The following is a 41,099-nucleotide window of genomic DNA, read 5'->3' as shown; positions in this document are numbered from 1 at the left end:
CGTGTCATCTGACCGGTAATCACCATCACGCCCATGATAACCAGCACCACACCCGCGAGCACCCGCAGGTGACGGCTCCAGCGGCTCAACCAGCGCACGCGCTTACGGAAATGCTCGATCGACAGGGCGGTGACCAGAAATGGCACAGCCAGCCCCAGTGAATAGACCGCCAGGTACAACATGCCGGCTTCGGCATTGGCGTGAGTAGAACTGAGCGCCAGTATGGCCCCCAGGATTGGTCCTATGCAGGGTGTCCAGCCGATGGCAAACGCCACACCCAGCAGGAAGGATGCCGTCGGGCGCCCCCCTTCCAGGGCCTGCCCAAGGCGCCAGTCCCGTTGCAGGGCCGGCATACTCCACCAGCCCATCATGAACAGTCCCATCAGCACAATGAGCACGCCGGCAACCAGGTTGGCCTGCTGCCGGTAGCCCATGAGCCACTGACCCACCAGACTCGCACTCGCGCCGAGGGCCACGAACACCAGACTGAAACCCAACACAAAGCAAAGGCTCAGCCAGAACGCCTTCAGGCGATTGACGCTGTCGTTGACCGCCCCGCCAGTTACCACAGACAGGTAACCAGGAACCAGGGGCAGCGTACACGGGGAAAAGAAGGACACCAGGCCGCCCATAAAGGCGGCCATGATGCCCCAGGTTGCCAGGTCTGGCATCATCAGTACTCGTAACGCTTGACACTTTCCGCGCGTCCGCCGGCGGCGAACGCCATCACGTCATAGTCATCCTGCCGCCCGGTTTCCATGCCCGGAACCCCGTGGGGCATACCGGGGACCGCAATACCGATGGTCCGCTCACCGAAGGGGCGGGACTGTGAGTCCACATACGCAACAATGTCAGTCGCCGGTACATGGCCCTCTATCACTGCACCGTCGATAATGGCGGTATGGCAGGAAGACAGCTCCCGGGGTACCTGATGCTCGATCTTGACCTGGTTGATGTTGTCAGTGTCCTTCACCGTTACCTCAAAGCCGTTTTCCTCAAGGTGCTCGATCCAGCCTGTGCAACACGAACAGCTGGCGCTCTTGTGAACGGTTATGACGCGCTCCACCTGAGCGGTGGCGGCCCGCTCACCGGTGGACTCGGCGGCCTGCAGTTTGAAACCGATCGCGGTGGTGCCAATAACAAGGGCCATCAGGCCCAGGGTAACTTGAGTTTTCATGGATATTTCCTTCGAAAAAAAGAGGGTAACGACCGGCACCCTTGGATAACAGGTGCCGGTGGTCTGGCTTACTGGGCGGTTGAACCATCATGGTGGTCGGAGTGGCCGGCTTGTTCGCCACCATCCATCATTTTCAGGCAGGCTTCATGCATCGCGGCATGCTCCTCGCTGGACATGGAAGACATCATCGTCATCATCCCTTCCATACCTTCCATCTTGCCCATATGGTCACCCATCATGCCCATGCCACCGTGTTCGGACTGGTGGGCATAAACGGCGACACTACCGATTGCAGCAGCGAATACCACGCCAGCGCCAACGATTCTGAGTTTCGTACTTTTCATTGGAATCTCCTCTCGGACGTGCGGTCATGAAGCCAGCGGCTGTTGAGGCACGCCTCTGGATAACTGAACAGTTCTGAATTACCCGGCAATGTCTGCCCGGTACCATCTCTGGGTAATGTTCAGGAAAGGAGATTTGGGGGAGGTGTGAGAACCTCAGGAATGGGGCTCTGGTAAGCCGTTCGCACCGCTGAGTGCGTGAACAGGTCGCTAACCTTGGGCAGTGTAGCCGGAAAACCGCCCACGACACCGTATACAAAAGTGAAAGAGCAATGAGGGGCGCTGAGAAGACAGTGAGATTGCTGCGGTTCGTTGCAGGCACCGGCGGCCTCGCCTGCAGACCCGGAAGTCTCGTGACCCAGATCTCCGCAATCGGTGATCTGAGTCATTGCCACGCCGCTATGACCGTTCGGCTCTGGCACAGCACCGACCGCGGGGCCGCCTGCCACCAGCAGGATGCTCAAAAATGCCGCGATTAGTTGCCGAACCCTCATGATGGTTTCCCGGTTGAGGCTGTTTCGATCTGGCGTCCAGTGGTTGGTTCGCTACCAGCCGGTCACAAGCCAAGCATAACCCACCTGGGCCTGAATACTTTGATACGAATCAAGCGCCAATATGCTTTTCGCCATAATCGGCCGTACCAGGTTGATCCACCAGTTACGGGAGGCGTGAAGTACCCGGCCAGTTGACCAGCCGTTTGTGTGGCGGAACCCACCTATACTTCTTGCTGATACAAATCTGGCTAGAAGGATATACCCATGACTGAACCGAATCGCGAACAGTTGCGAAGGTAGCACGAACCTGACGCGGTGCGTGATCGCCTGGGTAAACCAACCAAAGCATCAACGCTTCCGGATGCTGTGCTTGGTCGCATTGAAGGTACTGCGTTTTGATGGACAAGGCACAACCCAACTTCACTATCACTGCATACAGCTCCTACAATGGAACCGGCAACCTCCGGCAGGTGTATCACACCGCGTTGCCACTTTGTATCACAGTGAGCCTATGGAATATCGTTCAAGACGTTGAAAAGGCAGGGTTTTCAGTGAAAATGTGGTACCCCCGGCAGGACTCGAACCTGCTACCTTCCCCTTAGGAGGGGGCTGTCGTCAATTTTTAAGTTATTGATTTTATTATCAAATTTACTTGCTCAGTAGTGCAAAATAGCGCAAATCCGGGGGTATGGTGTCAACAAAAAAGTTTCTTTTTTCCGTAAAAATAGGCAGAAACTGATTTTATGTCAATGTATTTCGGAGAGGGAAAGGGACTCGAACCGGCTACCCAAAAAGGGTAATGGTGCCCTCGGCAGGACTCGAACCTGCTACCTGACGCTTAGGAGGCATCCGCTCTATCCAGATGAGCTACGAGGGCATTACTTGGAGCGGGGGATTGTACACAAATTTGTTGACGCCTTGAACCTAAAAACCCCACTGGTCCCTGTCAACAAATTAGTTTACTCTCGAATTTCTTGAGTCATTTACAAGGAGTTTGAGAAGTGCTCACAGATCAAGAGCTTGCAAAGCTAAACAATAAGATCAAGCAACTAACACCCACCCAGCAGACTGTCGTAGTAAATACGGTTAACGCATATCTCGATCAAGGGACTCTGTTTCGGCGGAATCCAAATTCGGATCTTATAAGCGATCAGGTGCTCATACAGATCGGAGACCGGTTGATCGCCCACCACGCGGCAAGTCGTCAGAATCTCTCCAAGGATCGCTTTGAGTACGCTTTTGAGTACGCCCTGAAGTCAGCTGGTATCAACGCTTATCTTGAGACTAACCCGACCAACAGGGGGCACGACATAACGATCAATGGCGTTCCTGTATCGCTCAAGACTCAGGCCGACAGGTCGATTAAGGAAGACTACATACACATCAGTAAGATGATGGAGCTTGGGGGAGGTGCTTGGGAGCTGCCGAGGCTTAGGGATCTCTTTATAGAGCACCTTCAGGGGTATCAGAGGATCTTTACTTTCCGTTGCCTATCCAAGGATCCGAAGCACCTGAAGTATGAGCTGGTCGAGATTCCGCACTCACTGATGATGGAGGCTCAGACCAACTGCCAGTTTGAAAGCATGGTCAACAGCACGCAAAACCCCCAGCCAGGATACGGTCGAGTCTTTGATGCTCACGGAAATCTGAAATACGAGCTGTATTTCGATGGAGGAGGTGAGCGCAAACTACAGATCAAAAAGCTCAGGAAGGATCTGTGTTTTGTTCACGCCACCTGGGAATTCGGATCAGCGCTGGCTCCGTAACCGCTCTCTAGCCAGTCCTGCATAGTCTTCGCTCAGCTCGATGCCTGTGCAGTAGCGATTCATTTCATTGCAGACCACGCCAGTCGTGCCGGATCCAAAGAATGGGTCTAGGACGCGTCCTCCCTCACGGGATCCGGCAGCGACACACACTCTCACAAGCTCTCTCGGATAGACCGCGAAGTGACTGCCGGGGTAAGGCTCGGTATTGATGTTCCAAACCGTCCTGCGGTTCTTTTTCGGCTTTTTTGGATCGACAGCAGGTTCTTTGATCGCTTCGTAGTCGTAGTAGTACCTCTCGCTTTTTGTGAGCAAAAAGATGTACTCATGCGAGCGAGTTGGGCGATCTTTTACTGACTCGGGCTGACAGTTGGGCTTGTTCCAAATGATATCCGTGCGAAGATACCAGCCATCCGCTTGCAGGGCGAAAGCGATTTTCCATGGCACACCGATGAGGTCTTTCGGCTTTAGCCCTTCGGGGGTGTCGGGACGGTAAGACATGGCGCGACCCTTGTTCTTTGAGTCTTTTTGACGCCATGTGCGACCGCCTGACGTATAGCTGTCGCCGATGTTAAGCCAGAGGGTGCCGTCGTCCTTGAGTGTCCTGCGAGCCTCTCTAAAGAGCTTTACCAAGTCATTGATGTAAGCGTCGACCGTTGACTCCGCTCCGATCTGCCCGTCGTATCCATAATCCCTGAGCCCCCAGTAAGGAGGGGAGGTGACGATGCAATCAAAATGCTGCTCGGGAAAATCCGCCAGAACCTTGCGGGCATCTCCGATGATCAGTTCGGATTTATCTTCCAGTCTTGGCTTTTCAAGCTTGATGCCGGACGACTCAAAAAGATCTGGGCTTTCCATCTGCATACTGTACCCCTGGACATTCGCGTAGCGGACCCCAAAAAGTCCTGTAGTTTATCAGTTCTTGAGCTTCGATACGTCGATACCGAGCTTCCGTGCTTCTTCTTCCAATTTCTGAATTTTTTTCTGCTCTTTGATCATGTGCTCAAGCGTCCGACGATACAGCTCAGCAGAGTGAGGGCCGTCAGGATCGATATCCTCCGCTCTTTTCGGAAGCTCGATCCCAGCCTGGATCATTTTAAGTTCAGCTTCTCTTTTCGAAATTAGAGTATTGACGTCTGTTAGAGCCTCTTCGATTTTTTCAGCCGTCTCAAACTGTCTCCAGATCCTCGACGACTGGTTGTTGTCCGGATCCCTGAGAGCGAGACGTAGCTGTCTGCGGTCTGTCTTAAGATCGTGCATCTCGTGCCAGATCCGATCCTCTTCGCTCATCTCGCTGTACGTGTCGATCAGCTCTGCTCGTGCTTTTTCGACAAGTCTTTCGTAGTGCCTGACCTTTTGGAGGCGACTCATGGGAGGACGACCTCGACCATCCTTTCGGACAAAGTCGCTTTCAGGAGCTTCTTTGGTCTCTTCTATCTGTCGCTCGATGCGTCGTATATACTTCTGCAAGGCGATAGCCCGACCACCTCTTTTCCGTCCCTTGTTTTCGTGCCCCTGGGCCTTTACAAAGTCTTTGATATCGTCTTCTTGCATGTGCTTAAGATGCTTTTGACGCTCATATCTGCGCAGGTCTTCGAGAGCGTCTTTGTACTCTTGCAAGGCTCTTTCTTTTTGCTTTTGAAGAGGGACAGGAGGCCTTCCGGTGTAGTCTCCTTCCGCTATGAGTATGTGTCTATCTTCCATATCCTGGGCATACTCATCAGAGCAGATCCACTGATAGTTTCGCCAAGCCTTTGAAGCTTTTGAAATTTTCTTTTCGTGCTCAGTGTATGCTTTCGGCATTTTTCGTATCACTTGTCGAGAGAGAACGTAATACCTATTATAGTTAGTCGTATCACTTCTGTCAAAAAATGCAATACTTTTGCAGTTGAAAGCATCACTTTCTAGAGCGATAAGTATCACATATCAAAAGACAAAGTGTCGCTATGTAGTCAGAAAAGTATCACATCTAAAATCTACAGCATCACTTTTCGAGTCAGTATGTGATGCGAAAATATCGTCCAAAATAGTTAGCATCTACATATATTAATGTAAAAACAACGTAATACCGACCTTTTTATTTTAAGAGCTAGCAGGAAATAACTTTTTATATTAGTTAGCTTTTACATATATTAAAGTGATCTGTTCTTGCTATCGTTTTTTTTATATTAGCGCATAGTGAAATTAGTTAGCATTTACATATAATAAAGTAAAATATCGCGGTATTACGTTATTATTTTTTTTGAATGTTGTTTAATCAATTGTTTTACTTATAAAAACTAAGAGTAAAGCCTGTAATTATCGAATGAGATTGTAACTACTTTGATATACTACTAAAAACAACAAAAAATAATAAGGCCAGCTATGTTTCAAGTAACTCAATTCCCTGTCGGTCATCGAGTTATTGAAACGCTGGATGCTCAAACCCTCCGGGTTCTGCGCTAATAACAACAACGAGGTGTCTATGAAAATCGAATCAGAAAATCAGTCAGTCGAAGTAATACCAAAAAAAGGAAGAGGTGGGCGTCCGAGAAAGGATCCATCTGAGAAGCGCCTTCCTGCTCTCATGCTCCGCTTGAACATCAAAGAGCAAAAGAAGCTCCAGCGTTTAATAAAGGAGTCCGGATGGCCAGGTGATCCGTCTAGCTTTGTGAGGGACTTGATTATGTCTGAAAAGCCCAGCTCTATCGATGTCAGTGCTCTGTCTGCGCTTGAGCACTATCTGACGATCCTGAATGCGTATCTCACTGAGCTTGAAGAAGACATGGACGAAGATTCAGAGCAATTCGCTGAGATTAAGTCAGTCATCAGCCAAGCAGCTCAAGCAATTTACAATAACAAGTAAATAAAGAGGATAAAGAAAATGATTCATAAAAAAATGGCTTACAGAAACTCAAGCGGAAACACCCTGCGATACGTCTTTCGAGGCGACGGACACGAACACGATGTCAAAGACTGCGTGCATCTCATACACACACAAGGCCTATCCCCAAACCCAATAAGACGGGACGAAAAGGGCAGGGTAGTCGAGATCGACACAGACCCGATGGAGCAAGAATTCGACTATCTAGCAGACAAAAACCAGCGCTCAGAAAACCGATTCGCTCACTACGTCATCAGCTTGCCGCACGGAGAAAAGCTGTCTCACGAACAATGGAAAAAAGCGGCAAAAAAGTACATGAGGGCCATGGGCTACGGTTTGGATACAAAATGGACAGCAGCTCTGCACGATGAGAAAGACCATCAGCACATCCATATCGTTGCTTGCAGAGTGCAAAACAACCCGCAAGCCATGGAGCGTAGCGAAGCAAGAAAGAACGGCGGAAAGGGCAATAAACCTCAGCCATACAGACTCGTAGACGACGCCAACGATCATGCCCGAGGCATGGAAGTGATGAGGGAGTTGGAGAACGAATTCGGCTTGTCAGTGACTCCGAGCCCAGACACAACCTGGGGCGCAGATCTAAGCAGGCAAGAATTTGAGGGAACGATCCGCAACTTCGGAAAGACCGGAGAAAGCCAAGCACCGTGGAAAACACGCATCATCGCAAGGCTAAGTAAGGCAGTAGAGAAGAGCCAAGGCAAAACCTTTTCGGAGTTCCTCGATAACGTCCGGGCTGTTGGTGTAGAGCCTCTCGTTACGCTCAATGACAAAGGCTTTCCGACCGGCATCAGCTACAGCATGGAAGGCAGGTCAGCAGCAGGAGCAAAGCTCAAAAGCACACGTCTGACCTTTTCAGCTTTGACCGGAATGAAGTACGACCGAGAAACGAACTTAATGAAACCAACAGGAAAAAAATCAGAAGGTATCAAATATGAGCAAGAGAGAGATATTTCAGCGTGCATCAAAACAACGCCTGGAGCAAGAAGCGATGGAAGCAGACCGGAAGCTGGAGGTCCACGCTCAACAGTTGAGAAAGCAGAAGGAAGAAGAATTGATAAGGAAAGTAGCACAACAAAAATAAATTCGAAAACGCAGGGAGCACCACTTTCAAAGTCAGCTGTGATGAGCATGAATAGTAAAAGCGGTATAGACGAGCTTTTAACTCTATCTAATGTGCTTACAGATCTAGCCATACATAAGTCGCACTCACGAAAAATGGCAAGGCTTCAGTGGGGCGAACACTACGACATCTAAATCAAAGAAAAATAAAGGAGCTGCTATATAGTGGCTCTTTTTTATCGCATGTAAATAAATATAAAAAGTTACTTGATATAAGTATATATATGTGATTAAATTAGTCACAAGGAAGTGGTATGTATGAATGAGTTTAGCAGAAGAAAGAATAGGCTTTGATTTTTCTATACTTGCAGATATAGATATAGACGCTTTAGCTCCCGAAGATGCTTTTATGTATCTAAAGATGATTGCTGAAAGCGGTATAGTCTTTGACTCTAAAAAAGCCAAAACAACAGGCGAACAACAGAAAAAGATCCTGGCTGAATACGCAGATTTAGACATATCAAACGCAAATCGAGAGACTAAGCTAAGATACGCAAAAGCAGTAAAAGAAGCACAAGATCTAGCAGACCAAGAAGAGCACCAGCGCCTAGCCTCAAACCCCTACTTACGCCACTACTTCCCAAAAATCCAGCGCATAGGCACTATCGACGGCCACCGAGTCGACTCTCTCCTTGAAGCAAGAGTAATGACAGATGGGCCTTTAGCAAAGCTCCAGCTCTACACCCAGCGACACCAAGTCCCGTATCGAAAAGACTGCACTTACACATCAGACGGTCTCATACATGGAACTAATATCGCTATCGAAATAAAAGGCATCCTGAGAGATCAAGAAGAGGCAAGAAAGTATAAAGAAGTTTGTCAGCAAAATAACATTGGAATACTTTTCATTTTCGCAAGACGTGGCATTGAGTGCAGCTTTGCAAGCCCGAGAAAAGATGGCAGCAGGTATACGCATGAAGAATGGGCAGAGCGGCAGATCAAAGCCGGACTTAACATCGCTTACACTTTCGAAGATGAGCAAGATGAATACTTCCGGTCTGATACCTTTAAAGCTTTTTACAATAAGAATCGAGTTCGAGAAATTTCTGAAGCCTCATCAGCTGCATAATGTAAAAATAGTGTAAATAAATGTAAATAATTGTTAAATATTTCTGAGAAGTTTGTTGTTTTTCATAATTAATATTTTGGCATTTGTCATTATTTATAAGGCAAACCCAGCATAGATATTGAGATTGTCGCCTTCCATTTTATATGTTTTAGCTTTTTAAATGTCAAAATAATCGCATCACATTTATTTTTGGTTGCATGCTTCCATTTTAATATATATGTGATATTATATTTCTAATGGATAAATAAATATCTATTAACAAAAACAAAGAGGATATTTTTATGAGCAAGTATAACGTTTTAGATGAGCTGAAAATCGAGTTTAAACCTGAGCCTCTCAATGGCAGAGCTTTAACAGTGGAAGAAGTGGATATCGCAAAGCTGGCAATTGACGACGTTCACTTTGTATCTATCGAGACACAGAGATTTAGCGAAGAAAAGTCGGTCATTGTACGTCTTGTCTCTACTTTCGCTCTCATCGTCGAAGGAGAAGAGACTCAGTGCAAAGTTCGATTTGCTGCATGTCGCACATCTGATGACGACCTATCGTCTTTCGAGCTTGAGTATGAAGACATCGACTCTGCCGAACTGCCTGGCTTTGACTACGAAGACCTGAGCGGGGAGGTGACTGATCACTTCATCAATTCTAGATACAAAGAGATTCTGCATCTGACCACCTTGGCACCATATTGGGAGACTTTATCTTTATGGCTCAAGTCAGAGCTGAGATATCGTCTGTCTTACTAATACCATACCAAATAATAAAAAGAGGACTTAAAAATGTACGCAAAATTAGACTCGAAAGCACAAGACGTCATCGTCTATCAGACTAAAGCCGTGCTGGTCGGTGAGATCGATGGCAAGAAAAGAGCTAAGCGAAAGATCTTCAGCAACGAGACGGTAGAAGTAACAAGGTGGTCTTTGGGCGATCAGCCCGACCATTATCAAGTCAGTATGATGGGCGAATCAGCTGAAGAGATGATGACCTGGGCTCGAAAGCAAGATGAGCAAATCAAAGAAGCTCTGACGAACAATCTCAAAAGAGGTCTAGCGGGTGGCGTGCCCGTCATCGTTGGTTCATCAGCTTATCAGCGCATCAAAGACAAAGACCTCGATGGCTTCATTTCAGATGCAAGGACTGGAGAGTTTTGTGGGATCATCGATGGAGCACGCTCTATAGCTAGTGTCATGTCCTTTGAAATTCCAGAGCCTCTGAAAGTACCGGAGGTAGCCGAGGAGCATGAAGAGGCAGAGGTAGCGGTCTTGCCGAGCCTCATCTCTGACCAGCTCACACAAGTCGCCACAGGCTTACTGAAAGCAATATCGCAAAGTGTAGACGAGGGGCAGATAGATCGTGAAGAGCTTTACAACATCTACGAAGCGGAAAGACAGATCTATTACACACTCACACGAGGCCTTGGAATTAAAGCCAATGAGTATGAGACTGCTCGACGCAAGAATGCTGACAGGCGCTTTGGAGAACTCAAAAAAGGAAGCTTTGGACTGGCTCTCAGACAAGCAGCTAACATGCTCAAACCTCAGGAGTAATCACAAAGATGGGACAGGGATAGTCCCGGCCTACGGCCTCGAAAAGACCAGTTTTATTGGTTGTCCTCGATCCATCGTATGACTGCGCTCTTGTCAGCATTGCTCTGCTTAAGGGCATTTTTGTACTCAATCAAAACCTTGCCCAGCCCCCGATATGTCAGCGGATTCGGTATCACTGGCTCAGGCGTCGGCTCAAGCAAAGACGTGGGCGGTGTCAGAACCTGAATTTCTGTTTTTGTCACATACTCAGTTGTCGCGCAAGATTGCAGCAAAATCGTCAGGCACACGAGTATCGAGGCATTGATCAGCTTTAACATCGTCTATCTCCTTTTTCAGTTGGGCAACCTGCTTGTCACCACTGGTCTTTTCAGCAGAGCGGACCTCTAAAAGTCTTTCCAAGCTCTCTCGCTCGCTCTGTAATTGCTTGATTGCTTTTTGATTTCCTTCGATCACCAAGCTCAAATTCTTATTGTTCAGGGATGCATTAGCTGCGACTGCTTTTGCGTGATCCAACTGCCACCACATGCCGACAAGAGCCGTGAGCAAGGTGAGAAAAATACCGATCAGGACACGGGGGCCGAGCAGTGTTGAAACAGCTTTACCGCCAAATCCTTTGATCATTCCAAATAGTGCTTTCATCTCTCATACCCTCCGGTAGTTTGCTGAGTCTTAATGTCGTCCCACGTCGAAAAGCCCAGGTATCCGATAACGATGGATCCGAGCAGGGTGACAACCGTCCCCAAGACACCAACGGATTGAGAAGCAGCTTCAGGCTTTAGAAAAGCCCCGACCCCAATTGCCAAAATTGCGAAAAAAGATATCCAGGCCATCCGCCTTCGAGCCCTCCATTTTAAATTTTGTCTTTGCTGATCCATGCTTTTCACCATTACATGTTATAGTAAGTTAGTTATAAATCGGGCGATAAAGCCGCCCCGTATACCGCATATAGATGTCGTAGTAACTTCCGGCCCAATATCTTGTGTATCTGCGAAATCCACCGCCTGGGGGATCATCAATGGCTACAACACAGTCAGCGTAATCGGACACATTTTCAAAAGTGTTAGTCGAACTATTAAGCATTCTAACGAAGCCATTCTCTGCTCCGAAAATCTTTCCTGACAGCTTTTTTATAAAACCGTCTTCAGATACCCGAGGTCTTTTCTTCGAGATTTTGCTCTGCGATTGATCGTATCTAAAAGACTTTGAGCCAACCCAGCCAGAGGGAACCGAGTTATATAGAATTCCAGTGTATCTATGATAATCCGTCAGTTCTTGATAGCTACGATAGCTGTATATATGAGCATCGCCCAGGTAGTGATTAATCGTGTCATTAAGCACTTGAAACCAATATGCATCGCTCGGAGCAACAGGATCGTAAAAAGAGTAATGATAACTTCCCCAAAAATCGGACTCATGAAGACGACTGTACCGATCATGCAAAACCGGAAAATCAATCGGCTTCCCAAGGCTTCTCACGTAGTAATTCAGCTCATCAACCCCAACCCCAGCTTGGCTGTAAAAGTATGTAGGGGTACAGCTCTGATGCGTCGATGTGATCAGTCGATGCTTGGTGTATGGTCTAGTGCGATGAAAGTATGGATCATAGACGTCATCAGTCCCGACAATCCGCCACGTCGAAAAGTCCCGCCGCCCGACGTCTATATCGCTTGCCGTAGTCCACGCCGGAGGAACCAGTCCACGAGCAGGGTCTTGATAGAAGCCTTGGCGAAGATACAAAGTAAAATTATCCACAAGCTCCCACCCGCTCGGTTGCGGCAGAGGCTCTGGCTTGTATGGCTCTTCTTCATAATCGAGCCCAGGATCAAGAGCGAAGCCGATAACCGTTGGCGTCCCAGAACCGAAATGAAAATCCACCACAACCCGATCCCCAACCTCAAACCGACCAAGAAAATCAGCCGACCCAAGGAAGTCACAATCACACGTATGCAACGACGAATTTTTTGGACTCAAAGAAACTGACCGAATCACTCGATCATAGATGTCGACTTCTGCGAGCAAGCCGTTAACGCCGATTGTGCGGATCACGCCGAACCAATATTTTGGGCGCTGAGTGAGGACTGCGGGCTGTGCGAGCTGGGCGTATAGATGACTCCAAGCGCTCATTTTTTTGCCTGGTACGATGACAGAGTCCTGTGCTGGATCGAAGCTTTGGCGGATGCTGTAGGCGGTCGTGTTGCCGTCTCTGGCGTGCTCTATTGCTGAAACTTCCGCACCCACTTGGATAGCATCAGACTTGTCGACGGCGATGCAATAAACTTCCTTTTCCGCTTCTATGGCTTGCAAGGCTTCGAGGTTTTGGCTGGCATTGAGTCTGCTTGCGTAGAGCTGCCTGAGTTCTTCTCGAAGGTTTCCGACTGCTTTTCCGTATGCCGTGACATTGCCTTGGGCGTCTATGTAGTCAGAGCGGTATTGGCTATCATCGCTGTCAAAGTCGTAGTCGATACCAAGTGCGTCAGCTTCCGCAACCGCTCGCTTTAGGTCTTCTTCAGCAAGCTCAAGCGCCGTCTTTTTGTCAGCGATAGACTCATCCAGAGACTCGATTTCAGAAGTCAAAGCGTCGATCTTTTCAGAGACGCCACGCAGGTCTTTCTGAATTTTTATGCGGTACTTTCCGGAGCCGAGATTCTGGAGCACGGTCGCTTTAGCCACACTGCACCTCCATTACGGACAAAGTGTCATCGACTATGAGCACTATCTCTCTGACTCGACGCTCAACGCCCCGAAAGAAAATTTGGTCACCTGGTTGGATATCGGTTGGTCGGATCCGCAAAAGGAGATTGCCGTCAGCCTGATTTGAGACGTACTGCACTTGCTGGATTTCTACAGTTTTCGGAGCACCCGGAACTTGATATTTTTGGTTCGCATTGATCTGCAAAGTGTTTTTGTCGCTGCTCTCGCTGAGATATGTCTGTGTCAGCTTTCCGCTAGCTATCTCTGACTCAGTAGCATCTTTCGAGAAGTACTCAACGCGCTGTGTGATCGACACCTGGTCGCCTTTATTCAGATCAGCGAGACCATCGAAAGCAGGAGCCACTGCGCTGACGAAGCTGGTGCCCTCCAGTCGTAAGCGGCTCTGAAAGCTCTTGATAGGTAGCTCTACCTGACCGTTCTGCGTCGTTACGTAAAGATGGTAGGTGACCCTTTTCTCTAGCTCTGTATCCAGCTTTATGACAGGCGCATAGGCGGAAAAGGGCATCACGAGGACACCCTGGGTCATTGGCGCTGACGCTGTAAAAGCTAGGTTCAAGGAGCCGTCGAAAGCCATTAGACCGGCTCCTCGACGTAGTAGCGCAGAGAAGCGACGGCACTGCTAACAGCCACGCCCTGGAGCGCTAAAACAGTCCTGCGAACATGAATTGCAACAGAAGCACCCGCCGCAATATTTGAATACACAAGCGAATCAGCAAGAGACACATACTCATCAAAAGCCGAACCGTCTGCACTCAGCTCATAGCTTTCTCCAGCTTGAGAAGCTTCTATATAAAAAGAGATAGAAGGTAGTTCAGATCCTGACTCATTTTTACAGTAAATAGTATGCGTTTCCTCGTCGCCCGAGGTCGCTTCCTGAGCAGTAATATCAGACAGGACGTTGTTTTTTACGTAGCTGAAACCACCGGTCATCGTTGCATTAGTTGACCCCAAACCAGCAAGGTCTGTGACTTCGAGGACTACGTACTTTTGGGCGCTGAACTGCATGACCCAGACGCCGTTTGAGGGCGGGGTGAAATTGGTGAAGTTCCCGAGGCCGTCGTCTATCTGAATGTCTTTTGTGCTTGTGTCTACAGAGATGGTCACGCCGGAAGAGGGCATACCGACACCATCGACTACGGACAAACCCGACACCTGGCTATCCAGACCAATCATCCAGTCCTGGCTTTTGATGCGCTGTGTCAGGGCTGAGTCGCTATAGAAAGAAATGAGGTTTTGCATCAGTACTGCTCCTGAACATCGACATAAAGAGTGACGAGATCAAAGGACTCAGACAGACGAGAGATGCTGACGTAGTAGAGAGCACCGTCGAGGCAGATGTAGCAGTAGCTGTATGTCGAAACTAAATACTTTAAGTAGTCCCGCTCCGCTTCGCTCGCTCGAAAGGCCAGTTGTATAGCTCTGTCCGCAGGTGAGAATCCTCGGTCTTCGATAGCGTATCCGCCGTCGAGAGTCTTAACCCTTGTCTTACGCCGAGACACATCACCCAAGCGGGATCTGCCAGCATCAACAGAGAGCAGGCGATCACCTAACGGGTCGAATTGTCTTGTGAAAATCGCTGCTCTCATATGTCTAAAATCTCCTAATTATATAACTATTATAACATTAAAATATAAATAAATGCTATATAAAGTCAGGAGCCGAGCAGGTAGTTGATTCCTTCTTCTGACGCCTCGACATGTGCGAGCTGGATCAGCTTTTCAAGCACCAAGCCCAATTCAGGGGCCAGCCCATCGGCATTGACCTGGATCTGTGCGTAGCCACTTTCGAAAGCCTCTGCGCGAGCGTTATTCATCCGAGTTATGCTGTTGGCCTGTTCTATCTGTGATTGTGCAATTTCTTTCGCAGTCTTTGCAGTCTCTTTCCTGATTTCCATTTCTGCATCAAGGATGTCGTTAAATTTGAGACGATCAAAGAAACCTGCACCGTCCATCCCTTCGACCACTTTCCCAATGACTTTTTCAGTTGAGCTAATGGTATTCATCGTCTGCTCAGCAGCACTCTCAAGCGTCTTTAGAGCAGTCTCCGCACGTGCGATATCAAGCTCAACAGCAGCCTTGTAGACTCCCGCAGACACTTCATCGAGTTTGATCTTAAAGTCTTCTACTGACTTTGTTGCGCGGTCTTGCTCATCAACGACTTTTCCGGTCTCATCGATAAGCGTGCCAGTCTTTTTGATAGCTGACTCAAGAGACCCACCAAATTCCTGCTGGTATTTCTGAGCCGCAAGCTCAAGCAGAGCGCCCATTCCCTCGATTGACCCATTCAGTTCACCTTGGGCGGCCAGCTCTTCTCTCGCCATTTCCAACGACGCCTGGTGCTGCTCAAAAAGAATATTCCGCTTGTCGATCTCAGAGTCCAAAAAGTCCAGACGGTCGCTGTCGTATCCATCTCGCTTTCCGAGCTGGTCAAACATATCGACAATCACATCACCGGTATCCGAAAACATTTCGCTCACTGAAGAAAGCTCAGTCTTCAGGAACTCCAGTTTCTGCTCCAACTGACGAGACTGAATATCGAAAGCCACCTCAACAAGACGCAGTTTGTCATCAAAAGCCAAGGCTTCCAGCTCAGTCCTTGCGACACCAAGAGAGTCGGCAGCAAGACCCGCAGCATCGCCCAATTTCTTCTGACCGTCCGCCAATTTGTCAGTTTTCTTTGATGCCTCTTCAGTCGCATCAGATGTCTTGCCAAGCTCTTCGCCTTGCTTTTTAGCTGCATCCGCAACCCCAGCACTGGACTCAACAAGCTCGCCATTTGCTTTCCTAACGCCGTCCAGGCTTTCCGCCCAGTCCCTGCTTATACCAGTGATATCTGTAACGGCCTTGGAATACTCTTCAGAGCTGATTTTTCCTGACTCATACTGCTCACGCAGCTCTCTAATTGCTTTGCCCTGGTCTTCAATCGCTTTAGCGGTGAGCTTCGCCTGTTTTTCGTGATCAGTCTCAAGACCTAGCGTTATCTGTACGCCTTCTCGGAATTTCTCATTTTCTTTGTACGCATACGCAAACCCAGCAGACACAGCTGTCAGAGCAATTCCCAAAGGCCCCATAGCTCTCGCAAGTGAGGAGACGGCAGTAGCGGCACCCCCGAGCATCGGCTTAATCTTGTCAAAAGCAGAGAGGCCAGTGACAGCCTTGGTCAACTGTGCTCCACCGATTAGTGTCAAACCAGTCCCGATGCCGCCGAGGACGTCAGTGACACCACCTAGGACACCCAGGGCGACTTGTGCTTGCTTAGCCATGCCGAGAATCTCACCGGCAAACTCTTTCGCCCCGGTGCCGCTTTTGTTGAAAGCATCTACAGAGTCGACAACAACGCCGACCATTTCGTCGATTTCTTTAAAGATTTCAGTCGATACACGAGTCAGAGACTCAAGCGAATCAACCACAAACTGAATGGCTTCTGATAGTGCTTCAGGGTCTGACACATCAATATCGAAGATGTCATCAATCGCCTGTCCTGCAACCCCAAACGCGTCGAGCAATCCGCTCAGGTCGACATTTGCAAAAGCTTCCGGCAAGTTCTCTGCCAGCGTATATATATCTCCCTCAAGCTCTTGCAAAGCCCCGCGCATCACTTCGAAAAGCTGATCTGCATTGTCTGAAGCAGCGGCTGTGCTGATTGACTCCAAAAGCTCTGTGGTAGCTCTTGTGACGCCCTGGGTCTCTTTGATGTATTCGCCACCGATATTGGCTGCGGTGTTATTAAATGCAGTTTGCAACTGTTTTAGAGCGAATTCTGTTGAGCTTGTTTTGACCTCGAATTCTTCCATCGCAGATCCGGAAGAGTTTAAAGCGTTTTCCAAAACCTCTGATTGTTTTGCACTGGTTCCGAGCAAGATGGAAAAGCGAGAGGCTTGTTCTGCACCGCCGAGGGTTGCTGCGATGTACTGCTTTTGTACGTCCGTCAGGCTTCCGGATTTTTCGATGATGTCCGAGAGGATGTCTGCTGCGTTTCTGCGCTGTCCGTTTACTTCGAGCTGTATCCCCAATTCATCACGTAGCACCTGCGCTTGTTCTTTGGTCGGCTTAATGAGGTTAGACATGACGGTCTTGAGGGCGTTTGCAGATTCAGAGCCCGACTGAGTAATCTCAATCATCGGTGTTAAAAGAGCGGTTATTTCCTCAAAAGACAGCCCCATCGTTTGAGCAAGAGGGGCGATGACGGCCATACCATTACCCAGCTCATCAACTGTTACCGCATACTTGTTAGACGTTGCGTTGAGTACGTCCATTAATCTGCCAGCTTGGTCAGCTTCAGCCCCAAAGCCTTTAAGGGATCGAATCAAAATCTGTGTGGATTGGTCAGCGGCAAGGTCAGCGGCATTAACACCAAGGAGCGATTGTTCGACAAGGTAGAGGGATTCTTCGATTGTGTAGCCGGTCTGGACGAAATCTGCGGCGGACTGAGTAACCATGTCTGAGCTGACGCCGAACTGGTTCGAAAGCTCGATCAGCTGGTCTTTGTAGTCCGCAGCGAATTGGCCTTCCGACAAGACCTTCTGCAAGTCGGTCATTGCTGACTCTAGCTTGATCGCCTGGTTGGTTGCATATGCCCCAGCGGTTATAGCAACAGCAGCGATGGCAGCGTCGAGCTTAAGAATTCCGTCAGTGACACCTGCTACCGGGTTGACGATAGACTCTGCGGAGCCTCGAAGGCCATCTAACTTGCCGGTTATTCCATTGATTGTGTTTCCGGTCTTGTCGACTGCCCCAAAAACTATTTCGACTGTTGATTTTGCTGGTGTTGCCATGTTCTTGTCCTGTTATTTTTTGCGCTCAGCTTCAATGCGTTGCTGTCTTTCTTCCAAAAAGATTCCCCATAGATGCCTTTCAACGTCCGTCAGCTTGCCCTCAGGGAATAGGTCAGGGCGGTGCTGATACAAAAAGCCGCCTTGCTCAGAGCAGAGAAAAAGATCAAACGCTATGTCTGAGCTGTTCCAGAGGTCTTGGGCTTTTTTTTTGCGATTACCCCGCCTTGATCGGTCAGCTCGAAAATCACTTCTGTCAGGTGCTCTAAAACATTTGGGAAAAACTGGGCGAGCTTGACTGCGAACTGCTGATCGATGACTGGCTCAACACATGCCAGCTTCAGTGCTTCAATTCGCACGCGAGTCCGCTCCGGCACTCCATCCACATCACCGAGTATTTCTTTGATCGCTTTTGATTTCTCGTGGTCAGATCCACTCAGAGCCGCGATGGCCGATTTGACGAGGTCGTCGCGTTGGTTGCACTCTCGAACTTTTGATACTTCCGCGTGTTCGAGTGCGCGAACTTTGAAAACTGCTTGTTCACCATCAGCAAAGAAGTCAGAGAGGGCCGTCACCGGCACCTCCCTTGTCCTGGGCTCGATCTGTGCTTTAGAAAAGGCTTTAAGATCAAAGCTCATACATCACTCCCTTAGCCGACAACCGAAACGCCACGGCTTTCTGGGGAGATAGTGAAGTCACCTTGCACACGTCCACCGGCAGGGTAGGAACGGGACATACCCAACTTGCCCTGCTCAACGATGTAGTTGTTCTTGTAGCGGTCTGGGAAGAACTTGAAGAAAAGCTCTTCTGACTCAAGCTGTGCAAGCGGATCAGCGATACCGTCTTCTAAGTAAGCAGTAAAGGAAGCCGCGTTCAGTGAGGTAGAGGTAGAAGCGATAGCACCGCCGTACACTTCAGTAGAACTCAAGCTGTGGCTGTTTTCACTTGGCTGGAAGTCAGAAGCCAAATCGACGTCAGCGAAGATCGGCTCTGCGTAAGATGCATAGACAGCCTTTGAAACACCGCCAGTGTGGATCGGAGCCAGAGCAGCTGCGAAAGATACCTCACCCGCCTGTGAATTCACTTTGAAGACCGGAGAAAGGCTCATCTCTTTGTGAAGCCCAGGCACCTGGTAAATCTCAGAAGAAGCCACCTCGGCAACAGCCTGAGCACTCAAGCGAACCTGACCAACTTCAATAGCATCTACCGGAATCAGGGCAGGGCCACCAGCTTCACCACGGGTCTCACTGAATGTAGTGCCTTCTGCGCCGTTGATAGCCTCATAAGCGCCTGATGCATTGATAACAATACTGGCGATCACGTGGGTATCTACAGCTGCGCGAGTCAGTGCGACAGAGTCTTGAGCGACAGTGACTTTCTGACCTTGCAAGTTGGCTGTGGCGTTGCCGACGACTACGGAATCATTGACGCCAGTGTCTACAGAGATCTGAGCGCCGGTCAGGACGCCGTTTGGCAGAACTACTGGGGCAAACCCAGAGCGCTTGGAGAACATCTCTGCATCGCTCTCAAAGACTTTGCGGTCGCCCGAGTCAGTAAGTTGGGTCATTGGTACAGACTGTTGACCAGCCTCGTATTGTAAAAGTTGATTACTCATAATTATATTTCCTTTTTCAACGTTGAAGTTAATTAAATGCTATCGGAATAGCTATGCAATAACGCTCAGTGTGTGTGGATCGATCCGATACCGAACGTTGATGCTCATGACAGCGCCACAGAAGGGGGATTGTCCCTCGCCTATGGCAGGCTGAATACTTTCTAAGACCAAGCGGTCTACTAATCCACCTAAATTCTCGCTTGGTCTGTCTTCAATTCTTGGAGCCTCAGGGGCTCTCCATAATGCTTGATATGCGTCGTTTGCTAATAGGGCGCTCTTGTCTGTCAGTGGATCGCTGCGCCCGCTGTTATCGTAAAATTCAATCATCAGCGACAGCTCTCTCAGGTGCTTACCCGGCAATACTTCTGACAGGCTGTCCGACTGGGGCCAGTAGTTGATACAGGGCATCTCGCCAGTCGTGAAGGGCGTCAGTCGTGCTCTTTCCAGCTTTCTCAGATCAACAGAAAAACCGTTGGCTTTTGAAATATTCTTAAGCCTCTCGTGGATCTCATTTAGTATCTGCGTTTGCGCTGGGATCATAAACTCTTTGCCAAATTCTCGTTAATTGTGCTGAGCAAAGTGGGTATCTCTTTTTCCGCAGTGCTCTTAAATTCCAGCCTTGGTTTGATTGTTACGGACTTAACCAACCAAAACATCGGCTTATTATTTAATAATATCATATATCTGGCTTTATTACTATTAATTGGTAAAATAAAAGCGCCCGCGTTGAAAGCCTCTCGCGCATTCATTCGCATGACTCCTGAAGCCGTCTTATTGTCGCTTGCAGGTATATTGAGATATGGGCCACCTGGCAGGTTTCGGTAAGCTTTTTTGGCATTTATGACACCGCCCGTTTCGTGGATCCGAGCATATGGGCTATTCGTCCAGACCCGCCCACCGATGTCGTCCAGAGTGGACCCATAAACACGAGAATTGAAAGATCGGGAAAGCTCGCCGGTTCGAGAGTAGAGGGGGCCAGTCTTAGTTCGCTGAGACATCTTTCCCTGTATCTTGAACATGGAGACACGAATGGCATCTTTTGCAGCTTGAGCAGCATTAGGCCCAGCGTCTCGCAGTCGCTGCATCACATCTTTAAGCCCAATAACCTTCACATCTGCCATTACATCACCTGGATCTTTTCAGACCTCTTCAAGTCGTCTTTTTACACATCTATTTACGGGGGCACTTTTTTCCAAACAATTATTTTCTTTATATATATGAAATTAATTTCGACCAAAAAAGTGCCCCCGCTACTCTCCCAAGGGCTACAGACCATTTTAAGGACTTTTTGGGGTCTCGCCCTGCGGGCTTAAAATAACCAGCCTTATTATGGTCGGTATAGCTCAAAATGGGGCAAATCATCGAAGCTGTTGTCCACCACTTCTGTATCCATATCCCAATCGCCACCCCAGCGCACCAGGTGCTCAATCTCACCGCAGGCATACAGATACTCAGCAACACCAATCACAACCCCGGCAAACAAACTGAAACGCTCACGGTCTCTCCAGTCGATAGGCCACGGCGCAGCATCGACAGCCATGCTCGGGTAGGAGTTGTGCTTGCCGTTTGGGAATTTGACCTTTGACTTCCCCTCGGCGAAAAAGCGATCCTGAGCCTCTTGACCCCGATGTCCCTCAATAATCGAATGATCAAAAAAACTGATAACAAAACCAAAAATACGCTGTAAATCGGGATGACAGGTAGATAATTTTGAGGAGGATTTGTCAGAGTAGCTCGGCATATCAACCACCCGAACTTCCGAGAACTAGCTTCCCTATGAAGCCTAATGCGCTTAAAATCCCCGAAATAACGATAGTTCCTGTTATCTTTTCATAAATCCGCTGACGCCGTTCTTCGCGCTTTTTTACTACTTCAATATAACTGACCAAGTCATCGATATGCGGCAAAAGATTATCGAGAGCTTCGTGGTGTTTGCAGTGCTTTTGATCCCAATCCTCGCCCATCTCGGCATTTTTCTGAGCTTGTATCGCTCTGGTGACTGCTGCCGCGATGTCGTCTGCTGTTAGCGTCCGTGCTTTCTCTAACTCGTCGTAATCCCTTGCCATAGTGAAGCCTATATAACTAAATGTTCTATTTGTTGTTATATTATAACATAATTAGATATAAAAAATAAATAGATGTAAAACTAATTAAGGCAATTAATAGGCAAGCTTCATGAAGTGCTTATGCGGAACCACAACCATCGGCATTGCCTTATCCTTTGAAAGATCAGAGAAGCGGTAGAAGCGTTGCTCAATCTCCCGACCTTTGATTTTGTAATCCACGACGGCCATTTTTTCGGTTGCGTTGATTGCATCTCCGACAATAATGTTTCTTTCGAGTATGTATCTGATAACAGACAACAAAGCCTCAGAAACTTCAGAACCTCGAACCTCCTGAAACTGCTTCTCGATTTCCTTTGTCAGTCTTTCTCTTGACTCAGAAACGTTCTCGGGGCAGATGTCGATACCGTAGATGGTTGTCAAAATTCGGACGATGAAAAACTCATATGTCTTTAGAGGACCTGCGCTGTATTTCTCATTAATCCTGGCTAGCTTCCTTCTGAGTATTTCGATCAGGAAATTGCCATTACCGCAGGCGGGCTCCAGGTATTTGTATTTGATGATTGTGTCGGGGGTTTTGAGGGGTATCAGGTCGAGCATTGCATTAACTTCACGCTCGTTTGTGTAGACTTCAGCGAGATCTTTTACTCTGTCTTTGGATTTGATTTGATTGTTTTTAGATTTTGCCATTTAATAATATTACCTTATATGTATTATTCCATAATAAGAGAATACAAATAAAAGGTAAAGTAATTAAACGCCCAAAATCCCAAAATTCTTGTGCTTGTCCAGCAAATTCCGAACCTCTCTCAAAAGCCCAAGCTCTGGCGTTTGTACCGAACCTCCATCATTTGATACCGAAGTTGCGCCTATATGCGGCAAACGGTTGTATTCGTACAAAACTTGCAAAAGTGCCGCTCGCTCTATATCAGCTGGGATCTCATCAAAACCGCCCTGGTATTTGACCTCAAAAAACACGTCATTAAATGTTCCACGTGGAACAATAGATGGTAAGGTAATGCCCGCTCGGGAAATACGAATTTGGTCTAGATCTATGGGCGAGACGTCGACAGTGACAGACTTGATCTTTTTGACGGGCAGGGCACGTAGTGGGATCTCGTTGCTATCGATCCAGCCGGACTCTGTGTAGCTGTCTTGCTCGATGTAGCGTCCTATATAGCTCTCGATGCTGGCCTTGACTGAGTCGAGCAGGACTGCGAGTTGTGGGAAGTCGTCAAGCGTGGCCTCGCCACCGGAAGACACAGGGCCTTCGAGGTCTATGAGGTCTCTGATTTTCTCAAAACGCACTAACGCCATAACGACTCCGAAAATTAATTAAATGCCCAGCTGGGGACAAAAGAGGAGAAAAACCCCAGCCAGGACTTTGACTTAAACTGCGACCATTCTGTGAGGGCCGACGATTGCAGAAGCTCCGTATATGGAGGTGCCTGCGTTGGTAACAGTTACACGGTAAAACGAATGCTGAACACCGTTGATGTTGATCTCATTGAGACCGGCAACCGCAGCAACAGCTCGGTCAGCATCTTCAGTCCAGGTCACTCCGTCGTCGCTATACTCAACAGCAACATCGACAGAGGTGCCTAGAGTTCCGACATTCACGAGGAAAGTGACGCCCCGTTGGTTGTGTGTATTGATTGCTTCTGAGCTGACTACAGCGTCAGTTTGTGAGCCGATGGCAATTGCCTCAGCCACATCAAAATTAACTTTAAATCCGCCTCTCATGGCTTTGCCTCCAAAAGAAAGATGACTTGAAAGGGGCCAGGAACTCCCAGCCCCTCAGTGTTTAGCCTTAGGCCTTGATCTTCACAGGCACGAAAGCTTCGGTCATGGTCACACCAGCTGCGTGACGGGCCTTAAGAAGGAAACCAACAGTGCTGGAAGTGTCGTACTCACCACCGGTCAGACGCTTAACGGTCATGTCGGAGCGGTCGTAAACTTCGAACTGACGCAGATCACCAACAACAATCGGGAACTTGCCAGAAGCGATGTCGTCCATGTCTTCAGCAGTAACGATCTCGATGCCGTTGAAGTAGCTCACGCCACCTTCTTTGGTCAGCAGCTTATTACCGTTGCCGTCACGAACTTTTGACAGAGTCGCTTCGGTGTTGCTGTTACACATGATCTTTGCGTTTCTGCGGTACTTCTTCTTCAGCTTGTAGAGAGCCTTATTGATCAGGTCTTCAACAGCCTGGTCATCAGCACCCAAAGAGCCAGAAGCCAGAGAAGTAACGGCATTGGCCTTGGTGTCAGCAGACACGATACCCAAAGGCTCACCAATTCCAGTCCCAACGATAAAGGCTCGGCCTTCTTCCTCGGACAGAGACTCAGAGAACAGCTCTTCCAGCTTGGCTTCGAGATCGTACTGAGAGTCAGACAGTGAGTTTTCAGGAATGACAACCAAAGACTTACAGTCGTGCACTTCCAATCGAGTGAAACCGGAGGCCAGCTCTTCAGGAGTCGGAGCAACTGTCCCGTAGCTAGACTTCGGACGGCTCAGGGTTGGCACCAATACAGAGCTGTTGCCAGTGCGGTTAACCGAGGCATACTTCCGGATCTCGTTCATCTGAGCGGCGTTGGTCTTAATGCGTGCAGCCAGTTGCTCAGGCATAAAAACAGCGCCGTCTGCGTCAGTGCTTCCGTCCAGAGTTCTCAGCTCTTCAACGATCCCTTTCCGTGCGTAACTTTCGAACAGCTCAGAGCGCTTTTGAACCTCAGCGTCAACAACTTCACCGCCGACAGTCGGACGGTTAGCAGCAGCAGAGATAGTGTCGATCTGTCCACGCAGTTCGTCGATTTGAGCAGTCAGGGTTTCAACCTTCTCACCAGCTTCTTGATTAGCGCGTACTTCGGTTTGAAGCTCTTTAAGCTGCTCAAGCATTGCTTTCAGTTCTTCGTTCATGATATTCACCTTATGAGATTAAATGCTAAAGTAAATTAGCGAGTTTTGAATTGATTAAGGGTGTTGCGCAGCTCGGCCATGATCGCTTCATCGAACTCAGGCTCGTCTTTCTGAGACTCAGGAGCCGGTTTTACAAAAGCGTCGAGTACCTTGCTTCGCAGTTCTACAGATAGTCCCGAAATTTGTTCGATCAGGTCTTCTGCGGTTTGGGCTTTTAGAGCGTCATGCGCTCCACGAACTTGATCTGGAAGTGCTTGAGCAGCGGCTTCATCGATCATTTTTCCACGCCTTAAGTCTTCGACCTGGGCACGTGTCAGAGTGGAGTCAGCAGCGAAATCCAAAGCTGATCGACCTTCCATCACTTTCTCGAAAGCAGTGGCAAGCTCGTTAGCTTCAGGATTACCGCGCAACTCCGGCTCGGATTCTATTAACTGATCAAGCCATACCATGTAAGCGTTGTGAGCATCGCCCCAGGCTTGATCCATATTTCTCATTAATTCATCGGTGGACTCAGAGTCCCACCAGATATCCCATACTGTTTCGTCAAAAGCGGAAAGGATCCGACGACCACCTGTCCTCAAATCGTTCTCATCAATTGTCTTTTTAAAGTCAGTAGCCCTGACGCTGTTGGGATCTATATCTGCTTCCGGACCAGAGGCAAAGTTGACTGGTGAAATTTCCATAAGCTGTACTTCCGTAATTTGTCTGACGCCATTTTTGAAGCCAGCGTCTTTGATAATTTTGAAACCAAACGACATCATATTGAGTTCGCCGATCTTCATGAGTTCGAAAGCATCGCGTGCCCTTTCAATTCCCAGAGCTAGCTGAGCGCGGAAGTAAAGGCCTTTGTCGTCTTCTCTAAGCTCAAGGATTTTGCCAATCGGCATATCTTCGAACTTGTGGTTCCAAAGCAATTTGATCTTGCCTGCACGCTCGGATATGGTCTTCTTAAAAGCCCCACGCTGAAATGCCGTGTTGTGTGAGTCAGTGGTATTCCATGTGACTACATAGCCGCTAAAGATGCCTTCGCCGTCGCTCTCTGCGCGTGTTTCTATAAAGCCCGTGTATCTTTTATCTGGCGACATTCTCATATCCTTTATTCGTTTGAGTCTTAAACATCTACTCGTTTATAACATTATAACATATAAACAAGTAAAAACAAATTAAATGCAATAGTTATTTACTGTTTACCTGTGACGCTTAACAAGCTCACTCGAAACGCATTGAGCATCTACAATTCACACGATCTGCGACGGTTGTCTGCTGGTCACATGGATACCTTGGAGACCCGCCTAGCTGATTTGAGAAGCGCTCATCAATACCGACACGCTCTCCTGACCTTGCGTTGTGAGCATCTCTCGCACCGCCTGAGGTCATCCAAATTTTGAACCTTGCGCCCGCTTCTTCTGCTGCTACTTGCTGTCCCATGCTTGATGCAGTGCCTGTCAGGGTGCGAGCGATTGCTAAAGACCGCTGGGGACCAAAAGCGTGATTTTTGCTGAGTCTGTCTTTGAGCTGCTGCACAGTCTCTCGATTCTCACGACTTACCTGGACTTCCTGCATGATCAAGGCGGTGGTCGTGGCATTGATAAAAGCCAGCTCGCCCAGAATGATCTGCTCTTCTTCCAGCTTCGAAAGGATCTGCTCAAAGATGAAAGGATCATTTCTGAGCTGCATAGACTGAGAGCGCTTCGACATCACGACCTGCTCACCGGCTTCCGCTCCGCACATGCCGAGGGCAGTCGAGATGATCGAAATATGGCTCTCAGATAATTTCTGAAGGTTTTCCCTCACATCATCTTCTGAAATCGACGAGAGAGCGCTGTCATCGCTGAGTAAGTAATCGAGCTGTTTTGTGAACAATTTATCCCACAATGGCGCTACTTTTTCGGATGCGTATTTTTCTCTGCGGTCTTCTTCTTCTTTGACTTGATCTTGGTCCGCTCCGCGCAGGGCCAGGTTTGATAGCGTCCAGTCTTGCCTGAATTCCTGTCGTCGCCTTTCAATTTCAGGCGAAATCTGGGGCTTTTTTGAGGATCTTGACTCCTCAGCGGGCTTGCCGTCTTTGAAGAGAATTTTTGACCCACCGAAAGGCACATCCCACCCTGGATATTCCTTTAGGCCCAATTCAAGTCTTTCGTTGATAACGCTCATTGGGACGCCCATTTCCCAGAACTTGTTCGCTCTCTCGATCTTGCTGTCTTGGCTTTCTCTTAGAGCTTCGACACCCGAGAGGTCTGCGCCGATGTATTCGCCATTTCTCAATTCATCTCGCAGAGCGTTATTGAGCGCATCAGTGATCAGGTTAAGGCAGGGCAGTACTGTGTCTTGCCAAAACATCCGCTTTGCTTCGCTGACGTTGTTGTAGGAACTGGAATCAACAGAGCCAGCGATCTGCGGGGGTACTCCGAAAATCCCCAGGATCTCGTCCCGGTTCCACTTCCGAGAGTTCAGAAAGTCCATCTCAACTTGAGTCAATCCAAGCTTTGTGATGCTTGCTTCTTGTCCAAAGACCAACGGCAACCCCGCATTTTTAGAGCCTCTGAACTTGCTGATAATCGACTTTAAAATTGACTTCTTTTGCTGATCGTCGAGCTGTCCTTTCACGCTGATAGCGATGTCAGGGTTGCCCCGGTTTTGCATTAGGGATTTGTTCCAGTTCGCTTGCTCCACGTCCAGATCCACAGCCTTAGCCGCAGCACGAAGAGGGGAGAGGCCACGGAGTGGATCAGCCGGATCCTGCATGCAGATGCGAATTACCGACTCGGGAGTAAACTCAGAGCTAGTCTTTCGTGAGCCGTTTGAGTAGATCTCGTAATTTTCGATTAGGCCCTGATGGCTCTTTGATCCCACTGGCGCGATGCGGTCAGGTGAGATCGGCCACAGCCACTTCATGTCACCAGAGCGATTCTGACTACCAGTTCTAACTTTTTGCAGATAAGCAGACCCACCGAGCTGCAACCAAGCGGCCATTAACTTCATGATTTCAGACCGGCTCAGCTCCTCGTGCGGATTATCTAAAAGCTTAGAGATAGGGTGATCCCAAATCGCCTGGCCATCTTTGTTGTAGACAACCAAAGGAGGCGTAGCCACAGCCCCAGCAATTTTCGAGACAGCGATATAGACCCAGCCCGATGCGTGCATGCCTTCTCGTACGCTCTTGAGCACAGTGAAGTCCGACCACTTGGCACGCGGCATCATGGAAAAGTGCGTATCGACTGAGCTTGCCATGTTCCTTTTTTCTAATTCGTCTGTCATTTTGCTGTCTCTTTATTTTTAGATGCTATAGTTACTTTGCGCGGATATAAGGCTTTGCATTTCCGACGTCAGGCATTTTCGGCGTGAGCTTAAGAGCGCCTGTTACTGTCTTCTGCACGTACAAAAGCACCGCACGTTCGATGTTGTAGTACCATACGATAAGCTCTGATTTTTCAGCGTTATAGACTGCGTGCGAGTAGTTCATGCTGCCGTATTCCGCTTTGATAGTCGTGAGATCGAAAAGCTGAGTCAGTGATGAGCCGTCTTGCGTCTGATAGATAATGCCCTGATCCAACACCAAGAATTTGTCCTCTACAGCTACTAGTGAACGCTGATTGCCCGACATCGTACCTTTCACATTATTCGCTATAGCCGCTCGGGTCTTTATATCTACGAGATCGAGCCCGTTTGATAGACCGACAACTGCGAGCACATCATCTTTTATGTCAGCGTATGAGTAGCAGTAGAGCGTGTAATTTGGTGGTGTCAGACCGCTAAAGTAAGTGCCAAAGCCGGAAAAAACATCATCCGCATCTTGAGCGACACGAACAAAGCCATCACCCCAGGTTAAAAGATAATCGCCAACCTTTCTTAGGTTCATGCCGTAGCCTGAGATAGTGCTTGCATACCTGAAGTGAAAAAGGTCAGTCGTCACATAAAATCGAGATCTGCTTGAGTCAGACACGAGTATGACAAGATAGTCTTTGTACCACTCCGCTTTGATCAACGTCGTAGCGAAAGCGGGGCTGATATCATCAATTGTCACTGTGTCATAAAGCGTAATTTCTGGGTTCGCAAAGTCCTTAATCTTCTGAAACTTCGAAATCTTCACCGCCTCGCTTCCGCTGTATGTGTAGCGGTAGATAAGAATGTCGTAGTTAGATGAGCAGCACGGGCCTTTCACGAAACAGTACTGAGAAGAGTAGTCGGGGAGACCAGTGATGTGAGATGACTTCATCACCCCATCTTCGCTATAAAAGAGCACGGCACGAGAATTGTTTCCAACCGAAACCCAGCAATCGTCTAACTCGCACATCGAATTTTGATTGCCTACATCGACTGGTGCGATTGTATCTGAAAGCACTGACACAGAGTCGAGAGCGTAGCTGTAGCCGAACGCATGAAGGCCACTTTCGATCAGCTCAGGGTATGCGGTCTCGTCGATCTGAGAGCCGTCGCATGACAAGTAGTCAGAGCCGGGGTGCTGGGCAAAGTAAGACACCTGGCCAACAATCGATCCACCTGCCGCACCTCGCTCGCCTTTTGGCCCTTGGTCACCCTTGGGGCCTTGATCACCTTTGTCGCCTTTCTGACCCTCGATAACAATTGCTGGGCCGCTTTCTATGACTACTTCGCTCATGTAAAAATCCTTTATATCGATATCTTATTATAACAAATAGATATATTAAATGGAATTCTAATTATTAAATGGAGGATCAGGGAAGACCACGTCGTCGGGGCTCTGGAAAGTTTCCGGAATGTCACGAAGTGCCTGCCTGTATTGAGCAATTGACTTTTTTTGGTCTGAAAGATCCAGGGTAGGGTCTATGATCTCTGCATCTTCTGCTTTGAAGAGTGCTGCATCAGCCTCAGCGAACTTCTTTTCACGCTCTGCTCGAATCTGCTCCCATGTCTTTGACCTAAAAGGCTCCACGGCTTGAAGAGAGGCGTCAATATATCTGACCGGCTTCTTGTCCATAATCGCTTTGATAATCTGCTCGTCAGTCACTTTGATATAGTCAAAGCCCGACTTTCCTAGATTTTTTGTTGCCAACCCAACGACAACCCCAAACTTATTGACTATTGCATACATTTTTTATTCTCCATTATTGCGCTTTGATGTACGGGTGCATGTCGCCGTTAGCCACGCCGCTTGGCAGCACGTTTAGGAACTCTTGGATCAGTGAGACCGAGTAGTGCGCAGCGTGATCGCCGTAGGTCATGTAGCAGTGCAGCATCTGTATATTGTTGTCGTATCCCATTACTTGATAAGAAGACCAGCTAGAATATCCGGAATCGTCCGACAGAGATGAGACCAGCGTGGCGGTGCCCAAGTCAGCAGAGACAAAGAAAAGATTTGTGCGAGTCGATGAGTTTGAGTTGTAGGTCAGCACGATAAAGCCGTCTGCTACAGCTGTGACAGCATAGGGCTTTGCGTCATATCCGGTTGCATCGACCATCGGATCACTTTCGAGATATGTGTCGTCTGATGCATTCCAAATCGTCAGTGTTTTTACTGTGTCCTGCACGATGCCCAGCTTGTCTTTGCTAGCGCTATAAGAAAGCTGACTTGGATAGAGGTAGTTATCGACAGAGACGGGGAGCACTGTGTAGACGTCATTTTTGAAATCTGCGAGAGACTCAAAAACCTGAAGTCCAGATTGCGCATTTAGTATCAGACGGGATCCGCAAACAAAAAGGCCGTTTGTGATCGACGACGTGAAAGCCGAAGATCCGTGGTTTGTAAAAGCCGTAAAATCCGAAGAGGTCGCACGAGAATAATTTGGGTGGTAGATGACAAACTCATCTTCATAGATTGCAGCTTCCGGGAAGTTCGAGAATGTCAGCCCGGTATCGACGATGTCATAGACCGAGAGCACCACATCAGAGCCGACAGGGACAGTCGTAGAGACCTTGCCAAGCTTCTGATTTCCAGAGTAATCTGCGCGATATACGACATAGACATAAGAAGGATCGCCGCTCTGAACAAACTTGACTTTATCGGAGTACGTAGAGCCATCTGACAACGTGAAATTTTTGCTTTGAGAATGGTCAGATTTGTGGAGCAGGACTCCGTTGTAGTCGTTGCCCATGTATGCGTAATACTCGTCACTGAATTCTTGCAGAAATCCTTGGGCTGTGCCGGAAAGAGCACTATTATTTAGATAGCTTTGAAAAGTAAGGTCATCAAACTGCGAAGAGCCGGGGTTTACCTGATCCGCTGCAAGCCCTGAAGCCGCCAAATCTGGATAAGCTAAAGGATCATAAAAAGACCCGTCACAAAGCAGCCAGTCAGCACCTGGGCTCTTTGTAAACAACGCAACAGTGCCGACCGGAACACCCCCGCCAGAGGCTTCTAAAATTCCTGCATTGATGGTAGAAGCGTCGGATAGAGTCAGGATCAATTCGCCGTCTTCTGTGATCTCAGCAGCGGTTACAGACACACCATCAGCACCTGGCGATCCATCTGCACCAGCAGGGCCTTGGATACCTTGTTCACCTTGAGGACCGGCAGGGCCTTGAGCACCGTCCGCACCGGCAGGGCCTTCCGGACCTTGCGGACCCGCTGGGCCAACGACTGAGCCAGCATTGACCGTGGATCCATCTGAGTAAGTGATGACAAGCTCGCCAGCCGTGGTGACTTCTGTCGATGTGATCGTAAAGCCATCAGCACCATCAGCACCGTCCACACCAGCTGGCCCTTGAGGCCCTTCAGGGCCGAGGACATATCCCAAGTCTTCTGAAGTGCTGTCGCTATAAGTGACGACAAGACGACCTTCCGGAGTGACAGTACTTGATGTGATCTTTAGACCATCAGCACCCACCGGACCCTGAGGCCCTTCGGGGCCAACTGGACCTTGGATACCTTGCTCACCCTGAGGGCCAGCGGGACCAACTGGGCCTACGTCGCCTTGGTCGCCTTTTAAACCTTGCGGGCCTTGAGGGCCTTCGGGGCCAGTTAAGCCAATCGGGCCTTGAGGGCCAGTCTCACCTTGAATGCCTTGTAAACCCTGTTCACCCTTCGGCCCTACATCGCCCTGTGGACCCTGAATACCTTGCGGACCCACCGGCCCAACCACCTTGCCAGGATTAACCGAAGACCCATCAGACAGGCTTACAATCAGCTCGCCATTTGCATCAATCTCAATAGTGGAAACAGACACGCCCTGGTCGCCTTTCTGACCTTCTATGACAAGAGTTTTCCCTACTTCTATAACGGTTTGTTTCATTTTTATTTGGCTCCAATTCAATCGTTGTCAGTAGCGTCAGGGCGGACGACAAAGCGGTCTTTGTACTGCTCAGGCTGGGGTAAAACGGTGTTGATCTGACCGGATGGCGTGGTCTGCTGGATGTCCCAGTAATACTTCCCAGCCTCTACTTGTGCGGTTAGCTCGTGCGGGATTTTGATGAGACAGATGCCTTCGATGCCGTGGAATTCGGGTACGGTATGGACGACTTGCAGGACAGGGGGTTCGTCCCAATCTTCGACAAGCGTGAAAGTGAAGACGTGGTCTATTATGTCTTGTGCAACGCCGTCAATTTTGAAAGTGAGCAAGATGCTCCAGTCGTCGCCTTGTCGATACTCTCCGAGGATTTCGCTCATTACCCTGTCCGCTTATAAAAATATTCTATGTTATAACATTATAGCATATATAAACAAACAGAGTAAATAAATGGAATTAGAAATGAGCGGCTAGTTTCTGTATCGATTGTTTGTGTAGCTGCGAAATTCTTGCCTCAGTGCAACCCAAGACCCCAGCAATTTCCCGAAGCTTCATACCTTGCGAGTAGCACATCTCCATGACCTTCCTATTCCGTTCCGGAAGGCTCTTGAAAAGATCCAGGACCTCGATATCTTCATACCCACCGCCACTGGTCAGAGAGTTGCTCCATTCCATGTCTTCAAAGCTTGTGAGCGGTTGAGTATCGAGACGCATCTCTCTGACGTCTTCGACTGATACTCCCAAAGCTTCAGAAATTTCAGAATCACTCGGATCTCTGCCAAGCTTTTTGGACAGCTCTGACTCAGTATTTAAAAGCTCATAAGCCGCCTGCCGCACCTGCCTCGGCCTCCAGTCCAACCGCCGCTTCTCGTCGATGATCCGGTTCCTTATCGTATTGAAGACAAAAGCGGGGGACGCAGAGTCCAGGTCATCGATACCGCCAAGAGTTATCAGAGCGATCTGTGTCATGTCGTTATCATCGAGCATGCTGCATCTCTGCGACTGCATGCTCTTGATGACCTGCTTGATGAGTGGCTGGAATTTCTGAAAATTCGCGTTTTTCATCAGTGCAGTGAGTGTCCTTCGATTTCTCTCTGTAACATCTCGATTTCGCTATCAACTTCTTCCAAGAGCTGGTCTAACTGCTCTGATGACATCGCTCGCAATTCTTCGTCAGTGTAATTTTTCATCTTCAATTTTCCTCTTCTTTGATTTATATGCAATATGATTTAGGTTGATAGAGAAGACTCAGCACGCTTGCGAGCAGCCTCGATCTTGAGCCGATTTTTCTCTCTGATGCGCTCATTCTCAGCCTTGATTTTCCGACTCTCTTCTTCTTCTTTTTTTAGCTGCATGATCTCGTCGTGTATGCGCTGCTGATCTTCTTTAATCTCTCGAAGATACTCTAGTACCTCTTCTTTTGTGAGTTCTTTAAATTCTTCTTGGGTCATGTCGAGTAAATCTTTTTTTGTTTCCATCATGCCTTCCTCTTTATATGTAATTGTAAGTGGGGCCGGATCCCCTGATGCTCAGAAAAGTCCTTTTGGCTTAAGCTCACTTGTGCCGTACAGAAAAATGTGTTCCAAGCACTGATTAGCGACTGACTGGCCAAGCTCAGGTGCCCAGGCACCAATGACATAGAGAAGCTCTTCATGAGTTGCACAGCCACCCTTAGCCTCTTCAACGCTTTTTTTGATCTCTGAAACCAGATCGGCAATTTTGTCAGACTCAGGCTTTTCCATTGTGCCATTAGCCGCCTCATACTCTTTGCGACGTTCTTCTCTTAAAGCCTCACGCTCTGCACGACGCTGATCTCTTTCGCAAATATGATTTATTTTATACTGAGCCATTTTCAATTCCTCTTATTTGTTTTTTGTTAAAAGAGTTTTTATTAACTCTATACATACTATTATATCAGTAGTATCACATTTTGCAATCAAATAAACAAAAATAATTATATAGATGGAAAAGTAAATGCCGTCAAATATTGGGTTAGAAATTCCGCATACTTTCGGGCTTTTTTGAAATTCAGATATTGCAGACGATGTAGGTCTCGAAAATCATTACAAAACATTTACAAAATTTTACAAAGATTTTCGCCAATCAGGGTATTTTTGGTTAAAAATCGAGAGAGTATTTTCTATATACATATCAAAAGCATATACGCAAAAACGGGCCACTGTTTACCGGTAAACAAAAAAGGGAAAACAAGGGAAATGGTGTTAGAGAAGCTGTGCGTCGAGGTATCTTCGCACGACAGCTGGCTCATCGATCATAGCTTCCAAAGCCGTCTTTCCATCAAACACCCAATTCTTCTTTCTTATCCAGTCAGCCGCTTGGCGCTCTGTCGGAAAGATGGTGCGAAGTGCTTTGTAGATACCGAAGACATAAGATATGCGCTCAAGGCTTGGCGGGGATCCAGCCAGCTTTTCTCGCTCTTCTTCATCAAGTGTCCAAGCTTCGCATATACGATCAAAGACTTTTAAGGCAATATCTTCTTTCATCTATATAAGCTCCTTCTTCTATATATAGAAGATAGTATCAGTAAAAGTCTTCGAGTTCTTCTTCTAAATCTTTGAGATCAATGTCGTCGTAATCGAGCACAACTGCGAGAGATTGTGTGCGCTGCCATTTGAGAAGCTGTGAAAGGGTATCGACTTGGTCGTCATGCTTGCTCTTCGGAAAGTGTATGACTTCTTGCTCAAAGTCGTAGAGCCAATGAGCTTTCTCAGGGAGCATCACAAGACCAGCTTCAACGAGCGGGCTCTGGTTGCTCATTCGGATGATTTTGTTTGCTTCCGGCTCGATTGCTATTACCGGTAGGCCTTCTTCTCTTGCATCCTGGATCAAGCTCTGACCGCTGGCTTTGTCTTCGATAAGAATTGCATGTGGAGACCAGACCTCTGCGAGATTGATCAGTGTTCGCTTAAGCTCGGGATAGCCCGCACGTCGTCTCCAAACCTCAAGTAAATACCAACGCTTCGAATACTTCCCAAAGACACTGATGACAGACGGGTCGTTGATTTCCTTTGGCTTGAAAGCCGTGTCGCAGCTGAAAACGATCTGTTCGAAATCGACTGGCTGTTCCCCATAGCGACCAAACCAATCAATGCTGACAACTCCCCCCGAGGCGGGTGTAGGCTCTTGCTGCATCTGACCCGAAAAGACGTATGGGTCCGCATCTCTTTGCGCTTCTAACTCTTCTACAGTGTGCTTGAAGGGCCAGAGGGCTTTCTTCTCACCGGTCTCCGGATCTTCTGTCAGTGCAGCCAGCTTGAGATGTGTCCACTTGTCCCCGGTTCCCCCATCAAGCAAAAAGCCGGTCGTGTCTTCCTCATGGAGCCTCTGCATGACAACGATGATCGGGGTCTTTCGAGAGTTAACACGGCTGGCAATCGTGTTCGACATCCGCTTGTTAATGGTCTTGCGGATGGTTGGAGACTCTGCATCACCTGGCTTCAGAGGGTCATCGACAATGATTGCGCCGTAAAAAAGGTTCGGGTCGAGGTCTTCGCCTTTTGCGTCCAAAAAAGACGTGTCGATGCCCAGGGCTTCGAGTTCTTCTAGCTGCTCTTGTGAGATGTCTTCTTGAGCTTCAGAAGCTGTAGAGCCTGCACCAAAGCCCGTGACCGCACCTCCGCTTGATGTGGCATAGACGCCGCCGCCTTGGGTCGTGTACCACTTCTTTTTGGACTTCGCGTCGTCTTTGAGCCGTATGTGGGGCCAGATCTCTTGAAAGGCATCGCTGAGGATTAGCTCTTTTATCCGGCTGGAGTTGTCGAAAGCTAGCTCGTCGCTGTATGAGAGATGGATGAATTTTGCGCGAGGGTTCTTTGCTATCGACCACGCTATAAGCATGATGACCAGCATCTCGGTCTTGCCGTAGCGGGGCGGGATGTTGACGATCAGTCGTAGGATTTCGGCAGCGGTTACTCGGTAGATGTGGTCTTCGATGATGCGGTGATGATCAGAGACGATGAACTTTTGGCCGGTCAGCTGCTTAAAGAAATAGCGCACGAAGAAGAGGAAGTCCGTCTCTAGTTTATGTTTGAGAACGGCTTTGACTCTTGGGTCTTGGATCTGACTTTCGGCCACGATGGATCCCTCTTAGAACTTGTCTTCGAGGGACTTGGAGATGGCGGCGGCGGCTTCGGGGCTGAGGTCGAGTTTGGTTGATTGCTGGATTGGGGTGCCGCCTGGGCCAGATATTTCTGAGCTGCTCTTGTCTCGCCAGTCGAGGAGGTTTTTTGCGACCAGCGCAGCGAAATTCCCTTGATAGCTACCCATGAGGCCGTTTGTTGTTAGCATTTCCTCTTGGGTTTCTTTAGCCATCTCATAAGCGTGTAAAAATTCAGGCCTCAAAAGGCTCCCATCTTCCTTGGTTTCGTGTGCCCAGTTGTGCAGGGTCTTTTTAGTGATGCCGATTTTTCGACAGAATCCTGCAATGGTCGGGAAGACGTTCGCCTTATAGACTTTTTTAGTAGTACCATCTCTCTGCTGGACGTCTGAGTAAAAGCCAGGCTCAACATCGAAATGGTCAATGAGCATTTGAGCGAAACGAGGCTCGTACTTAGTTGGACGTCCTACAGGGTTCGTTTTCTTCTGAGCTGGCTTTTTCTTTGCTGCCGTTTTTCTTGTAGCCATTTCACGCAGCCTCTTTATTAGATGATATTGTATTAAGGTCGTAAAGATATCGAGCGATTAGGATTGCGTCAGAGCGTCCATCTTTAAAGCCACCACGAGGGCCGTAGAGGTTTGCGTCAGGGTATAGCTCCAGACATTTCTCTGCGATCTGCTGCTTCTTCGCTTTGTCTCTTTTAGATTGAGAAGTGCCCTTGGGGAATTTAATTGACCCAAGTCCGAAATGTTTTTGCCACTCTTGTGGTAGGGGCATAATTGGCTTTAGATCGCACATATATAGAAGAGTTAAAGCAGATCCAAAGCCAGCTCCGAAAGAAAACATCGAATTCGCAGAGTTGCCGCCCCGACTTCCGACAAGTTCAATGCACGCATGCTCGCAGTCTTTTAAAGCATTAATGAAAGGCTCTGCCTTTATGTAGTGACTCTTATCAATTTTTGCGCTTGGCATATCTAAGACACGCAAGAGCTGACCGTCTTTATCTAAGACAGCGATTGCTCCTGATGTGCCTGGGTCTATGCCTGCGTACATATAAAAGTCCTTGGATATCTTATTGTTATATTATAACACGCGGAGAGACTCGCAGGCAAAGTAAATGATATACTTGTAGCCTACCCACGCCAAAGACCTGGGATCTTTACGACCGAAGGGAGTAGACCAAATCATGTCAAAAAGAGATGTACAAATATTTTTGAGAAATTAAATTCTATATATTAGTGAATAAATAATTTCCGAGAAAAATCTGTACACATACTCTCCCAAGGGCTAGCAGGGATTTTAAGGACTTTTATGGGTCTTTTTCGCTTCGCTCAAAACATAGCCCAGGGTGGTGCTATGTCTGCCACGTTTAGGTGGTAAGAAAAACTTTCAATAATTTCCAAAATTAGTATTGTGAAAATAAATATAATTTGCTATAGTAATAAATGTGAGTCGAATAAATAATTAAATTTAGGTACAACAATGGAAAAATTAACTATTGCATCTGACTATTCAGAAGAAATATCAAGACTAAAGAAAAGTGTAGCGATAACTAGAGAAGAAATTTCATTCGAGCTTGTTTCTGAAGCTACATATAACGATTTCAAGGCTGTTGATGCTGCGGCAAAGAATAGAGTCAAAGTGACTTTGTCAGATAAATCATCTGTAGATTTTTCAGAGATTGATGACATCCTGGAAAGAGCGCTTGTTCGATTGAGCTATGCAAAAGAGCAGTCTGACAAAGAATACGCTGAGTCAGAGATTGTGAAAATCGTTACTGACAAGTGGCAGCTTACATTTTTTGAAGAAGATATAGAGAAGCTATCTGAAAAAGTGAGCGTGGATAAGATCAAAGAAAAGATCTCAGCTCGTGAAGCAGCCATTAGACTTTCTCACTCCAGCACTTGGACTTTCAATTTTGTGGAAAAATACAATGCCATCTATAAAAACCTAAGTGACATTTCCGAGAAGGTTATTGTCTACGGCGGCCCAATGGCTGGTGGCAAATCTGAAGCTATGCGTCCAATGTACAACCAAGCTGCTGAAGCTGGCGATCACCCAATCCTTGTGACCGGGAAGCGTTCAATTGCATCTAACTTCTTTCCGGACACTCATTCTGATCACTATCAGTCCTCAACTCACAGCAAGCGAAAAGGCGTTGTAAGCGTCATCAATTCACTTGTGAGCGATAAATACATCGAAGACAGAAAGAAGTGCCGGGTTGTATTCATAGATGAAGTTGAAGACCTTTTTTCGCACATTGCCACCGGAACAGTTGGAACTGAGTATCAGCATAGAATCGACGTTATGAGTGCTCTTGAGGAGCTTCTAAAGGGTGCTGACAAAGTCGTAGTCGCTGAAGCTATGATCACAAACATGACGCTTGAGAAGATCTGCAAAATGGCAGGCGGAAAGGCAAAGATCTATAAGACCAGAGATTCTGAAATGCCGACGATCAAGCTTGCGGCAAAAGACGAAACTATCGGTGTCACTCGTGAGCGATTAATCTCCGGAAAGAAAACAGCTGTCTTTATGGATTACAATGCGAAAGCCTTTTCTGACGTAGCTGAAGCTCTATCACACGAAACGGAGAAGACTGTTCTTAAGCTCAACGCGGAGTACTTTGAGAAGTCAGGAAACAGTCTGTCAGACTTGGATAAGATACTCACGGAGTGTGATGCGGCTCTGATTTCTCCGGTCATTAACGCTGGCACATCGATCACTTCAAGCGACTACGATCAGGTTACCTTGCTTGCGGGCAGAACCATTACACCGACAGCCGGTCTTCAAGCTGCGAGAAGATTCAGGGCAGCCAACACAATTAACCTGGCTTTCCGTGGCGGTCGTTCCAGCACCCGCATCACTGACCCAGTTTCTTTCATTTGCTCAATGATTAAGGACTCCGAAAACCCGGTTTCTGAAGCGATTAAGCTTTACGAAGATGAGCACGGAAAATTCCTGGCAGACTATGCGACTGCAAAAAACAAGCAGTTCTTAAACTTCGAGCAGACTCTTGTCATCGCTGCACAGCAGATGGGCTTTAAGATCGAGCGTCCTGTAGCTAATGAGAAAGCTGCTTCGGATGGACAGAAAGCTTCAAAAGCTGGGCGAAAAAAGAATGCCCAGGTTCAGAAAGTTGTAGCTTTTGAAACTTCTGAAGCCCTCGAAAAAGCGAATAAAGAAGGTGTTGACCTTGGCTCTACGGAAGAAAGAACTTTTGAGCAAGAAGTCGCAGGACGAACGATTTCTGGAATGGGTGTTCTTGGGCTGTCTAAGCTCACAGAAGAGGCTTACGACGAAATCTTTGCTATGAATATTGATAAGGTTGTACGTGTTCGCAAAATGCTTTCTGGTAAAGAGGAGCTTGCTTCAAGAATGCAGATTGCCAAAAGCAGAGTCCTGAAGCTTCTTGAAGATGCTGGAATAAACCTTGCGAACTTCTTTGAGTCTCGGGTAACAACAGAAACCGCTGAAGCTGCTTACGATAGATTGATTGAGCCGGTTGCGATCAATGATGAAGCTACTATGACTGGTCTTGAGCTTCTGAAGCTGTTCTTCGATGAATTTGGAACTAACGTAACTGCTAAGTACAAAACTGTTGTAATCAAAAATATCATGCGCGAAATGGGCTACGATCTTGTAGTCGAGGAAAATGGTCGAGACAGATATTACAACGTTTCTGATCTTGTTAAGCGAGTGCATATCGATGACAAGAAGCAGAAGTGTAATATCACTAAAATTTCTGATAAATACACTGGATTCCTAACGCTCAGAAATGACTTTGATTACAACGCATCGCCTGAAACTGTTCAGCTGCTTGTAACGGTCGACGAGAAAAGGCTTGCTAAGAGCATTGAGAACAAAAACGAGACATTCAAGAAGGAAGCGGAAGAGAATGGAGTTAATGACTGGATTCCATCTTTCTCTCCAAAATACAAGACCATATAATCAAACCCTCTGCCAAGGACGGCAATGTAATTTGAGCATAAAAAAAGGTTCATCGCGCTTTACCGGGAAACGCTGCTTTTATCTTTAAGAAGAAGTAGCCGTTATCCCGGTAGCCATACGCCATCCTCTTGATCACCTTGATCTTGTTGTTCATGCCTTCCAGGACGCTGGTGTTCAGGCGGTAGGTCGCACTGGCAACGATCCCCTCTACGTAGCCTTTAAGGCGCCGAGCAAACTGCTGCACGGGCGCCAGCCCACTGCTCATGGCCAACTCCAACCATTCGTTCCAGCGCCGTCTGGCCTCGGCTTCAGACGGGGCATACCACAGTTCTTTGAGTTGGTCTTTCAGCAGGTAAACGGTCATCAAGGGCTGGTTGGCTTGTAGCAACTCTTCCAGCTTCACAGCCTGTTCGGCCTTGAGGTTGCCTCGGTTCCTCAACAGCAACCAGCGACTTCGTTTAACCACCTTGCGCGCCGGTCTGTCATGACGTAGCTGGTTCGCCTGATCAACCCTGACACGGTCGATCACTTCCCGACCGAACTTGGCCACGACATGGAACAGGTCGTAAACAACACGGGCCTGTACGCAGTGGTGCTGGACTTCCAGGTCCATAGCCGTGTTCATGTCCATGGCGACCGCTTCGACCTGGGCGCAAGCTTCCGGCCCCAGCCATTCAAAGAAGGGCCGTATAGCCTGTCGGCTATTACCTTCACCAACCCATAGAACCTGCTGAGTGTCGGCATTGATCACAACGGTGGCGTAACGGTGGCCCTTGAACAGGGCAAATTCGTCCATGATCAGGCGATGTATCTGGCTGCGGTCTGGTTCGGTAACCTCACGGGCAAGCCGATGTTGATCAATGGCTTTGACCGTATGCCAATGCAACCCCAACAGTTGAGCCACATGCTGCACCGGCATCAAGCGGACCAGGGATTCGACCCAGTTGACCATGCCGGCTGTCAGGCGCTGTCGACCGGCCAGCCATCGAATCTCTTCCAACTTGGGGCCACAGGTCGCACAGCGAACACGCCGCACAGGAACCTCCAGCCAGACGCGGTACTGGAACAGGTCACGCTCCCTCACCCGGCGAATAGTCGTGTCATGGATGGCAAGGCAGTGCTGATGGCAACCACTGCAACATGGTTGGTAATCATCCGCAGGATGCAGTCGGATCAGCAGGGACTGAGGAGCAATCTGGGCATAGGAGTCAATCGTGAATCCTTCCCAGAACAGGGCAAGAGGATTAGCATGCATAGTGACGGCGGTGAGTCGATTGGCTTTGTTGTTTTGGCGAACTCAAAACTAACCGGTTTTACCGCCGTCTCCTACTTTTTCACGGTTATCTGCGAAGAACCA

Annotated in this window: 44 protein-coding genes and 1 tRNA gene; 7 read left to right on the top strand and 38 right to left on the bottom strand. The window is 48.2% G+C overall.

Features of this window, described 5'->3' with window-relative positions:
- The 4 genes from BM036_RS16655 to BM036_RS16630 form a co-directional block, all read right to left on the bottom strand.
- A partial coding sequence (locus BM036_RS16655) for a cytochrome c biogenesis CcdA family protein (protein ID WP_091854439.1) occupies nt 1-671 on the bottom strand: 671 nt, incomplete at its 3' end.
- 2 nt (nt 672-673) lie between these two features.
- Entirely contained in the window at nt 674-1,177 is a 504-nt protein-coding gene (locus BM036_RS16650; RefSeq protein ID WP_091854436.1) for a DUF411 domain-containing protein, read from the bottom strand.
- Nucleotides 1,178-1,245: 68 nt separating this feature from the next.
- Nucleotides 1,246-1,521: a hypothetical protein gene (locus BM036_RS16645; RefSeq protein WP_091854434.1), complete on the bottom strand. Its 276-nt coding sequence runs from the start codon at nt 1,519-1,521 to the stop codon at nt 1,246-1,248.
- A 1,291-nt stretch (nt 1,522-2,812) separates the two neighbouring features.
- Nucleotides 2,813-2,889, bottom strand: a tRNA-Arg gene (locus tag BM036_RS16630).
- Between the two features lie 124 nt (nt 2,890-3,013).
- Here BM036_RS16630 and BM036_RS16625 point away from each other — a divergent pair.
- On the top strand, nt 3,014-3,778 hold the full coding sequence (locus BM036_RS16625) for a hypothetical protein (RefSeq protein ID WP_091854428.1): 765 nt from the start codon (nt 3,014-3,016) through the stop codon (nt 3,776-3,778).
- Here BM036_RS16625 and BM036_RS16620 read toward each other — a convergent pair.
- Nucleotides 3,761-4,639, bottom strand: a complete 879-nt coding sequence (locus BM036_RS16620; protein WP_091854427.1) for a DNA-methyltransferase — start codon at nt 4,637-4,639, stop codon at nt 3,761-3,763. The genes BM036_RS16625 and BM036_RS16620 overlap by 18 nt on opposite strands.
- 51 nt (nt 4,640-4,690) lie before the next feature.
- On the bottom strand, nt 4,691-5,578 hold the full coding sequence (locus tag BM036_RS16615) for a hypothetical protein (RefSeq protein WP_091854425.1): 888 nt from the start codon (nt 5,576-5,578) through the stop codon (nt 4,691-4,693).
- Between the two features lie 661 nt (nt 5,579-6,239).
- Between BM036_RS16615 and BM036_RS16610 the strand changes: the two genes are divergently transcribed.
- From BM036_RS16610 to BM036_RS16590, 5 genes are all read left to right on the top strand, one after another.
- The gene (locus tag BM036_RS16610) at nt 6,240-6,620 is read left to right on the top strand and encodes a hypothetical protein (RefSeq protein WP_143066635.1); all 381 of its coding nucleotides are present in this window, start codon (nt 6,240-6,242) and stop codon (nt 6,618-6,620) included.
- Between the two features lie 18 nt (nt 6,621-6,638).
- On the top strand, nt 6,639-7,913 hold the full coding sequence (locus tag BM036_RS16605; protein ID WP_091854422.1) for a relaxase/mobilization nuclease domain-containing protein: 1,275 nt from the start codon (nt 6,639-6,641) through the stop codon (nt 7,911-7,913).
- Nucleotides 7,914-8,040: 127 nt separating this feature from the next.
- Nucleotides 8,041-8,847 (top strand): hypothetical protein, encoded by an 807-nt coding sequence (locus BM036_RS16600; protein WP_091854420.1) that lies wholly within the window; start codon nt 8,041-8,043, stop codon nt 8,845-8,847.
- 281 nt (nt 8,848-9,128) lie between these two features.
- Nucleotides 9,129-9,593: a hypothetical protein gene (locus BM036_RS16595; RefSeq protein ID WP_091854418.1), complete on the top strand. Its 465-nt coding sequence runs from the start codon at nt 9,129-9,131 to the stop codon at nt 9,591-9,593.
- A 33-nt stretch (nt 9,594-9,626) separates the two neighbouring features.
- Nucleotides 9,627-10,394: a hypothetical protein gene (locus BM036_RS16590; protein WP_091854416.1), complete on the top strand. Its 768-nt coding sequence runs from the start codon at nt 9,627-9,629 to the stop codon at nt 10,392-10,394.
- 53 nt (nt 10,395-10,447) lie between these two features.
- Here the strand turns inward: BM036_RS16590 and lysC are convergent, their stop codons facing one another.
- The 31 genes from lysC to BM036_RS16445 form a co-directional block, all read right to left on the bottom strand.
- Nucleotides 10,448-10,711 (bottom strand): Rz1-like lysis system protein LysC, encoded by a 264-nt coding sequence (gene lysC, locus BM036_RS20560; protein WP_425434103.1) that lies wholly within the window; start codon nt 10,709-10,711, stop codon nt 10,448-10,450.
- Complete coding sequence (locus tag BM036_RS16585; RefSeq protein WP_091854415.1) at nt 10,641-11,033, bottom strand: hypothetical protein; 393 nt, start codon at nt 11,031-11,033, stop codon at nt 10,641-10,643. The genes lysC and BM036_RS16585 overlap by 71 nt, the downstream gene beginning before the upstream one ends.
- 264 nt (nt 11,034-11,297) lie before the next feature.
- Nucleotides 11,298-13,064, bottom strand: a complete 1,767-nt coding sequence (locus BM036_RS16575; RefSeq protein WP_091854411.1) for a hypothetical protein — start codon at nt 13,062-13,064, stop codon at nt 11,298-11,300.
- Complete coding sequence (locus BM036_RS16570) at nt 13,057-13,680, bottom strand: hypothetical protein (protein WP_091854409.1); 624 nt, start codon at nt 13,678-13,680, stop codon at nt 13,057-13,059. Before BM036_RS16570 ends, BM036_RS16575 begins: the two co-directional genes overlap by 8 nt.
- Nucleotides 13,680-14,345, bottom strand: a complete 666-nt coding sequence (locus tag BM036_RS16565) for a hypothetical protein (protein ID WP_091854407.1) — start codon at nt 14,343-14,345, stop codon at nt 13,680-13,682. The genes BM036_RS16570 and BM036_RS16565 overlap by 1 nt, the downstream gene beginning before the upstream one ends.
- The gene (locus BM036_RS16560) at nt 14,345-14,692 is read right to left on the bottom strand and encodes a hypothetical protein (protein ID WP_091854405.1); all 348 of its coding nucleotides are present in this window, start codon (nt 14,690-14,692) and stop codon (nt 14,345-14,347) included. The genes BM036_RS16565 and BM036_RS16560 overlap by 1 nt, the downstream gene beginning before the upstream one ends.
- Before the next feature lie 65 nt (nt 14,693-14,757).
- A complete protein-coding gene (locus BM036_RS16555) occupies nt 14,758-17,880 on the bottom strand; it encodes a phage tail tape measure protein (protein WP_091854404.1) in 3,123 nt (1,040 codons plus the stop codon).
- A 170-nt stretch (nt 17,881-18,050) separates the two neighbouring features.
- On the bottom strand, nt 18,051-18,515 hold the full coding sequence (locus BM036_RS16550) for a hypothetical protein (RefSeq protein ID WP_091854403.1): 465 nt from the start codon (nt 18,513-18,515) through the stop codon (nt 18,051-18,053).
- An 11-nt stretch (nt 18,516-18,526) separates the two neighbouring features.
- Nucleotides 18,527-19,492: a hypothetical protein gene (locus tag BM036_RS16545; protein WP_091854402.1), complete on the bottom strand. Its 966-nt coding sequence runs from the start codon at nt 19,490-19,492 to the stop codon at nt 18,527-18,529.
- Nucleotides 19,493-19,543: 51 nt separating this feature from the next.
- Nucleotides 19,544-20,032 carry a hypothetical protein gene (locus tag BM036_RS16540; RefSeq protein WP_091854401.1) on the bottom strand — a complete coding sequence of 163 codons (489 nt, stop codon included), beginning with the start codon at nt 20,030-20,032 and terminating at the stop codon, nt 19,544-19,546.
- Nucleotides 20,029-20,613: a hypothetical protein gene (locus BM036_RS16535; protein WP_091854399.1), complete on the bottom strand. Its 585-nt coding sequence runs from the start codon at nt 20,611-20,613 to the stop codon at nt 20,029-20,031. The genes BM036_RS16540 and BM036_RS16535 overlap by 4 nt, the downstream gene beginning before the upstream one ends.
- 206 nt (nt 20,614-20,819) lie before the next feature.
- A complete protein-coding gene (locus BM036_RS16530; protein WP_245742697.1) occupies nt 20,820-21,242 on the bottom strand; it encodes a M15 family metallopeptidase domain-containing protein in 423 nt (140 codons plus the stop codon).
- Nucleotides 21,235-21,558: a hypothetical protein gene (locus tag BM036_RS16525; RefSeq protein ID WP_091854396.1), complete on the bottom strand. Its 324-nt coding sequence runs from the start codon at nt 21,556-21,558 to the stop codon at nt 21,235-21,237. Before BM036_RS16525 ends, BM036_RS16530 begins: the two co-directional genes overlap by 8 nt.
- Before the next feature lie 93 nt (nt 21,559-21,651).
- Complete coding sequence (locus tag BM036_RS16520; protein WP_091854394.1) at nt 21,652-22,245, bottom strand: hypothetical protein; 594 nt, start codon at nt 22,243-22,245, stop codon at nt 21,652-21,654.
- A 63-nt stretch (nt 22,246-22,308) separates the two neighbouring features.
- A complete protein-coding gene (locus BM036_RS16515; RefSeq protein ID WP_091854392.1) occupies nt 22,309-22,872 on the bottom strand; it encodes a hypothetical protein in 564 nt (187 codons plus the stop codon).
- Between the two features lie 72 nt (nt 22,873-22,944).
- Nucleotides 22,945-23,298 (bottom strand): hypothetical protein, encoded by a 354-nt coding sequence (locus tag BM036_RS19965; protein ID WP_143066634.1) that lies wholly within the window; start codon nt 23,296-23,298, stop codon nt 22,945-22,947.
- A 67-nt stretch (nt 23,299-23,365) separates the two neighbouring features.
- Nucleotides 23,366-24,475 carry a phage major capsid protein gene (locus BM036_RS16510; RefSeq protein ID WP_091854390.1) on the bottom strand — a complete coding sequence of 370 codons (1,110 nt, stop codon included), beginning with the start codon at nt 24,473-24,475 and terminating at the stop codon, nt 23,366-23,368.
- Nucleotides 24,476-24,510: 35 nt separating this feature from the next.
- Nucleotides 24,511-25,560, bottom strand: coding sequence for an HK97 family phage prohead protease (locus BM036_RS16505; protein ID WP_177186088.1), 1,050 nt, complete (start codon nt 25,558-25,560; stop codon nt 24,511-24,513).
- 124 nt (nt 25,561-25,684) lie between these two features.
- Nucleotides 25,685-27,733 carry a phage portal protein gene (locus BM036_RS16500; RefSeq protein ID WP_091854386.1) on the bottom strand — a complete coding sequence of 683 codons (2,049 nt, stop codon included), beginning with the start codon at nt 27,731-27,733 and terminating at the stop codon, nt 25,685-25,687.
- A 31-nt stretch (nt 27,734-27,764) separates the two neighbouring features.
- Complete coding sequence (locus BM036_RS16495) at nt 27,765-29,093, bottom strand: collagen-like triple helix repeat-containing protein (RefSeq protein ID WP_091854384.1); 1,329 nt, start codon at nt 29,091-29,093, stop codon at nt 27,765-27,767.
- Nucleotides 29,094-29,150: 57 nt separating this feature from the next.
- Nucleotides 29,151-29,546, bottom strand: coding sequence for a phage tail assembly chaperone (locus BM036_RS16490; RefSeq protein ID WP_143066633.1), 396 nt, complete (start codon nt 29,544-29,546; stop codon nt 29,151-29,153).
- Between the two features lie 13 nt (nt 29,547-29,559).
- Nucleotides 29,560-31,683 carry a collagen-like domain-containing protein gene (locus BM036_RS16485; protein ID WP_091854383.1) on the bottom strand — a complete coding sequence of 708 codons (2,124 nt, stop codon included), beginning with the start codon at nt 31,681-31,683 and terminating at the stop codon, nt 29,560-29,562.
- A 17-nt stretch (nt 31,684-31,700) separates the two neighbouring features.
- A complete protein-coding gene (locus tag BM036_RS16480; protein WP_091854381.1) occupies nt 31,701-32,057 on the bottom strand; it encodes a hypothetical protein in 357 nt (118 codons plus the stop codon).
- Nucleotides 32,058-32,133: 76 nt separating this feature from the next.
- On the bottom strand, nt 32,134-32,742 hold the full coding sequence (locus BM036_RS16475; RefSeq protein ID WP_091854379.1) for a sigma-70 family RNA polymerase sigma factor: 609 nt from the start codon (nt 32,740-32,742) through the stop codon (nt 32,134-32,136).
- Nucleotides 32,742-32,867: a hypothetical protein gene (locus tag BM036_RS20450; protein WP_281247035.1), complete on the bottom strand. Its 126-nt coding sequence runs from the start codon at nt 32,865-32,867 to the stop codon at nt 32,742-32,744. Before BM036_RS20450 ends, BM036_RS16475 begins: the two co-directional genes overlap by 1 nt.
- Nucleotides 32,868-32,906: 39 nt before the next feature.
- The gene (locus tag BM036_RS16470) at nt 32,907-33,158 is read right to left on the bottom strand and encodes a hypothetical protein (protein ID WP_091854378.1); all 252 of its coding nucleotides are present in this window, start codon (nt 33,156-33,158) and stop codon (nt 32,907-32,909) included.
- 48 nt (nt 33,159-33,206) lie between these two features.
- Nucleotides 33,207-33,527, bottom strand: coding sequence for a hypothetical protein (locus BM036_RS16465; RefSeq protein ID WP_091854375.1), 321 nt, complete (start codon nt 33,525-33,527; stop codon nt 33,207-33,209).
- Nucleotides 33,528-33,899: 372 nt separating this feature from the next.
- On the bottom strand, nt 33,900-34,181 hold the full coding sequence (locus BM036_RS16460; protein WP_091854374.1) for an MbcA/ParS/Xre antitoxin family protein: 282 nt from the start codon (nt 34,179-34,181) through the stop codon (nt 33,900-33,902).
- Between the two features lie 37 nt (nt 34,182-34,218).
- Nucleotides 34,219-35,772, bottom strand: coding sequence for a phage terminase large subunit (terL, locus tag BM036_RS16455; RefSeq protein ID WP_091854372.1), 1,554 nt, complete (start codon nt 35,770-35,772; stop codon nt 34,219-34,221).
- 12 nt (nt 35,773-35,784) lie between these two features.
- Complete coding sequence (locus BM036_RS16450; RefSeq protein ID WP_091854369.1) at nt 35,785-36,321, bottom strand: terminase small subunit; 537 nt, start codon at nt 36,319-36,321, stop codon at nt 35,785-35,787.
- A 1-nt stretch (nt 36,322) separates the two neighbouring features.
- Nucleotides 36,323-36,847, bottom strand: a complete 525-nt coding sequence (locus BM036_RS16445; RefSeq protein ID WP_091854367.1) for a RuvC family protein — start codon at nt 36,845-36,847, stop codon at nt 36,323-36,325.
- Nucleotides 36,848-37,276: 429 nt separating this feature from the next.
- On the opposite strand from BM036_RS16445, the gene BM036_RS16440 reads away from it, so the two are divergent.
- Complete coding sequence (locus BM036_RS16440; protein WP_143066632.1) at nt 37,277-39,742, top strand: hypothetical protein; 2,466 nt, start codon at nt 37,277-37,279, stop codon at nt 39,740-39,742.
- 49 nt (nt 39,743-39,791) lie between these two features.
- Here the strand turns inward: BM036_RS16440 and BM036_RS16435 are convergent, their stop codons facing one another.
- The gene (locus BM036_RS16435; protein ID WP_091854363.1) at nt 39,792-40,997 is read right to left on the bottom strand and encodes an ISL3 family transposase; all 1,206 of its coding nucleotides are present in this window, start codon (nt 40,995-40,997) and stop codon (nt 39,792-39,794) included.
- Nucleotides 40,998-41,099: the final 102 nt, after the last annotated feature.

This window comes from Marinobacter segnicrescens (assembly GCF_900111555.1).
Lineage (GTDB): Bacteria > Pseudomonadota > Gammaproteobacteria > Pseudomonadales > Oleiphilaceae > Marinobacter > Marinobacter segnicrescens.
This window is presented reverse-complemented; position numbering and strand designations above follow the sequence as displayed.

Coding starts and splice junctions, on each gene's coding strand:
- BM036_RS16450 (WP_091854369.1), bottom strand. CDS start 36,321: ATGGCTACAAGAAAAACGGCAGCAAAGAAAAAGCCAGCTCAGAAGAAA.
- BM036_RS16485 (WP_091854383.1), bottom strand. CDS start 31,683: ATGAAACAAACCGTTATAGAAGTAGGGAAAACTCTTGTCATAGAAGGT.
- BM036_RS16500 (WP_091854386.1), bottom strand. CDS start 27,733: ATGACAGACGAATTAGAAAAAAGGAACATGGCAAGCTCAGTCGATACG.
- BM036_RS16480 (WP_091854381.1), bottom strand. CDS start 32,057: ATGAGCGAAATCCTCGGAGAGTATCGACAAGGCGACGACTGGAGCATC.
- BM036_RS16560 (WP_091854405.1), bottom strand. CDS start 14,692: ATGAGAGCAGCGATTTTCACAAGACAATTCGACCCGTTAGGTGATCGC.
- BM036_RS16525 (WP_091854396.1), bottom strand. CDS start 21,558: ATGGCAAGGGATTACGACGAGTTAGAGAAAGCACGGACGCTAACAGCA.
- BM036_RS19965 (WP_143066634.1), bottom strand. CDS start 23,298: ATGAGAGGCGGATTTAAAGTTAATTTTGATGTGGCTGAGGCAATTGCC.
- BM036_RS16595 (WP_091854418.1), top strand. CDS start 9,129: ATGAGCAAGTATAACGTTTTAGATGAGCTGAAAATCGAGTTTAAACCT.
- BM036_RS16440 (WP_143066632.1), top strand. CDS start 37,277: ATGGAAAAATTAACTATTGCATCTGACTATTCAGAAGAAATATCAAGA.
- BM036_RS16515 (WP_091854392.1), bottom strand. CDS start 22,872: ATGGCGTTAGTGCGTTTTGAGAAAATCAGAGACCTCATAGACCTCGAA.
- BM036_RS16460 (WP_091854374.1), bottom strand. CDS start 34,181: ATGAAAGAAGATATTGCCTTAAAAGTCTTTGATCGTATATGCGAAGCT.
- BM036_RS16600 (WP_091854420.1), top strand. CDS start 8,041: ATGAGTTTAGCAGAAGAAAGAATAGGCTTTGATTTTTCTATACTTGCA.
- BM036_RS16470 (WP_091854378.1), bottom strand. CDS start 33,158: ATGATGGAAACAAAAAAAGATTTACTCGACATGACCCAAGAAGAATTT.
- BM036_RS16585 (WP_091854415.1), bottom strand. CDS start 11,033: ATGAAAGCACTATTTGGAATGATCAAAGGATTTGGCGGTAAAGCTGTT.
- BM036_RS16490 (WP_143066633.1), bottom strand. CDS start 29,546: ATGTATGCAATAGTCAATAAGTTTGGGGTTGTCGTTGGGTTGGCAACA.
- BM036_RS16510 (WP_091854390.1), bottom strand. CDS start 24,475: ATGAACGAAGAACTGAAAGCAATGCTTGAGCAGCTTAAAGAGCTTCAA.
- BM036_RS16650 (WP_091854436.1), bottom strand. CDS start 1,177: ATGAAAACTCAAGTTACCCTGGGCCTGATGGCCCTTGTTATTGGCACC.
- BM036_RS16505 (WP_177186088.1), bottom strand. CDS start 25,560: ATGTCGCCAGATAAAAGATACACGGGCTTTATAGAAACACGCGCAGAG.
- BM036_RS16475 (WP_091854379.1), bottom strand. CDS start 32,742: ATGAAAAACGCGAATTTTCAGAAATTCCAGCCACTCATCAAGCAGGTC.
- BM036_RS16590 (WP_091854416.1), top strand. CDS start 9,627: ATGTACGCAAAATTAGACTCGAAAGCACAAGACGTCATCGTCTATCAG.
- BM036_RS20450 (WP_281247035.1), bottom strand. CDS start 32,867: ATGAAAAATTACACTGACGAAGAATTGCGAGCGATGTCATCAGAGCAG.
- BM036_RS16520 (WP_091854394.1), bottom strand. CDS start 22,245: ATGGCAAAATCTAAAAACAATCAAATCAAATCCAAAGACAGAGTAAAA.
- BM036_RS16610 (WP_143066635.1), top strand. CDS start 6,240: ATGAAAATCGAATCAGAAAATCAGTCAGTCGAAGTAATACCAAAAAAA.
- BM036_RS16645 (WP_091854434.1), bottom strand. CDS start 1,521: ATGAAAAGTACGAAACTCAGAATCGTTGGCGCTGGCGTGGTATTCGCT.
- BM036_RS16550 (WP_091854403.1), bottom strand. CDS start 18,515: ATGAGCTTTGATCTTAAAGCCTTTTCTAAAGCACAGATCGAGCCCAGG.
- BM036_RS16545 (WP_091854402.1), bottom strand. CDS start 19,492: ATGAGTAATCAACTTTTACAATACGAGGCTGGTCAACAGTCTGTACCA.
- BM036_RS16555 (WP_091854404.1), bottom strand. CDS start 17,880: ATGGCAACACCAGCAAAATCAACAGTCGAAATAGTTTTTGGGGCAGTC.
- BM036_RS16535 (WP_091854399.1), bottom strand. CDS start 20,613: ATGGCAGATGTGAAGGTTATTGGGCTTAAAGATGTGATGCAGCGACTG.
- lysC (WP_425434103.1), bottom strand. CDS start 10,711: ATGTTAAAGCTGATCAATGCCTCGATACTCGTGTGCCTGACGATTTTG.
- BM036_RS16540 (WP_091854401.1), bottom strand. CDS start 20,032: ATGATCCCAGCGCAAACGCAGATACTAAATGAGATCCACGAGAGGCTT.
- BM036_RS16495 (WP_091854384.1), bottom strand. CDS start 29,093: ATGAGCGAAGTAGTCATAGAAAGCGGCCCAGCAATTGTTATCGAGGGT.
- BM036_RS16620 (WP_091854427.1), bottom strand. CDS start 4,639: ATGCAGATGGAAAGCCCAGATCTTTTTGAGTCGTCCGGCATCAAGCTT.
- BM036_RS16445 (WP_091854367.1), bottom strand. CDS start 36,847: ATGTACGCAGGCATAGACCCAGGCACATCAGGAGCAATCGCTGTCTTA.
- BM036_RS16465 (WP_091854375.1), bottom strand. CDS start 33,527: ATGGCTCAGTATAAAATAAATCATATTTGCGAAAGAGATCAGCGTCGT.
- BM036_RS16615 (WP_091854425.1), bottom strand. CDS start 5,578: ATGCCGAAAGCATACACTGAGCACGAAAAGAAAATTTCAAAAGCTTCA.
- BM036_RS16605 (WP_091854422.1), top strand. CDS start 6,639: ATGATTCATAAAAAAATGGCTTACAGAAACTCAAGCGGAAACACCCTG.
- BM036_RS16435 (WP_091854363.1), bottom strand. CDS start 40,997: ATGCATGCTAATCCTCTTGCCCTGTTCTGGGAAGGATTCACGATTGAC.
- BM036_RS16570 (WP_091854409.1), bottom strand. CDS start 13,680: ATGGCTTTCGACGGCTCCTTGAACCTAGCTTTTACAGCGTCAGCGCCA.
- BM036_RS16565 (WP_091854407.1), bottom strand. CDS start 14,345: ATGCAAAACCTCATTTCTTTCTATAGCGACTCAGCCCTGACACAGCGC.